This window comes from Gordonia malaquae, from assembly GCF_037148075.1.
In the GTDB taxonomy this organism is placed as follows: Bacteria; Actinomycetota; Actinomycetes; order Mycobacteriales; family Mycobacteriaceae; genus Gordonia; species Gordonia malaquae.
The window spans coordinates 1-57,671 of sequence record NZ_JBBCUB010000002.1 but is presented as its reverse complement, the minus strand read 5'-3'; the positions used below and the strand labels follow the sequence as shown (position 1 = coordinate 57,671).

Below are 57,671 nucleotides of genomic sequence, written 5' to 3'. Positions count from 1 at the left end.
ACGCCGCCCGCACCACCACGTCGGAGGTGTCTCCTCCGGTGGCGACGACGTCGACGATCGAGCCGAGCAGGCGGGGCGTGACGAGTCCGAAAGCGCCGGCCGCGGTCATGGCGACGACGACGAGAACGAGGCGGGCACGGTGCCGACCGAGGTGTGCCGCCAGATGCCGGGCGGTCCGCCGCCAGTCGGCCACGGGCAGGCGGTCGTGGTGGATCTGAGTGCTCATCGGCTGATCTCCTGGCTCGTGTCGAGTCGGACGACGGTGTCGGCTGCGGCGATCCACGCCGGTGACTGGGTGAACACGACAGTTGCGGCGTCGGTGCGGGCTGCGCGGACCCGTTCGGTGACGGTGGCTTCGGTGATGGAGTCGACAGCGGTCGTCGGGTCGGTCAACACCAGGAACGCCGACTCGGCGGCCAGTGCGCGCGCCAGTGCGACACGTTGCCGTTGACCGCCGGACAGCATGTTCCCCGCCTCGCCGACCGGTGTGGCGAGGCCGTCAGACAGCACGGCCGCGACATCGTCGCAGGCGGCGGCGAACACGGCCCGCGTCACCCTGTCCGTGTTCGGCTCCCCTGCGGCGGCGGAGATGTTCTCGACGACCGATCCTTCGAACAGGTGCGGGGTGTGCGGAACCACGCGTACCGTGGCCCTTCCCGCATCGTGATCAAGATCGTTGAGATCGACGTCGCCGATCTCGACGGTGATGCCGCAGTCGGTCTCCTCCCTCGCCAGTGCGGCGGTGAGAATTCGACCGGTGGCCTGATCTGCGGCGATCACGGTGAGCCCACGTTCGGGCACGCGCAGTTCGGGCAGGTCGGAGTGTCCGCGGATCACCAGGGGCCCGGACGCGTCGGGTCGGTCTCCCGCCTGCACGCCCGGTCCCGCCTGCAGCACGGACAGGACGCGGCCCGCGCTGGGGACGGCTCCGTTCCACACCGCACCGAAGTTCGTTCCGATCGCGTTGAGCGGACCCATGATGAACTGGGTCAGTCCGACGACAGTGATCAGTTCGCCGAGACCCATGTGGCCGCTCACCGCCAGGACGCCCGCGGCCAGGCCGACCGCGATGACAAATATCGACGAGACTGTCTGCAGCAGTGCGACGTAGGCGCCTTCGGTGCGCATGGCCGCGATCGCATGGTCGCGGGCCTTGCCGCTGGCCGCGCGGTACCGCTGGGCGGCCTCGCCTTCGGCGCCGATACCCTTGAGGACTCGGAATCCGGCGACGAGGTCGCCCGCCGTCCCAGCCGCCAAGCCAACCGATTCCTGTTGCTGCTCGGTTCGCGCTCGCAGCGGCGCACCCGCACGGTCGAGCACCCAGAACATCGCCGGCGCGCCCAGGAGCACGGCGACGCCGAGTGGCCACGAGATCCACAGGAGGATCACGCCCGCGACGACGACGGCCGCCATCTCGCCGACGGGGAACACCGCCAGCAGCACTGCTCGGGACAGCCGTCCCACGTCGGACGTGGCGATGCTCAACGCGGTGCCCGGCAGTCGTGCGGGACCGTCGGTCCCCGCCGGGTCGAGCATGCGGTCGGTCACGCGCATGCGGAACTGGTGCTCGATCACGTTGAGCGCGTACACCGCGAGCCGGTCGCCGAATCGCCAGGTGAACGACAGCAGCACGAAGTCCGCTGCCAGAACGGCGAGCCAGAAGACGAGTGCGTCCCAATCCTGGGCGAGGACGGCACGGTCGATCGCCAGTCCCATCACGACAGGCACCAGCGCCTCGCCCACGAAGTGGGCGATCACCAGGATCATCGCCGGGACGGTGTATCGGTTCGCACCCCACATGGTGCGCAGGACGAGCCGTCGCGGGGTGGTCTCGGCGTCGACCGGCACGAGTGTGCCGCGTTCGGCCGGTCGATCCCCCGCGAGGAATCCTGTAGGTGTCATCATCGGTCCCCTGTATCGGTGAGCTGTGTCTGTGTACGCGTGTCGTCGAGGCTGTGTCGCCACGCTCGGGCCAGTTCATTCACCAGTGTGACGTCGTCTCCGATGACCGACACATGGTGGTCCCCGTCGTCGGTGCTCCGGTAGCGCGCCACGATCGGGTAGCGCCGTTCGGCGCCTTCGGCTCGGCTGGGCTCGGCGGACGGCCCGTACAGCCGCGTCACCAGCACCTGAGCCGACGGGCGCCGCCGCAGAGCCTTGCGGACCGCGGGCGCGTGGACCTGGGCGAGCGCGTGCCAGTGCCGGGTGGACGCCGGTCCTGCCTGCTCTGCGGGCACCGTTGGAGTGAACGGACCGGCTGCTGCCGGGTGCACACCGGGGACGGACCGCAGGTCCGTCTCGACGTCGATGAGCACGTCGTCCCCGAGCACATGCCGGACGGCCGCGGCGAGCGCGTCCTCCACCGAACTCAATTCCGGTGCCTGCTCTGTCGCTCCGGACCCGTAGACGCGGAAGTCGTCGTGGCCGGTGGCCGTGTCGAGCGCGCCCGCCACGTCGACCACGGACGGCGCTGTGTGCGGCGTCGCCGCCACGAGTGCGGTGATCGCCGCATGCAGCGACGCGCGGTCCATCGCGAGGGCGTGCGCGGCCAACACCAACGTCGAACCGTCGTCGCCGGTCACCACGGCGGCGGCCACGGCGCGGCCCGCGGTGATGTCGATCGCGGATCGTGCGGATTCGGCGGCTTCGGCTGCGGCGTCGGCGGCACCCGGTCGGGTGAGGACGGTGAGCGGCACGGGTGCGACGTCGCCGCCCGCCTCAGACGCCCAGATCAGCTTGTTCCGGGGTGTCACCCGCATCGTGGTCGCGTCCACCGATTCCGCCAGGCGTGTGAGCCGCTCGCGGAGGTCGTCGACGTCGCCCGCGTCGATCGGGGCGGTCTCGGTGTAGACGAGATCGGCCGGGCCGAGGCCCGACGTCCGGATCTGGTGGAGAACCGGTGTCGGCGGGATCGCGGTCCGTTCGATCTCCGGCGCGCAGGCCGCAGCCAGGGCGGCGGCGGTGCGCAAGCGGAACACGTCCTGCGCGGTCACGGTGAAGCCCGCTCGAATCGCCTGTGCGACCACTCTGGTGGAGCTGATGCTGTCGCCGCCCAGTGCGAAGAAGTCGTCGTCGGGCCCCACGTCCGGGCGTCCGAGGATCTCTCCGATGATCGTGACGACGGCCTGTTCGGCGGCGTTGGCGGGTGCCCGGCCGCCGGTGGCGGGCGTGTCCGCCGGATCCGGGAGCGCCGCGCGATCGACTTTCCCGTTCGGGGTGAGAGGCAGGTGGTCGAGGACGACGATGCGGTCGGGCACCGCATGTCGAGGCAGTCGGGTCCCCGCGGCGGCCGCCAGGGACGCCACGTCGAGCGCGGCCCCCGGCTCGGCGACGACATAGCCGACGAGTCGCGGAGGTGTTCCGGTCATGTCGACGACGGCAGCGGCCACACCGGCGGCTCCGAGCAGCGCTGCCTCGACCTCACCGGCCTCCACCCGCATGCCGCGCACGGAGAACTGCAGGTCGACACGACCGTGCAGGACGATCGACCCGTCTGCGGTGCGAGCGGCGAGGTCGCCGGTCCGGTACAGGCGATCGCCGGGCGCCCCGAACGGGTCCGCGATGAATCTGGACGCGGTCAGAGCTGCGGCGCCGTGGTAGCCGCGCGCGGTCTGGGGTCCGGCGACGTGGAGTTCGCCGATCGCTCCGTCGGGAACCGGCCGGAGCCAGCGGTCGAGGATGCGGACACCCGACCCAGGGGTCGGCCGCCCGACCGTGACCGCCGCCCCGTCGGTCATGCGCCCCGCGGTGACGTCTCCGGTCACCTCGGACGATCCGTAGAAGTTCTCGACCTCGGCGCCGTCCGCCGTCATCAGGGTCACGACGTCGCCGGTCAGCGGTTCGGCGCTGAGAATCCAGCGCCGGATGGAGCGGACCTGCGCCGCGCACGTCCGCTTCAGTTCGGCGGCCGCACTGGGAATGGTTGTCAACTCGTCGACCTGCCACTGGTCCACCAAGGCTGCGAGTGCGGTCAGGTCACGCATCTCGGCCTCGTCGGCGATGACGATGCGCTCGGCGGTGAGCGCTGCGGCGAGCAGTTCGGTCAGACCGTCGACGAAGCTCAGCGAGCTCTTCACCAGACGGGTGCCGTGGCGTGCCGCACCGTCGGGATGCTGCCACTGCAGTCGTGCCGCGACTGCTCGCTGGGTGCCAAGCACGGCTTTCGGCACACCCGTGGAACCGGATGTGAACAGCAGGTAGGCCCCGTTGTCTGGTCGCGGCGGAACCGGAACCTGCGCACCGGACACCTCGATGTCGGTGTGTCCGTCGATGACGACGGTCGGCGTCGACGCGGCACTCATGTGGGCGATGCGGTCGTCGGGGTACGCCGGGTCGACGGGTACGAGGACCGCGCCCGCGGCCAGGACTGCGAGGCTCGCACACAGCAGGTCGACTCCGCGTTCGAGTTGCACGACTACTCGGTCCTCCGGTCCGACTCCACTGTCGTGGAGTCGGTCCCGGAGTTCGCATGTGCGGGCCGCGATCTCGGATCCAGGAGTGGTGACGCCGGAGAAGACGACGTCGGGAAGGTCCGACAGCGCCGCGGAGACGCGTGCGGCGATCGTCGATTCGGCGGGCGGCGCCTCCGGGGCTGGGATCTCCAGCGATCCGAGGCGCAGCAGGTTGGCACCGGTGACGGTGCTGCCGGACGCCATCGCGGCCAGGACCTCGACGAACAGGTCGGTGGCGGCGTCCGCCGGACGGTCACCCAGTTCTGAGCGCCGGTTGGTCACAGTCAGGACGATCTCGTCGTGCAAGGCTGCCATCACGGTGAGCGGGTAGTGCGGCGCCTCGATCACGTCGATCGGCCCGAAGGTGAACGGCGCCCCGTCGGTGTCGTCGGCGACGTCGGGAAGGTTCTCGATCACGATCAGGGTGTCGAACAGCGAACTGACCCCGACGGTGCGGTGCAGGTCGGACAGTGCGACGTGGGGATGATCGGCGACGGTCGCCGCGGCACGCGCGTACGTGTCGACGGCGTCGGACACCGGTGTGGACGGCGACCACCGGACACGGGCCGGGACCGTGTTGACTAGCAGTCCGACAACCCCGTCGAGGCCGGGTCCTCGTCCGGAGACGACCGATCCGAACAGGACGTCGGTCCGCCCGGTGATCAGACCGAGCGCCAGTCCCCACGCGGTGTGCAGGACAGAGCTGACGGTGACCCCCCTGGTACGGGCGTAGTCGGCGAGCCCGGTCGCGTCGAGGCGGCGCGTCCGCACTCCGACGCCCGGCATCCCGCTGTTGTGCTCCGGGTCCTCGGTGCGGGTGGACACGTCGAGGGCCGCGACGATCGACGTGGCCTCGTCGACTCCGTCGAGGTACTCGGTCCACACCCGATGCTCTGCCGCACGGTCACGTGAGTGCAGTGCTCGCATCGCCGCCCGATGCCGGTCGGCCGTCGCCCGGGGTCCCCCGGTGTAGGCACGCCGCAGTTCGGTGAGGACCAGCGGCACGGACCATCCGTCGGCGACGATGTGATGGACCGTCTGCACGAGTCGGTGACTGGTCGGACCGAGGGTGACGAGGGTGTATCTCGTCAACGGCGCCGCGGTGAGGTCGAACCCGCGGGCGCGGTCCTCGTCGGCGGCCCGGCGAACCGCGTCGACGGGATCTGCGGCCCCGGTCGCATCGACGACGCGGAACTCCGGGGCTGGCGTGTCACCGGTGACGACGACGGTCGCACCGTCTCGCACCTGGACGAACCGTGCGGACAATGCGCTGTGACGGCCGATCGCGGTGTGCGCGGCGCGCGCCAATGTGTCGGCGTCGACGTGACCGTCGACGGTGATGATCTGCTGCACCAGGTACGGATCGACGTCGGATGCTGCGGAGTGGAACGCGATGCCCTCCTGCACCGGTGTGGGTGCGCTGACGTCGAGCAGTCCGGGATGGGCGGCTTCGAGTTCGGCGACGTCGGCGGCGGTGAGGTTCACCGTCGGGAAGTCGGAGGCCGTGTGCCCGGAGACGTCCGCGGAAGCGACGCCGGTCAGCACCTCGACCCAGCGGTCGGCGATCGCGAGGACGGCGTCGTCGGTCAACACACCCGAGGCACGGCTGAAGACCGCCGACATCACCGGACCGGACGGGCCGTCGGCGACGACGGCGTTCACCTCGAGCGGTCGAGGAAGCGGCATTCGCGGGTCGCGTCCCTCGTACGGCACCGTCGCCGCGGCCATCGCCCAGTCGGCGTCGGCGGCGGCGAAACGGCCGAGGTAGTTGAACAGGACCGGCGCCCGGTGGGCAGGCGCCGGATCCGCGGCGAGATGGCGGAGCGCTCCGTACCCGATTCCATTGCGTGGCACCCGTCTGAGCTGTTCTTTGACACCCTTGACCAGTGCCGCACTGTCGGTTCGGTCGACCTCCGAGAGGTCGATTCGGACCGGGTACAGGGTGGTGAACCAGCCGACGGTGCGGGACAGGTCGATGTCTCCGACGGCGTCGGATTCGCGGCCGTGCCCCTCCATCTCGACGGTCACCGCGTCGGTCCCGAGATGCTCGGTCACCGCGACGGCGAGTGCCGCGACCAGCGCGTCGTTCGGCGATCCGTGCACCGCTGCGGGCAATGAATCGATGAGTCTGCGGGTCAGGTCGACGCCGAGTTCCACCTGGTGGTCCGCTTCGGTGGCGACGGTGTCGATCACCGGGTCGAGTGCTCGACTGCCGAGGTCTCCCGGCGCCGCGGCACAGGTCGCCGCCCAGAAGTCGCGTTCGTCGTCGAAGGCGCCCGCCGTGGTCGCCGCAGCGAGCGCCGCCGCCCATCCGCGCCACGGCACGGGTTCGGGCGATACCGCATCGGGGTCGTCCACGGCGATGGCGAGGTCGTCGGCGATCACCCGGAGGGAGATCCCGTCGATCACCGCGTGATGTGCGATGACGACAAGGCGTCCGGTGGACCCTGGCCTGTCGATCCACGTCGCCGACAGGACCCGGCCGGTGCCGTGGTCGAGGTGCTTGGCCGCCTGCGCCGCGTGGTCGTCTGCGGTGGCGGCGAGTGCGGCGTCGTCGGTGTGCGGTTCGACGGCGCCGACATGGACGTTCACCTGCGCTGTGGTGTTCGGCGCTGCGGTGTTCGGCACGGTGATGTCGACGGCGCTGGCGAGGGTCGCGGCGAGGATCGGGTGCGCCCGAACCACGGCGTTCAGCGCGGATTGGACGACGTCGCGGGTCATCCCCGCCGGCGTGGTGAGGCAGATGCCCTGGTGGAAGCCGTCGAGGCCGACGGGCGACGCCACCTCGTGGAGCCAGCGCAGGATGGGAGTGGGCTCCGCGGCGCCCGCGGGATCAACGCTCGAGGCGATCGGGTCGCCGGACGGACGGAGTTGGACGGCGAGGTCGATCGGGGTGCGCGCAGTGAACACGTCGCGGACGCGCACGGTGAACCCGTCACGCCGGAGAGCGCTGATGACCCGGATGGCGATGATGCTGTCTCCGCCGAGCGCGAAGAAGTCGTCGTCGGCCGCGACGGCGTCGAGGCCGAGCACCTCGGCGAACACACCACACACGAGGTCTTCCTCCGGCGTGGACGGTGTGAGCGAGCCGGCCGTCGACTCCCGTGCGGGCGCAGGCAGGGCACGACGATCGACTTTGCCGTTCGCGGTGGTCGGCATCGCATCGAGAGTCACGACGATCTCGGGGATCATGTAGTCGGGCAGGGTGATCGCGCAGGAGCGCTGCACTTCGACGTCGGCAGACCAGTCGTCCGGCCGGTCCGCCGAGGCGGTCACATAGGCCACCAGCCGCTGCGTGTTGCCCACGTCGGCCACGGCGACGGCGCAGTGCCGGACCCCGACGGCGGACGCGACGGCCGCCTCGATCTCCTCCAGTTCGATGCGGCGGCCGCGGAGCTTCACTTGGTTGTCGACGCGGCCGAGGAACTCGAGGCTGCCGTCCGAGGTCCACCGCGCCCGGTCACCGGTCCGGTACATGCGCGCGCCGCCCGGACCGAACGGATCGGCGACGAACCGCGACCCGGTGAGGCCCGGGGCGTTCACGTAGCCTCGGCCGAGCAGGAACCCGGCGGCGTACAACTCACCGGGTTCGCCGACACCGAGCGGCGTGAGTCGTTCGTCGAGGACGTACAGGCGGGTGCGCGGGTTCGGTTTGCCGATGGACGTCGCGATGCGCTCGGCGCTCTCCCGGTAGATGACGTGGGAGACGCCGATGGTCGCCTCGGCAGGCCCGTACCCGTGATAGAGCGTGGTGTCCGTCTGCTGGCGGAATCTGGCGAACAGCCCCGGGGTGAGCACCTCGCCTCCACACCAGACGTGACGCAGGCCTGCCATCGCGCTGCGCCCGTCCGCGGCTCGGTCGCGGTCCATCTCGAGGAGGGCGTCGAGCATCGAGGACACGAGGTACACGAACGTCACATGTTCGGTCTCGATGAGTTCGAGAAGTCGGTCCGGGTCGCGTTCCTCCCCCGTCGCCGCGACGACCACACGGCCGCCGGACACCAACGGAAGGAGGATCTCGTTGACGGAGATGTCGAACGACAGCGGCGCTTTGAACAGGGTCGCGTCGTCGTCTCCGAATCCGAGGATCTCCTCGCGCTGCCATACGAGGCGTTCGCAGATCGCCTCGTGTCGGATCATCGCACCCTTGGGTGTCCCGGTGGAGCCGGAGGTGAAGATCACGTAGGCCAGCCGGAGGCCGTCGCCGGGTCGTGGATTCGACATCGGCAGCGCCGCGAGACGGGCGATCGGATCGGCGGCGGTTTCGCGGGGCTCCGCGGTGACGTCGAGGGTCAGCACCGGGACCGGCCATTCGACGGTGGCGGGATCGGCGACGACGACGCTCGCTCCCGCGTCGGCGATCACCTGGTCGCGGCGCGCTGCGGGCCACGTGGGGTCGACGGGGACGAATGCGCCGCCCGAGGCCAGCGCTGCGAGAACGGTGACGACCATCTCCGCCGATCGGGGCATGCCGACCGCGACGACGCTCTCGGGTCCGACACCCGCGTCGATCAGCTTGGCGGCGAGGTCGGCCGTCTGTTGAGCGAGATCGCGGTAGGTCAGTCGAATCCGTTGGTCTACGACCGCGATGTGGTCGGGGGTCCTCATCGCCTGTCGGGCGACGAGCGACGGGACAGTCGACTCCGCAAGGGCTTTGCTCATAAGGTTAGGGTAACCTACGCTTTGATTCACGTCGGATTCACCCACCGAGACCATCCTCGGGCCGGGCCGAATCCCCAACGACAGGAGTGTTGTTGTCCACCAACCCTTTCGACGATGAGTCCGGCACGTTCTTCGTACTCGTCAACGACGAGGAGCAGCATTCGCTCTGGCCCTCGTTCGCCGACGTACCCGCAGGCTGGCGCATCGTGCACGGCGCGCCGACGGGTGTCGACCGCACATCGTGCGTCGATTACGTCGAACAGAACTGGACCGATCTGCGCCCCCGCAGCCTTCGCGACGCCATGGCCGCCGACGCAGCCGGACGCTGACGCACCCCTTACCACCGTTCACTCACCGAGAGGCTCGACAAAGCTATGAATCGCACGCTCGTCAACGGCAAGATCCACCGCGCCACAGTCACCCAGGCCGACCTTCACTATGTGGGTTCCATCACCATCGACGCCGACCTGATGGCCGCCGCCGACCTGGTCGAGGGCGAGCAGGTGAGTGTCGTCGACATCACCAACGGCGCCCGCCTCGAGACCTACGCGATCACCGGGGAATCCGGTTCCGGCCGCATCTGCATCAACGGCGCCGCCGCGCACCTGGTGAACCCGGGTGATCTTGTCATCATCATGTCGTACGGCCAGTTCTCGGAGGCGGAAGTCGTCCTCCACGAGCCCAAGGTGGTGCACGTCGACGCCGACAACCGCATCGTGGCACTGGGCAACGATCCAGCCGAGCCGGTGCCCGGCGCCGTCGATCAATTCGCCTCACGCTGACGCACAGGCCCCGGATCGTTCTCGATCCGGGGCCTGCGCTCGCATGCCCCGACGGCGCGAGCCGTGTGAGGCGAGGTCGATCAGCCGAGGTCTATGTAGCCGCCACGAGTGCCGAAGAAGTCTGTCGCCGACACTTCCGAACCGTCGTCCAGGCGCAGCGTCTCGAACACGATGGCAGCGTCAGGCGTGGTGCGCGACGAACCGCAGACCACAGCCACTCCCCCTTCGTAGGGCACGGTCACTCGCCCGGGGGTGCCGCCGAATCGGCCCGTAGACACATGCGCCTTCAGCACGCGGACGCGCGCGCCTCGGAACGTGAAGTGCGCGTTCGGATACGGGTCAGACTGTGCCCGCACCAGCAGTTCGATGTCGTCGGCGCTCGAGGTGAAGTCGATACGCGATTCGAGGTCGGAACGCTTGTGGAAGTACGTCATGGACGCCGGGGCCTGCACAGTCTCGCGCAGAGTTCCGGCCGCGAGGTCGGAGAGTGAACGGACCACAAGCGGCTCGATCAGGTCCATCGTCGCGAGGACCAGTTCTGTCGTGGTGCTCGTCGGACCGACGGGAACCGCCTGCTGCGCGACGATCGGACCGGTGTCCAAGCCCTCATCCATGCGGTGAACGGTCACTCCGACATGAGACTCCCGATTGAGGAGTGCCCACAGGATCGGCGAGAACCCCGCGTAGCGCGGAAGAAGTGAATCGTGGATGTTGAGCGTGCCGTGTGTCGGCGCGTCGTAGATCTCACGGGGCAGCCAGGTCCGCCAGTTGTTGGCGACGATCACGTCCGGCTCAGCCGCCGCCACCGCGTCGATCAGCTCCTGGTCCGCGCGTGTCGCCACGTGAACGGGCACGCCGTTGGCACGCGCGAGGTCCTCGACGGAGTCGGCCCACATCTGCTCGTACGGGTGATCGCTCGCCGGGTGAGTCACCGCCAGCGCCACCTCATGATCGGTGCCGAGCACCGCGGACAGCGTCCGATGGCCCCAGGTCTGGTAGCCGAGTGTCACGACTCGCATGTCACACCTGCCCGGTCAGTTCGCGAACCCACGCGCCGACCTCTGGCACTTCGGCGAGGGTGACGAGGTCGACGTCGACGGACCCGTCCGCTCGCCATCTCTCGACCAGCGACATGAGACGCACCGAGTCGAGCCCCATGTCGAGAACGTTGACGTCGTCGCCGAGTTCGTCGGGCCCCACTCCGAGCATCTCGGCGAGATCGTCGACGATCCGTTCACGTGTCAGTGTCGATTCACTCGCTGTCATGTGGGTGTTCACCTTTCATCCGCCGCGACCGTTCGCGGCTTGTTCTGTTCGGTCAGGATTTCGCGCAGTCGGCGCCTGCTCACTTTTCCGACTCCCGTCTCGGGGAACTCGTCGACCACGACGACACTGTCGGGCAGTTTCCAGTCGGCGAGTCCTCGATCACGCGCGAACGCCCGCAGCATCGGCAGGCTCGGCGGCTCGCCGGAGTCGATGGCGATCACATACGCGCAGGTCCGCTCGCCGAGGTACTCGTCGGCGACGGCGACGACGATCACGTCTCGGACTGCCGGGTGTTCGAGGAGATGCTCTTCGAGTTGCTCCGCCGACACCTTCTCGCCGCCTCGATTGATGCGGTCGCCCCCGCGCCCGAGCACCACGAGATCACCCCCGTCAGTGATCTCGACGACATCGCCGGTGCGGTACCAGCCGTCGGGCGCGAACGACGCCGGGGCCGCGCCGTTCCAGTAGCCGCGAATCGTGTACGGACCTTGGACCTCGAGGAAACCCGGGCCCTCGGCGACGGCCGCCCCATCGTCGTCGACCAGTCTCAGCTGGTCCAGCGGCGACATCGGCCTGCCCTGCGTCCGGGTCACGACGTCGATGGGGTCGTCGAGCCGGGTGTAGCAGACGAGCCCTTCCGCCATGCCGAAGACCTGCTGCAACGTGACGCCGAGCGCGGGGCCGATCCGGCGGGCGAGTTCGTCTGGGCAGCGCGCCCCTCCGACCTGGATCGTCTCCAGACTGGAGATGTCCTGGGTCGTGCCTCGCTCAGCCGTTTCGGTCCACAGCCGAGCGAGGGGCGGAACGAGTCCGACCATCGTCGCGCGCTCACGTTCCACCAGCGGCCACGCCGCCGACGGCGCCGGGGACGGCGACAGCACTACAGTTCCGCCTGCGTAGAGCGCGCCGAGGATGCCTGGCGACGACATCGGAAAGTTGTGTGCGACGGGCAGGACGACCAGGTACACGGTGTCGCCGGAGACTCCGCACACTTCGTTGCTCCGCCACACGCTGTACAGATAGTCGGCATGGGTGCGGGGAATCAGTTTGGGCACGCCGGTGCTGCCTCCCGAGAGCTGCAGGAACGCAACGGACTCCGGCTCCGACCGCGGGTGGCCACACGGGTCGGTGTGCAGCGATTCGAGGGTGTCGATCGGTATCAGGCGCCGAACTGTGTCGACCTGGTCGGCGACGGTCTGGGCCAACGCCGAGTGATCGAATCGGTCGTGCACCCGAGGATGGACGATCGCCACCACGTCTGCAGCACGTGCGATGCCGACGAGTTCAGCCTCCCGGTGCGCGGGCAGACCGAAGACCGGCAGTGCGCCGAGTCGGAACAACGCGAACACGGTCTCCACGAATTCGATCGCGTTCGGCATCTGGAGCAGGACGCGTTCGCCGGGCTCGATTCCGAGTGCGGAGAATCCTGCGGCGAGGCGTCCGACCCGTAGGTCGAGTTCACGGTAGGTGCACGACCGATCCACGTCGACGACGGCGGTGCGGTCGGCGATCGACGGATCCGATGCGCGTGCGGTCAGCACATCGTCGAAGGTCTCGGCGCGCCACAACCCCTCGGATCGATACTGTTCGGCGAGTTCAGAGGGCCAACTGGTGAAGGTCACAAGGTAAGGCTAGCCTAATGGCATGGCGATTCCATCCATCACCCCGTACCGAATCCCGCTCGGCCCCTTTCCTGCTCGCGTGGAGTGGGATCTGGCCGCCGATCGGACAGCCCTGCTCATCCACGACATGCAGGAGTACTTCATCGACGCCTACCAGCGTGATGAAGAGCCGATGTCGACGGCCTTGGCGAACATGGTCCGCATCCGTGAGGCGGCCGAGGAGTCCGGTGTCCCGGTGGTCTACACGGCCCAACCCGGCGATCAGCATCCCGCTCGGCGCGGCATTCTGCGCGACTTCTGGGGAACGGGCCTCGTGTCCGGGCGCGACGAGCAGATCGTTCCGGAACTCGCGCCTCGCGACGGCGACATCCAGGTGACCAAGTGGCGGTACTCGGGTTTCGCCCGAACTGATCTGCGTCAGCTGCTCGCCCATCACGGACGCGACCAGCTGATCGTGATCGGCGTGTACGCCCACATGGGGTGCATGATCAGCGCGACGGATGCCTTCATGAGCGACGTCGCACCGTTCTTCGCCGTTGACGCCATGGCCGACTTCAGCCGTGACGAGCACGAGATGGCTGCCAATTACATCGCCAAACGCGCGGGCCTGGTCATGACGACCGACTCGATCGTCGAGGCTCTCCTGACGTCCCGGACCCGCGCCACCGCCTGAGCGGCCCGCCACTCGTTTCAGCCGGGCAACAGTTGTCGTATCGCGCCGATGGTGTCGGCCTCGGACGGCGGCTTCGCGTCGACGCCTGTGCGATACCGCTTGACACGAGCGAATCGGAGCGCTGCCCCGCCAGGATATCGAGTCGACCGTTGCACACCGTCGATGGCGATCTCGACGACCGTCTCGGGGCGGACACGCATCACGTGGCCGTCGTCGCCGGTGGCGATCGTCGGGAAGTGAGAAGTCTGCCAACGCAGTGTCTCGTCGGTGAGGCCTTTGAACGTCTTGCCGACCATGACGAATCCGCCTGGCTCACCGAACTCGCCGTCGGGGTCGCGTGCTCCCAGGTGAAGATTCGACAGCCAGTCCGACCGGCGGCCGGAACCGTGTTCGACGGCGAGCACCACGAGGTCGTAGGTGTAGACCGGTTTCACCTTCACCCAGTTCGCACCGCGCCGTCCGGCCGCGTACACCGAGTCGAGTGACTTCACCACGATCCCCTCGTGGCCGCGTGCCAGGGCCTCGTCGAGCACGGCTTGCGCCGCAGCCGGATCTGCGTCGGGCAGGACCGACCCGCCGATGACGTGGTCACCTGCGACCCGCGCGAGAACCTCGCGTCGTACCGACAGCGGCTCGTCGATCAACGACCGTCCTTCGCCGTACAGGACGTCGAAGAACCACACGTGCAAAGCGGAGCCCGCATCGCGGCCGAGTCCGCTCATGGTGTCCTGGAAGGGACGCGCGGCACCGGACTCGTCCAGGGCGAGCGTCTCGCCGTCGAGCACCAGGTCGCCTCCGGGGAAGCTCGCCACCAGCGCAGCGATGTCCGGGACTCGGTCGGTGATGTCGGCGAGGCTCCGCGTGTAGGCGGTGACCACACCGCCGACGCGGTGCACTTGGAGCCGCGCTCCGTCGAGCTTGTACTCGACGGACGACGCGCCCATGCCCGTCGTCGCTTCTCCCGCGGTCGGAGCCGATCCGGCCAGCATCGGCTGGACGGGAACACCGGGCGTCAAACCGACCTCGGTGAGGTCGTCACCGGATAGTGCCGCGCGGACCGTGCCACCGAGGTCACCGCTGAGCATCACTGCGCGACGAACTATCTCTTTCGGCGTGTCCGTGGCCAGGGCTGCGGCGTCGACGAGCACACCTTCCAGGGCTCCCGTTCGCATCTCGCCGATCATGACTCGCATCAGATAGTCCTGTTCTGCGACGTCGGCTCGGCCGAGCAATCGGTCGAGCGTCTGTGCACGCACGGCAGCCGATCCGGTGCCGTGCGCTCCGGCGAGCGTGGAGAAGGCCTCGTCCACGTCGCTCACCGTGAGCACCGACCCGGCCCCGGGCTCCGGTCGTGCTTTGTTCACGGTGCGCCACCCGATACCGAGTCGACCTTGGCGAGGGCGCCCGAGGAGCAACCCGACTGCGGCGACGACCTCCGACGGTTCGAGTCGTCCGATGAGATCTGCCAATGTCTGCGTCTTCGTGAGCCGGGAGCGTGTGGCGGCGACGGTCGACGACGCCGCGACGAGGCCGTTGAGCAGCATCAACGACCAAACGCCGAGCCGTCGAACTTCTCTCGCGTCACGAACGCCTCGACCTCCGCACGACGCAGCCGAGTCAGTTGTCTGACCGGTCGGCCCAACGGGACCACTGCCGCGAGCGCGTGATGCTCCGGAATCCCGAGAAGTTCCCGGACCGCGGGCTCCTCGGCCACTGCCATCGTGGTGATGGTGCCGCCGAACCCCGCCGCCCTCGCGGCGGTCAGGATGTTCCAGATCAACGGATACACGGACCCTCCCGGGACCACCGCGATGCGGTCCAAGTCTGCGTCCAAGGCCGCCACCGATGCCAGGTCGACCGTGATCACGAGGACCACCGGTGCATCGGCGATCGGCGCGACGAACGCTCCGAGACCTCGAACGGCGTCCAGTTCCGACTGGGTGACGGCGGTCGGGTGCACGGGATTCCACGGATTCTCCCCTGCCGCCTTCTGCGCGAGGTACCGGCGACCGCCGGTGCGACTGAGGTCGGCCAGCGCCCGTTTGGTCACCGGATCCCGGATCACCACGACGTGGGCGCCCTGGCGGTTGCCGCCGCTCGGCGCGAACCTCGCAGTGTCGAGAATCCGGTACAGGTCGTCGTCGGACACGTCGTCGGCGGTGAAGTCACGTGCGGCGAACGTCGTGCGGACCACGTCGTCGTATTCCATGGTCCGATGGTCGCACCCAGACGAGCCTGACGCTACCGCTTGGTGAACGCGATCGTTCCGCCGCTCGACGGCGGCTTCGCGGACGTGCCCGGACCGAGGAAGTCACGGCCGATCCACACTGTCGAGGTGAGTCTCCGGTACTCGTGTGTGCTGATCATCAGGCCGCCGAAATCGCGGCTGAAGTCGGCCGTCCACGTCGGTCGCCGATCAGCGAACGACCGTGGCGCGAAGACCACCGGGCCTCCCGCGTCTCTGCCCGTGATGTAGTTCTTGTACACCCACGGCTGACCTTGAGGTCCTTTCGCAAACGTCAGTCCGTCGCCGAGCTTCGACTGCGTCGTGGTGAAGATCTTCGAGTCCTGGTAGTCGTCGACACCGTTCTTTCCCTTCTGCGCGGGAAGCAGGTAGAGACGGTAGCGACCCGGTTCGGGAAGCGTCCCCGGGGCCGCGGAATCGAAGAGGTCGAGAATCTGCTGACTTGTGCAGTGATCCATCAGGCTGTCTATCGTCGTCGCAGCGCTGGCGTCGTCGATGACGCACCTGCCGTCCGGATCGCCAGGAGCCGCCGACGCTACGCCCGCCGAGGCGAGAGCCACGACGCCGACTAGCGGGACGAGCACCATCCGCATGAGTGCTGACTTGGTCATTTCACGGTCACCTTCGTCTGGTCGAGAATGCTCTGCGCGAGCGGCCCGAGGTTGAACAGGACACGGTGTTGCTGCAGCTGACGATCGTACGGCGTACGCATGTAGGCGGCGAGGGCGTCCCAGTTGTGCGCCACCTGCCACTCGTACTTGGGCAGCAGCTCGGCGTTGATGTACTCCCAGCGCGACACGAAGACCGACCAGTTCCACGAGGGCAGCGGTGTCGTGACCCGCACGGTCCGACCCGCGACTCGTGTGGTCACGTCATACGGTCGATGGGCCCTCATCGGTCGGACCCCGGCCACGGACGGCGAACCGACGATCGTCGACGCGTACGTCAGCGCTTCACCTACCGGCGCCCGGTACGCTCTCGTCTCGTCCCATTGGCGCGCGACCACGGTCTCCTGCTCCCGACGGAGGAGTGCGCCGTTGCCCGCCGAGATGCGGGAGGCGTCCCCGGATGCGATGTCGGTGAACGCATCGAGGACGTCCGTCGGGTACAGCCCTGTTCGGACGAGCTCGCGGACGGCATCGAGACCTCCGTCGACGTAGGCGGTGTGCAGCGGCATCAGGTCGCCGAAGATGTTCTTCTGCATCACGAGGATCTGTCCGATCACGGCGGTGATGTCGGCGGGTGTGATCGTCGCACCGACCTCCGCGAGCGCGCGCACGCCGGCGGGCAACGCCGCGACCACTCGGTCACCACCGGCAGCCGACGACCTGCGGACGATCTCCGCCATGACCGGTTGAAGCCGGGAGATCTCGAACACCCGCCCGCCGAGTTCGAGGTCGATGAGTCCTCCCCCGAAATCGGCCCCGACCTGGCCTGCCATCCCGGCCCATCGAAGTTCACGATGAGCGAGCTGGAGATCCTCGTAATAGCGGTACGAGCGTTCGAGATTGGTCAGGTTCGCCGTCGCCCCGGCTCGAGGATTCCATTGCGCGAGATCGATACCGGCTTTCTCCGTGGTGCGCACCAGCCAGTACGTGTACAGGAGTGCGCCGTACCGTGCTGGAGCGAGTCCCTCCGACCGGGCCTGGGCGAGCAGAGGACGGATCTGAGAGCTTCGGTGCGGGAGATCGGGATTGGGAGCTCCGACGCCGTGCGACGCGTCACGATTGGGCAGCGGCGCGTCCAGATACCGCGCGAGGACCTCGGATGCCGGCGACGCGACCACCGATCCGGCCGGTGTCAGCGCACATGCCATGAGCGCCACGCTGATCACTGCCGTGATTCTTCGCTTCATACCGCCTCGATCCGTCGTCTGCCGTCCCCTTTTCCCAGCGACGTGCGGCGGCCAGACTACGACAGACTCGCCGAACGCCACCAACCGAGGCACGGATCAGACGTCGCCGCCCCTTCCGGGCCCGCGGAACACAGACGGCGGCGAACCCACGGCTTTTGTGAACGCCGCGGTGAACGAGGCGGGCGAGGAGTATCCCAACCGAGCCGACACTTCGGTGACGGTCTCGGTGACCAGCATCGGGAGGGCCGCCAGGAGACGAGCCCGAGTGCGCCACACTGCAGCGCTGACGCCCGTCTGCTCGCGGAACCTGCGGTCGAACGTGCGTGTGCTCAGCGACACCGTCGCTGCCCAATCGCCTGTGCTCACGCCGACGTCCGGCTTCGCGATGTAGGCGCGGCACAGCCTGCGGAGCGGTTCACATTCCGGGAGCACGACGTCGAACGGCGACGGCGCGAGAACGCTTATCTCGTGCAGCATCAAAGCGATGAGCGTCGAGTCGCGTTCGGACCGAGGACTGTCCAGGGTCAGACGACTGACCGCCCCGAGGATCTCGCGGAGCAGCGGTTCCACCTCGATCACCATGCACGACGCGGGCCACCACGGCACCGCGCCGGGGTCGATGTACACACTCCACGTCGACACGCCGTGCATGTGCACTCGATGTGGAGTGCTGGGCGGGATGAGAACGGCGCGTTCGGCCGGAACGATCCACCGGCCGTCGTCGGTCTCGACGTCCATCACCCCGGTCGATCCGTACAACAACTGCGCCCGACGGTGGCTGTGCCGCGGAAGAACGGCATCCGAGCCGTAGTCGGTCCCGACTGGGAGCACGTCGATCGGCAGGTCTTCGTAGTCGTCGATCGTCAGCCTGGACACGACTCCGATGCTAGTGGCCGACACTCGAAGATGATTGGCGCACTATCGATTGCCCGCCTTGAGTCTCGTCGACTGAAGTGGAGACATGACAACAGTCGCACTCTTGATCATCGGCGCCACGGTGGGTGTCACCACGGTTCTCTTCGGATTCGGAGGCGGATTCGTGACCGTTCCCGTGATCACCATTGTCGACGCCTCTTTCGGTGGTGACGCGATCCGGATTGCGACAGCGACATCAGCGCTGGTGATGCTCGTGAACGCAGCGGTGGCGACGGCATCCACGAATCGCCGTGTGCTCGCAGGGTTGGGAGGTAGGGCCGGGCTGTTCGGACTGCTCGCCCTCGGCGGAGCCGCGGGCGCGTGGGCCGGCCGACTCGCACCGGACTCGTTGATCACCTGGGGCTTCGTCGCATACGTCGCCGCGACGGTTCTCGATCTGGTGGTCCGACCGGGTTTCGTGCGCACCCCGCGGGCGTCCGCACTCGGAGACACCGGGACAGACGGCATGTCGACGTGGACGGGCGTCCCGATTGGAACTGTCGCCGCATTCTTGGGCGTCGGCGGGAGCGTCATGACAGTCCCACTCCTGCGACGAGCCGGGTCGACGATGTCCGACGCCGCCGCCCTGGCCAATCCGCTCACCCTCGCGATCGTCGTTCCTGCGCTCGTCGTGTCGCTCTCCGAACGATCCGTTGCAACTCCGGCGCCGGGCCTTGTTGGATCGGTTGACGTCGGGGCCGCCGCCGCGCTCCTCGCGGCGTCGATCCCGGTCGTCGTCGTCCTTCGACGCCGACCGCCTCGGATTCCCGATCGTCTCCACGCGATGGTCTACATCGCACTGTTGGTCGCTGCCGGCGGGGTCGTCGCGACCGTGCACTGACCGTGCTTCCCGCCGTCGGCCATGATGGACTCATGACGACACGTACCGGAACGGTTCCCGGCGACATCGACCTGTGCTTCGAGGAGTTCGGCGATGCGACGGACCCTGCGGTCCTGCTGATCATGGGCCTGGGTGCCCAGATGGTGCACTGGCGGACGGAGTTCTGCGAGAAGATCGCCGCCGCCGGATACCACGTGATCCGGTTCGACAATCGCGACTCGGGGCTGTCCGACAAGCTCGACGGGGTGCACTCCGGCGGCGCTCCACTGCCGATCAAACTGCTGCAGTTCTTCGTCGGAATACCGGTCTCGGGGTCCGCCTACACGCTCACGGACATGGCCGATGACGCACGCCGCGTCCTCGATCACCTTGCCATCGACCGTGCTCACATCGTCGGAGCGTCGATGGGCGGCATGATCGCGCAGGTCTTCGCCGCCGATCACCCCGACCGCACACTGTCGGCGACGGTCATCATGTCGAGCAACAATCGCCCGTTCCTTCCGCCGCCCGGTCCCCGCCAGATGCTGGCGCTGATCTCCCCTCCCCCGAAAGACGCAACACGCGAACAGCTCATCGAGCGCAGCGCCCGAATGTACGGGATCATCGGGAGCCCGGTCTTCCCCGCACCGATTGACGTCGCCATCGCCAATGTCACCGAGTACATCGAACGCTGCTACTACCCGATGGGCTTCGCCCGCCAGTTCGCCGCGATTCTGGGGTCGGGCCGCCTCGACGGGCACAACCGTCGGACGACCGCACGAACACTGGTCCTCCACGGCACCCACGACAAGCTGATGCGACCGTCCGGTGCGCGGGCGGTCGCGACGACGGTGCCCGACGGTCGACTCATCATGGTCGACGGCATGGCCCACGACCTGCCGGAACCGCTGTGGGATCAGATCGTCGGCGAGTTGACGGCGCACTTCGCGAACTGACCGCGCCTGTTCAGCCTGCGCGCAACTGCACTGCCCTCAGCGCGACGTACAGTTCGGCGGACTGCGCCGGATCGGTGGTGTCTCGACCAGTCAGGTCGCTGATCTTTCGCAGCCGGTAACGCACCGTGTTCCGATGGCAGAAGAGGGTGTCGGCGACCCTCGTGGCCGATCCGCCGCAGCGGAACCACGCGTCGAGGACGGCGAGCAGGTCGGCGCGCTCGGTGTCGGACAGACCGAGGACCGGTCCGAGGATCTGCGCGGCGGCCACGTCGCCTGCCGCGGTGTCGGATGCCAGCAGGTGGGCGATAGGGTCGTCGCCGAACCGTGTCACGCCTCTGCTCGCCGCGCCCGCAGCGCTGCGTGCCTCAGTGAGCGCGGACACGATCGACATCGGGGACGTGAACAGCGTGCCGATCCCGACCCGCCCGCCGGTCGTGGCGCCCACGTGGTCGGCGGCCCGGTACGCGTCATCGGCGGTCGGTGCGATGACGAGGCCCACCACTGAGTCGACGTGCATGTCCCATGCCGACTGCACACCGAGCGCCGCCACTCCCCGACGCAGGCTCGCCGGTGTCAACGCCGTCGGGTCGCAGTCGGCGACGACAACACCGAACACTCCGGATTCGGGGAGACCGAGTCCGCGCATCGCCTCCAGAAGTCGAGACGGATGGCCGGAGTGATCGTCGAAGAGCGACCGCACGAGCCGCGCCGCACGCATCTCGTCAGCCCTGGTCAGGTCGATCTCGGTGTCGTGGTAGGCCTGGACGGCAGCATCGGAGTATGTGTCGACGATCTCCCACAGGTCGGCGGCGACTCCGCTCAACTCGACGTCGCCGGGACCGTCGGCGAGTTCGGTGATCCGGTCCCAGAGCGCTCGTCCGCCGAGGCGAAACGCCCGCAGCAGCGAGGAGATCGGGATGCCGAGTTCGGCTTTGAGCCGACCGGCGGCGTGTGCGGGACGCAGGTCGATCCGCGAACGATCCGCCAGCGCCTCGACCATCGCGTGCAAGTTGCCGACGCACGCCTCACGCAATTGCTCGGCCGTCAGCATCGTCGCCTCGGAGTAGTACGAATCGGACGCCACGATCGCACTGATCAACGAATCGACCACCGTGTCGTCGCCGGCACGCACCTCGACGGCCACTCGTTCGGCCAGGTTCCGAGCCTCGGGTGCGATCAACACAGAAGTCATGGATGCGAGCCTAGCCCCTCGTGGTGACGCGCACCACGACCAGTTTGTGCGTACGCACAACCTGGGGCGCCGAAACAGCGGCGTCGGCACATATCCTCGCTGCTTCCGCACATGGTCGAATGGACGCACACTGCGCCGAGCCCGAAGATCACGGCGCACCTCACCGAGACGGAGCACCCGTGGCATCCACGACCGCCGACCAGTCCATCGCCGCCGTCGACCGAGCGATCGTCGACCTCACCGAGGGCGAACGCCGTTGGGCCGCACTGTCGCTCACCGAGCGGGCCGACCTGCTCGACACGGTGCGCGACCTCACCGTCGCTCATGCGGGCGAATGGGTCGACGCCGCGATCACGATCAAGAAGCTCGATCCGACGTCTCCGCTCGTCGGCGAGGAGTGGATGTCGGGGCCGTACGCGTTCGCCGGTGGCCTCGGCGTGGTCGCCCAGTCGCTGCGCGCACTCGCCGCAGGCGACAGCCCCCTGGCGGGCGCCACGTTCGGTGAGGCGTCGGGGCACACCACCGTGCAGGCGATGCCCGCGGGCCTGAACGACATGCTTCTGCTCAGCGGATTCTCCGCTCAGGTATGGCTTCAAGAAGGCGTGACCCGAGCCGATGCTCTCCGCGACGCCGGGCTCGCGCAGCATCACCCGGAGCAGACCGGCGGTGTCGGAGTGGTCCTCGGCGCGGGCAACATCATGTCGATCGCGCCCCTCGACACTCTCTACGAACTCGTCGCGTTCAATCGTGTCGTCGCACTCAAGCTGAATCCGGTCACCGACGCACTGCTGCCGACGTTCCAGACCGTCTTCGCTCCGCTGATCGAACTCGGCGCGGTCCGGATCCTCACCGGTGGCGCCGACGTCGGCAAGCTGCTCGTCGAGCACACCGGTGTCGCCCACGTGCACATGACGGGCAGCGCGATCACGCACGACGCCATCGTGTGGGGCGCCGGACCGGACGCCGCAGAACGCAAGAAGTCGGGCACTCCCCTCCTCTCGGTCCCGGTGACGAGTGAACTCGGCGGTGTGTCGCCGACCATCGTCCTTCCCGGCAAGTGGTCGCGCGCGGACATCGAGTTCCAGGCCGCCCACGTCGCCACGCAGCGCCTCCACAACGGCGGGTACAACTGCGTGGCTTCGCAGTCGGTGATCGTGTCCGCCGACTGGCCGCAGCGCGACGAGTTCCTCGCCGCCTTGAAGAAGGCATTCGACACCGCACCGGCTCGACCTGCGTACTACCCGGGCAGCGACAGCCGTGTCGACGGCGCGGTCGCGACCTACCCCGAAGCGGGGCGTTTCGGCCCAGGCGGAGGACGTGTCCTGGTCGAAGGGTTGGCAGCCTCGAAGGACGAACCGCTCTTGACCACCGAGTACTTCGCTCCCGTCCTCGGCGTCGTTGAGCTGCCCGGAGCCGGAGCCGAATTCGCACGCGCCGCAGTCGACGCCGCGAACACCCAGTTCGCCGGGACACTCGGCGTGAATCTGATCGCGCACCCCAAGACGATTCGCGAGCTCGGCGGCACGTTCGACGACCTGATCGCCGAACTGCGGTACGGCACCATCGCCGTCAACGCCTGGACCGGTCTCGGCTTCCTGACGCCCACCGCGACGTGGGGCGCCTTCCCCGGCCACACGATCGACGACGTCCAGAGCGGCATCGGAGTGGTCCACAACGCGTGGCTCATCAATCGCCCGGAGCGCACGGTGATCCGCGGGCCGTTCCGCCCCGCACCGCGATCGGTGATCCACGCCGAGTGGGCGCTGTCACCCAAGCCGCCGTGGTTCGTCGACAACCGTTCGTCGGCGACCACGGGCCGTCTCCTCGCGCAGTTCGCGGGCGCACCGAGCCTCGCCAAGCTGCCCGCCATCGTCGTCTCCGCACTGAAGGGCTGACACGTGAGCATCCCCACGCAGACCGAGTACATCGTCGTCGGAGCGGGTTCGGCAGGCGCAGTCGTCGCCGCGCGTCTCGCCGAACGAGGACGGGAGGTTGTGCTCCTCGAGGCCGGCCCGGAGAAGAAGGACAAGTTCACCGCGATCCCCGCGGCGTTCTCCAAGCTGTTCAAGTCCGACCTGGACTGGAACTACCAGACCGCGGCCCAGCCCGGACTCGGAGGCCGCAGCATCTTCTTCCCTCGCGGGAAGGTTCTCGGTGGGTCGTCGTCGATGAACGCGATGATGTGGGTCCGCGGCTTCGCCGCCGACTACGACGCGTGGGCGCAGGCCGCAGGCGACGAGTGGGGCTACGCGAGTGTGCTCGAGTACTTCAAGCGGATCGAGGCCGTCGAAGGCTCGAACGACCCCGATCACGGACGCAGCGGCCCGCTTCACGTGTCCAAGCAGCGGAGTCCGCGCGAGTACACCAAGATGTTCCTCCAAGCCGTCGAGAAGGCAGGCTATCGGCGCGAGCCGGCGAACACGGCGTCACCCGAGGGCTTCACCGAGACGATGGTCAACCAGCATCGCGGCGCTCGCTGGAGCACCTCGGAGGCGTACCTCGATCCGGCGCGCAGCCGCAAGAACCTGACGATCGTCACCGGTGCGCTCGCCCGCAAGGTGGTGTTGGACGGGACCCGCGCCGTGGGAGTCGAGGTGAGCCACGGCGGACGCACACAGACGATTCGCGCGTCACGCGAGGTGATCCTGAGCGGAGGAGCGATCAACTCCCCGCAGTTGCTGATGCTGTCCGGCATCGGCGCTGCAGACCAGTTGAGTCCCCTCGGTCTGGGCGTCGTCGTCGACGCGCCCGAAGTGGGCGCGAACCTCTCCGACCATCTCGTCTCGATGTTCGGCTATCGGGTCCCGTCCGGCACTCTCGCCGATGCGGAGAAGCCTCTTCAGCTCATCAACTACCTGGCTCGACGACGCGGGATGCTCACGTCGAACGTCGCCGAGGCGTACGGGTTCTTCCGGTCACGCGATGATCTGGAACTGCCCGATCTCGAGATGATCTACGCTCCCGCGCCGTTCTACGACGAGGGCATCGGCGAACCTGATGGGCACGGCCTGGTCGCGGGCCCGATCCTGGTCGCGCCGAAGAGCCGCGGGACGGTTACCCTGACATCCGCCGATCCGACGGCCAAGGTGCTCGTGGACCCCAAGTATCTGTCCGACCCCGACGGCGCCGACCGTGCCGCGATGCTTCAGGGCCTGCGCGTGGCCCACACGATTCTGCACACCGAACCGATGCGCAGTGTGATCGGAGACATGGCCCGCCCCAGACGTGCGGCGTCGACGCTCGACGAGACTGTTGCGATCGCGTTGGAGCAGAACTCGCACACGCTCTATCACCCCACCGGAACATGTCGGATGGGGTCGGACGAGCGCAGCGTCGTCGCACCCGATCTGACGGTCCGCGGAGTCACCGGGCTGCGTGTCGCGGACGCGTCCGTAATGCCCACGATCGTCCGCGGCCACACTCACGCGCCGTCGGTTGTGATCGGTGAGCGGGCCGCGGACCTCATCACTGAGTGACAGGCGTCGAAGCGGCTATCAGCGCCGTAGGCCGTGCTTGCGGGCGATGATCGACGACACGATCCCGACGGGCATGAGCCGCTTGAGCAGGAAGACGACCGGAGCGTTCGACCCGACCGCGTAGAACTCACGCGGCGGGTCGGCTTCGATCGCTTTGACGATCACCTCCGCGACCTTGACCGGTGAGATTCCGCCCTTCTCGTTCGCATCGAGATGGGTAATCATCGTGTCGACATCGGCCTTGTACACCGAGTCTTCCGCGGTGTACTTGGTGCGCCGTTCGCCGATCCCTGTCGCGATCGATCCCGGCTCGACGTGCGCCACCCACACGCCGAACGGCGACAGTTCTTGGCGTGCTGACGCGGCGAAACCCTTCAACGCCGCCTTCGCCGCAACATATGAGCCGCGGAACCCCAGCGGAAAACTCGCGAGCATGGACCCGACGGTGATGACGCGACCGTATCCACGCGCCCGCATTCCCGGGAGGAGCTTCTGGGTCAGCTGGACGACTCCGAACACGTTCGTCTGGAACAGGCGATCCACCGCGTCGGCGGGCAGTTCCTCCAACGCGCCCGACTGGCTCTCCCCCGCGTTGTGTACCACGATGTCCACGTCGCCGACGGCATCGGCGCACGCCGCGATCGAGTCGCGGTCTGCGAGGTCGAGGGCGACGTACTCAACGCCGGCCAACCTCTTGTCCGCTGGAATCGTCGCAGGATTGCGCGACGTTCCCAGGACTCGATACCCGCGCGCCGCAAGCAGGCGGGCCACCTCGAGTCCGATTCCCGACGACGCTCCCGTCACCAGTGCCGTTCGGGTAGTGCTGTTCGTCATGCGTCTCCTCCAGTGATTCGGGCTGCAGCCCGTCCTGCTGCGCGTCCGGAGAAGATGCAACCACCCAGAAAAGTGCCTTCGAGTGCGTTGTACCCGTGGACGCCGCCTCCGCCGAAACCGGCGACCTCACCCGCAGCGTACAGACCGGGGATCGGCGCGCCGTCGTCTCCCAGCACTCGGGAGTCGAGGTCGGTGTTCAGGCCGCCGAGCGTCTTGCGGGACAGGATGTTCAGGCGCACCGCGATGAGTGGGCCATGCGCCGGGTCGAGGAGTCGGTGCGGCGACGCGACCCGAACCACCTTGTCGCCGAGGTAGTTCCGCGCGCCCCGGATCAGGTGGAGCTGAGCGTCCTTTCCGTACTTGTTCGCCACTTCGCGATCACGGGCCTCTATCTGCTCACGAAGTCTCTCCACCTCGACGGTGCCGCCGCGGGACAGCTCGTTCATGCCCTTCACCAGTTCGTCCAGCGTGTCGGCTACGACAAAATCGACACCCTTCTGCTTGAACGCCTCGACCGGGCCTGGAGCCCCCTTGCTCTTGATGCGGCCGAAAGCGAGCTTGAGATCCTTCTCGGTGATGTCCGGGTTCTGTTCCGACCCGGACAGTGCGAACTCCTTCTCGATGATCGACTCGGTGAGCACGAACCACGAATAGTCGTGGCCCCCCTTGAGGATCGCCGCCATCGTGGCGTTCGTGTCGCATCCGGGGAAGTTGGGCGCGGGCAGTCGTTCGCCGTCGGCGTCGAACCACATCGACGAGGGTCCGGGGATGATCCGGATCGCGTGGTCGGGCCAGATCGGGTCCCAGTTGTGGATACCTTCGGTGTAGGCCCACACCCGATCCCGGTTGACGATGCGTCCACCCGCCTGTTCGGTGATCTCGAGCATTCGGCCGTCGACGTGTGCGGGAACGCCTGCGATGATGTGCTTCGGGAACGGGCCGAGTCGTTCGGTGGGCCAGTACTGCTTCATCAGATCAAAGTTGTGGCCGATGCCGCCGGATGTGACGAGCACGGTCGGCGCCCGGAACTCGAAGGCACCGACGACGTCGCGGCCGGTCGCCACGCCTCGGTCCGCGTCCGTCGCCTCCAGAACACTGCCCGAGACCCCGACGACCGCGCCGTCGTCGGTGATCAGCTCGTCGACGCGGTGACGGAACGCGAAGCGGACGAGGCCGCGGCCTTCTGCCTTCTCGACCGGTTCGCGGAACACTCGGACCACTTCGGGGCCGGTGCCCCACGTGAGGTGAAACCTCGGCACAGAGTTGCCGTGACCGTCTGCGACGGTGCCGCCCCGCTCCGCCCATCCGACCACCGGGGTGAACCGGAGGCCGAGGGCGTGGAGATAGTCGCGCTTCTCATTTTCGGCGAAGTCGAGGTAGGCACGCGCCCACCGCTCCGGCCACTCGTCTTCGTTGCCCGCGCCGAGCCGATCGAACGCCGCCGAGCCCTTCCAGTCCTGCCACGCGAGCGCCGACGAATCTTTGATTCCGAGTCGACGCTGCTCGGGCGAATCGACGAGGAAGAGTCCGCCGAGACTCCAGAACGCCTGGCCGCCGAGATTGTTGCGGTTCTCCTGGTCGAGTATCAGCACACGCCGGCCGGCGAGCGCGAGTTCATGCGCGGCGACGAGGCCGGCGAGGCCCGCCCCCACGACGATCGCGTCCGGTGTGAACCCATTGATGTCCGTCGTACTGCCTGTCACCGCGTGACCTCTCGTCGTCTCCAGTAGACCATCCATAAATAGAACGATGGTTCTTGTTATGCGTATCGTGTCATGTGACGCCGCACACGGTCAATGGTCCACGACGAGAGGACACTCATGGCAAAAGGGGAACAGACACGCGCCCGCACCGTCGCCCGCTTCCTCGAGGCGGGCGCCGAGGTTTTCGCCGAGCGTGGATTCCATGCAGCGACGATGGCCGAGATCTGTTCACGAGCCGGGTTGTCGCGCGGAGCCTTCTACTCGAACTTCGACGGCAAAGAGTCCCTGTTCCTCGCCCTGTTCGAACAGCACGCGGCCGCCCAGCTCGACGCGGTGGCCTCGGCATTCGAGAACGCACCCGACCTCGCCGGCGCGATAGCTGCGGCGGTTCACGCGGCCGTCGCCGACGCGGAGGCCGAGCGCCGATGGTTCCTCATCTCGACCGAGTTCACCATCTACGCCGCACGTAACAGCGACGCGGCACGACTCCTCAACGAACACGACGCTCGGGTCCGCCGTCGTCTCGCGACAACAATCGCCCGATTCACCTCCGGCGACGACTCCGCTGAGCCGACGGACGACGACCTCGCCACAGCGCGATTCACCATCGCCCTCTACGAAGGCGCCCACCTCGGCGCACTCGTCGACAACAACACCGACCGGGCACGCCTCACCCTGCTGGAGTTTCTACCGATGGCGATTCAGCGCTCCCGCACCGATCAGGAATGAAGAAGCGCTGGTCGAAACGTCGCCCTACGCTGAATCCATGACCGAGAACAGTTCTTCAACAATCGACTTCCGCGCTGTCGTGGAACAGGTCGGCGACCGAAAACTCCTCCGCTTGCCCGCAGACGCCAGCGCCGGACTACCGTCCCGAGGCCAGGTCGCAGTCGTCGGCACGCTCGCCGGCCGAGAGTTCACCACAGTTGTCGAGCCAGACGGCAAGCGAGGCCACTGGCTCAACCTGGACCACACGGAGCTGCCCGCGGGCGACGCGGTCGACGCCAGCCTGAGCCCGACGAAGTCGTGGCCGGAGCCCGATATCCCCTCCGACTTCCAAGACGCGCTCGACCATGCCCCCGATACCGGCGAACTGTGGTCCACGATCACGCCGATGGCTCGCTGGGAGTGGATTCGCTGGGTTCAGGCGACGAAGAGCCCCAGCACTCGAGCGCGCCGGGTCGACGTCGGGATCTCAAAACTCCGCGACGGCAAGCGCCGACCGTGCTGCTTCGACCTCGCGTCGTGCACCGACCCCGAGGTCGCCAAGAGCGGCGTCCTCATCGACTGACACCAGACCCACTCGACCGATCGCAAAATATTAATGAGACTTGGTTCAATAATTGCAAGACACCACGGCATGCCCTCCACCACGTAAGACCCGATTTCACTTGGATTCCCGCCGATCGAATCTCAATTCGCAAGCGTGTCGACCGACCATTTCTGCGACATTTTGCGATACGATTCGCGACATGAGAATCTCGGCGACGAGCGGCGGCATGCTGCTCGGATATGCGAGGGGCAGCGTTCGGGCGGCCCCGATCGAAGCGCAGATCGACGCGCTCTCCGAGGCCGGCGTCGTGCCCGCACGCATCTACAGCGATGACCGCCGCACCTCCGATGGCAGCTACGAACGTCCCGGTTGGACAGCCCTTCTGGACTACGCCCGATCGGGCGACACCGCAGTGGTCGTCGGAATCGACCGGCTCGGCCGGACCGTGCCCGAGATGCTGGCGAGCGCTCGAGATCTCTCCGACCGGGAGATCGGTCTGCTGTCGATCCGCGAAGGAATCGACACCTCGGATCCCGCAGGGTCGATGATCGTCGGCGTCCTCGCTTCCCTCGCGTCGTTGGACGAGGAGTCACGGCCCTCCGGCCGTCGGCGAGGCTCACACAGAGCAGAGGTCGCAGTCGGCCGACCACGGGCACTCGACGACAGCCAAATCGCAACCGCCGAGCGCATGCGCGCCGACGGACTCTCCGTCCCCGCCATCGCGGAGGCCCTCGGCGTGAGCCGAGCGACGCTCTACCGCGCGCTCGCCGAGCGGAGGTCCGTCCGGTGATGTCATCCACTCCGGAGTACCCCGAACTCGACATCGTCACCCCATACGGGATCGTCACCCGGCTACCGACGTCGTTTCCGATCATCGACCCAGAACTCGACGGGCACCTCGACCCGTGCCTGTTCCAGGCGGGGTTCGACGACGCCAACATGCGCCTCGCCGCATTCCCGGCGTCGTGGGCCAAACATCACGCATCGACCGTTCTCGACACCGAACCCGCAGTCGACGACGACGAACCGAGCTACACGCGTGGCTACCGAGCAGCGCTGTACGGGTATCTCAAGCACTCATAGAGGCGTTCTAGAACGCAGCCAGGCCCTTGCCGATCACGTTCGCTCCGAGGACCACGAACAACACGGTCATGATCGTGGCGTTGTTGGCCGTCAGCCAACTGCGGATCCCGGCCAACACTTGTGACGCCCGTTGCGGAGCGACGGTGGCGAGGACGACTGGCACCAACACCGTCGTCGCCGCGACTGCGCTGAACGTGGCGATCGCGACCGCGGTGGAACCGCTATCGAGTCCCGCGTCGCCGATGACGGCGCCGGCCGCAGCAGCGACTAGGAGGTTCTTCGGATTCAGCGCCGCCAGGGCTAGGCCGAGCCCCATGGCTGCGGGCGCTCGCATCCCGTCGATTCTCGACATCCAGGCCGGAAGTTCCTCCGCGACTCCCGGCGCGGGTCGACTGCGCCACTGCCGGACGCCCAGCAGGGCCAGAGTCACGCCCATCGCCAGCAGCGTTCCGCCGAGAATCGGCTGCGGCCCGGCCGTCTCGGTTGACACGACACTCGCCAGGAGCATGGTGATCGTCGTCGCGGCGACGATCCCGACGATCCAGCCGAGCAGAAACGACCAACTGAGTCGACCCGCACGTGGTGTCATCAGCATCAGGATGACTGCGATGATCGGAATCGGGCTGACTGCGATTGCGACAGCACTGGTGAGCGTCGCACCGATTGCCTCCAACACGACAACCCCGTTCAGGGGCGAGTGATGGTCGGAAACGTCCAGGATCCGTCGAGGATCTCTTGACGCGGCCGATACACCCTGACGAGGTAATTCCACCCCTGGGTGAGCGGCAGATGATTCGCGGCCGACGGGTTGCCGCCGAAGCGGACCGTGATCGAGCCGTCCGCGTCCCGGACCCCCGTCACACTGTTCACCGTGTACGCGCCGACGTCGTTGGGCTCGAAGAAGCCGTCCGCGTTGTAGAGCGAGATCGACCAGAATCCGTCAACCGGGACCTCGCCGACAGTGAGCGTGTATTCCCCGACCGGCAGGTTCGGCTCCACATTGGTGTAACGGGCCTCCGATGCGGGCAGCCCGCCCCAGCCCAGAGCCGTTCCGAGCAGATGGTGGATCGGATCGACTTCTTCGCGGCGGCCGAAGCACTTCTCGAGCCCGTGCAACCCGCGCGCAAGTACGAGGACTGCGTCCCGAGTCTGCGTGAACGACTCGTGATCGAATGAGGTCGGAGCGAACTGGCGCCCGACGACCGAATGCACCGCGAGCTCGCTCTGCAACCGGTTGACCTCGGCGACGTCGGCCGGATCCTCGGGATCGACCAGAATGCGCGCGCCAGCGCAGACGAAATCGCTGCCGAGGTCCTCAGCGGTCAGCTCGTAGGTTCCGGGCTCGTGAATCACCTTGTTGACGTAGTGATCCTGGTTCACGAACATGACGGAGACGTACCTGTCTCCAACGTCGGGGATGGTGACGGACGCACCTTCGGAGACGTCGATGATCGCGGCGCTGTACAGAGTGTCACGATTCATCCGGATCACGGTCTGCGCGTCGATCGGGGTGGGGACGCGGTAGTGGTTCCAGATATTCGATGAGCCCGCGGACGCAGCGATCCCGGCGAACATCCGGTCGCTTTCCGCTCGTACGAAGTTCTCAAAAGTCACGGTTGAGACAGACGATGTCATATTGGCTATTATGACCCGAGCCCGAGACCGCCACACCATCTATTGTGGATGATTTCTCCGACCCGTTCGCCGATTTCTCAGAGCCTCATTCGGGCAGCTTCGCGTCGACCCGACACGCCGAGCTTGCGGTAGATCGATCGCAGGTGCGTGCGGATCGTGCTCACCGACACGAACAGTTCGGCGGCTATCTCGTTCGCAGTCATCGGCGTGCGCAGGTAGTGGAGGACTTCCCGTTCCCGGTCGGACAGGGCTGCACCGAGAAGACTCGTCGACGCGGCTTGGAGTTCAGCCAAGCGAGCGGCTATGGACTCCCCATGGTGCGTCCCGCCGGCCAAATGGGCGGCGAGCAGGGCGACGAGGTCCGGATCCGACAGTCCTGCACCCGGGGTGATCCCCTCCCGTGCGCCGATGTCGAGAGCGTCCTCCAGGTGTCGTCGGGCAACGTCGACCTCCTGCGCCCGGTAAGCGACGAGGGCCGCTGTCGTCTCGGCTGCAGCGGTCACGTACGAGATGACGCGGTCAGATGCAGTGAGTCCGGCGAGGAGGCGAACGGCGAGTCCGTCAGCGGACAGCCGACGAGCGATGTCTGCGGCAAGCACCCTCACCACCGGTACGTTAGGTGCGTCGGCGAACGACTCGATCAGCTCCAGCGCCTTCGAAGCCTCGCCTCGCGCGGCAGCCAACTGAGCGTGGGCGAGTGCGCGGTAGATATGCCATGGAACTCCATGCGCCTGGGTGTCGCCGATCGCCTCGGTGTAGTTCTCGGCGTCAGCGTACGTGTGGAGTCGACCTGACGCCGCAGCGATGAACACCAGGAACACTCGGCCGAGCGCGGCATAGGACGTGCGGTGGCCACCGTGCGCGATGAGTGCGGTGAATGCTCTCTCGGCTTCGCCCAGCCTGCCGCGCCAGTACTCCCCGTATCCGAATGCGAACAGTCCGATGCCTCCGTCATACGCACCCCAGTCGTCATCAACGTGGTCTGCGGTGATGCGGTCGTCCAGGACCGTGTCAGCATCAGCGAAACGGCCGGCGAAGGTCAGAGCGAAAAGCAGATTGGAAGCCGCCCGGCGTTCGAGCACGGGACACGAGGTCAGGCGGGCTTCGGACAATGCCGTCTGCAACAGGTTCGCGGCGCCGATCGGATCGGTGCGGAGACGGAGGAGAGTCCAACCTACGACGAAGAGCCGGTAACCGTCGACAGTCGAACCGAATACACCGTCCACGAGCAATCGGCGGGCCTGGTCGACGGCGCGTGCGAGTTCGCGATGGTCATCGAGGACGAACAGCTGGACGAACGTGTATGTCACGAGGAACGACGGGTCACCACCGCCCGCAGTGGCAGCAGCTCTCGCCAGTATCCGCGCGCCTTCCTGATCCCCGATCAGATCAAGACAGCATGCCCTAATTGCGAGGATCTCTGGATGTTCGAGTTGCTGTGCCGTCAGCGCCGCACAACTCTCGAGGAGGGCACGCGCGCCCGACTCGACGAGAATCCTGACCCATGTCGCCCGCATGATCGACAACGCCAGTTCGTCGTCTGCACGGACAGCGTGCCGCAACGCCTCTTCCGGATGCCCTGCAGTCAGTTCGTGCGCGGCCTTCTGATGAAGTCGCGCCGCCTGAACCGGATCGATGCGCTCGAGGATTCGGCGACACGCGTCCGCGAAGACTTCGTTCCATCGGTAAGCGGCAGCACTGGAGGCCGCGGACACCCGGACTAGAGGCAGTCCTTCTCTGCGACATCGATCGAACATATCGGCGGCGTCTTTGCGCCCGGTCAGAGCGGCTGCGAGTCTCGTGCTCAGGGCAGTGCAGGTCGTCGTCTCGAGCACGAACGCACGCAGGTCCGGTGCCAGACCCCCAAGAACGCTGACCTCGACGAAGTCGACGAAGAGCGCGTCGGATCCGGATTGGCCGCGCGCTTCAGAAGCCAGACTCAGGTGCACCGCGATAGGCCACCCTCCCGCCGCTTCCGTGGCTCGCTCAGCGTCCGCGTGGCCCATGGGGTGTCCGAGGCGAGCGGCCGTCGCCTTCACCTCGTCGACGTTCATCGCGAGATCCCCCGCGTCGACGAGAACGGCCGAATCCAGTGCGATCTGTTCGACGAACCACGCGGAGACCTCAGGCCGTCCAGCGACTGCGAACCGGACCCGCCTCCCGGTCGCATTGCTCAGCGCCTCGACGATCTCGCCGAGAATCGGCCCTGCGTGGTGCGCGTCATCGATGATCAGCACCAGGCCGTCAGGAATACCGGCCACGGCTTGTGCGATCCGGTCGTACAGGCTGCGAACGGGCCGGCCGGGTGCAACCTGCTGATCGATGGAGGCGAGCACACCGAGCAAGATCGACTCCTCGTCGTCTCTATCGTGGCGAGTCAGTGTGAGCCAGGCGGACGGGACGGCGAACTCCGTCGCGAAGTCCCGCAGAAGCGCGGTCTTCCCGTAGCCTGCCGGGGCCGCTAGGACAACGATTCCGGACGCACTGAAATGCGAGGTGAGACGGTGCACCAGCCGCTGGGGTGCGGACAGACTCGCGTTCGACGGCGGTGGAGCGATCAGAAACCAGCGGGAACGATCCCGAGGGGGAGGCGTTGTCTCGCTGTCCATTGCGACGAGGTTATCAGCGGTACGCAGTCGGACTCCGCCGGTAGCCGAGTCACGATGAACGCACGTGGGCCGTGCGATCCCTGAACACCGATCTGCGAGTTCACCCGAACGACCTAATCCATGGTGAACGATTTTTCGTCTCAGAGTCGTCCGCGGCAGGCGATCTCCGGCAGTCTCGAGTACTGAAGAACTCACGCGGCGGACCTTCGCCGCCCGACTACAAAGGATCGGTCATGAAACAGGTTCACCGCCGACTCGCCGTTGCCGTCATCGCCGCAAGCTTCAGCATCCCACTGCTCGCCGGATGCTCTGGGGACGACGACTCACCGACCTCCGAAGAGAACGTCACCGCAGCATGCACTGCACTCAGCGAACTGAAATCCACCCTCGACAGCGCATCCTCCGACATGAAGACCGCCACCACGGTCGGCGAACTGCGGACGATTCGCGAAAGCATCGTCGCGGCTTACGACAAAGCAGACGCAGCTGTTGAGGATGTTGCCGACGACCAGGCGAATGCCCTGACTGACGCCTGGACCACCTTCACCAAGAACGCATCAGCGGTTGGCGACGACGCGTCGTTGGCGCAAGCCCGCGACACCATGGTTGCCGAGGCACAGTCGTTTGCGCGCACTCGAGACGAGGTTCAGGCCGAGCTCAGCTGCCAATAGCTCATCGCGCGAGCGGCTTCGACCAGCTCAGGCCGCTCGATGTCGCGGCTTCAGGATCACCACCGGGATGTCGCGGTCGGTTCGCTGCTGGTAGCCGTCGTAGCCTGGATTGGCTTTGACGATCGTCGGCCACAGCGCGGCCTTCTCGGCGCTGTCGGCGTGGTGTGCGGTCCACTCGGTCGTCACATCGTCGACGGTCACCTCGACGTCCGGCTGTGCCACCAGGTTCTTGAACCAGTCCGGGTGGTCGGAGTGCCCGCCTTTCGACGCGACGACGACGATGCGATCCGGCTCGTAGACGGGCGCGGTCAGCATCGTCGATCGACGTTGCCCCGACTTCCGTCCGACGGTGTGCAGTTCGAGCGTCTGCATTCCCAGCATCTTCTTCGGGAAGCGGCCGCCGGTGACGGTGAGCAGTGTGCGATGCCCGTTCTCGAGGATCCAGGCTCCGGCCGAGGCTGTCATGTCATGCAGGTTCATGGATCTATTGTGCACCGCCGGTCACAGTCAAGCATTCTGCGCGGACCGACGGGAATGCACTCGACCACGCCCGCGGCCGCGTTGTGCTTGTGGACCGCATGTTCTCACTCGTCAGGGGTTCCTCAATGACACAGACCGTATCGACGCCAGACCGCTTCGCCTCCGATTGGGAGGAGTGGCACGATTCGCGCGAGCGCACCCTCAAAGATCCGCTCGGTTGGTTGTCGATCAATCGACTCGAATGGCTGGACTCGGAGGCTCAGCGATTCGAAGGGTTGCCCGGCACCTGGTGGACGGACGGCGAGACTGCTCATGTGACCGCGTCCGATCACGAGACTTTCGCCGACCAGACCTTCACCCTGCACCCGACAGGTGCAGGCGAGGTCGTTGAACTCGCCGGGGTACATGTCGAGGTCGCCCGGCGAGGCGCGGGCTACTTGATCCGCATTCACGACCCGGAGGCGTCCACGCTCGCGGCGTTCCGCGGTGTCCCGGCGTTCGAGCCGGATGCCGCGTGGCAGATCACTGGACGATTCGAACCGTACAGCGCGCCTCGAGACATCGCCGTGGGCGCCGTCGCCGAAGGGTTGGAGCACGTCTACGTCTCCCCCGGCGACATCGTCCTCGAACGCGACGGCGCAGCACACCGCCTCATCGCGTTCAACGGGCACTCCGGCGGGTTGTCGATCCTCTTCACAGACGCGACGTCGGGTGTGTCGACTTACGCTGCCAACCGCAGTCTCGCGATCGACGCCTCCGATGACGTGATTCAGGACGGCGGCGATGTGCTGCTCGACTTCAACCGCGCGACGAACCTTCCGTGCGCGTTCATCGACTTCGCGACGTGCCCACTCCCACCCGCAGGCAACACCCTTCCGTTCGCAGTGACCGCGGGAGAGAAGACGCCGTACGAACGGAACTGACCCGCGACGATATCGTGCTGGGCGTGGCCCATCTCCTGTTCTCCTACGGAACTCTTCGCCTGCCCGCCGTCCAGTCGTCCCTGTACGGCGGGCCGGTCCCGACTGTCGACGATCGTCTCCTCGGATTCCGCCTCGAGTGGGTGCAGATCACCGATCCCGAGGTCGTGGCGACAAGCGGATCGGATCGCCATCCGATCCTGGTCAGGAGCGGCCCGGAGGACGCAGTCGACGGGTCGTGTCTGACGTTGACCGACGACGATCTGATCGCGACCGACGACTACGAGGTCGACGACTACCGTCGGATCGAGGCCGACCTGGCGTCGGGTCGTCGAGCATGGGTCTACGTGTCCGCGGACACCGACGATTGAGTTGATCCGCTGGTCCCGTCGGCAGGCGTCCAACGACGCAGTAGCGGCATGACACCCCGCCGGACGACGCCCGACAAGAACAGTACGAACAGCGAGTAGTACCCCACCGACGGCGCGGCCAGAGCGAGAGCACCTGCGCCGAGGAACAGGATCGCTGTGGCGACGCTGTCGGCAACTCCGCTGCGCACCTCGTCGCCGCGGAGGTCATGCAGGTCCGGGCACCGCCCCAGGTACACGCGGACGGCCATCCACATCACGGCTGTGGCGAGCATGCTGCCGATGTACACCACCACTGCGCCCGACGAACCGTTCGCAGCCCGCCCGGTGAGAGCTGTCGCGACCGGCAGCCACACGATCGTGAGCAGCCAGCCGATGCTCAGCCACAGGAGCGGCGCCGAGACGTGTTCGACGTGCGAGAACACCCGGTGATGCCCGAGCCAGAACGAACCGATGAGCGCGAAGCTGATCAGGAACGTGATGACCTGCCCGTCGTGCTCTCTGAACCAGTCCCAGACAGCAGAGTGGTCCCCGATCTCGGACGCCGATTCCATGAGCGGCAGGATCAGCAGCGTCATCGCGATCGCGATCACCGCATCGATGAACGCCTTCGCCCGCTCTGCAGGGAGAAGTTGAACGATCGCGGGTTCGGCGTCAGGCCTCTCATCCATTCCGCTCACGGTAGCCGCGACAACCCCGCCCGACCACCGGAGAACCGAGTTCGAGCCCAGAAAATGCAAGAAGACTCCTTCCGATTTCTCGGAAGGAGTCTTCTTTGTTCGGTCGGGCTGACAGGACTTGAACCTGCGACCCCCTGACCCCCAGTCAGGTGCGCTACCAAGCTGCGCCACAGCCCGTCCACTTCCCTGAGGAAGCGAGACTTACCTTAGCCCACTCGGCCGCTAGTCGACGAATCGCCTGGTCGGAGGGCCTGCAGGGCACCGAAACTGATCAAGCCCTGGCCAATCACGTAGGTCGCCATCGCGAGTGAGTCGAACCAGCCGGGCGAGGTCTCGGGCAGGAACAGGAGCAGTGCCAGCAACGAATCGCTCGTCAAGAACAGCGCAGCTCCGATGGCGATCGTCCGGTTGCATCGAGACGCGGTGGCCGCCGTCGCCTGGAGCACCAGCCCGTACGCACCAACGCCGAGAAAGAGCGCCCCGGCGCGCAGGCCCACGACGGCGACCATGACGACCCACCAGACCACGTACACGAGCGCCCACCGCGGCATCGGGCCGATCGCCAGGATCCGAACGAACAGCACGATGTAAGCGACGTGTGCAGCGGCGAAGAACAGCAGCATGAACGGCAACTCGTCGCCGTCGGGCACCACCGCCCCGACGCTGTCGCCGAACCAGGAGAACAGCAGGGCCGCACCGATGAGCACGATCGCTCGACGCTCGGCGTCCCGAGCCGCCGCGATCACCGGTATCGCCAACAACGGCATCAACAGCAGCTTGGTCGGCCCAGCGATCGTGCCCTGAGCAGCAAGTGACCCGACGTGCACGACTGCCACAACAACATACGGAAGCCAGAGCGCGACGTCTCGCGCCTTCGGTGTCATGCGCCCATGCTAGGGCGGACACCTCGTCTCACATTCACCGGATCGCCGGGATCGGCATGAAAATCATGCCATCGTCCGACGCGGGTCGTCACTTGCGGCGCTGTTCTCGCTTGTCGCGGACTCGCACGTTCACGCGTACCGGCGATCCGTCGAATCCGAACTCCTCGCGGAGACGGCGCTCGATGAACCGGCGGTAGCCGGCCTCGAGGAAGCCGCTCGTGAACAAGACGAAGGTCGGAGGCCGTGTCGCGGCCTGCGTCGCGAACATGACACGAGGCTGGCGTCCACCACGAACCGGCGGCGGCGTGGCCGCGATGACGTCCTTGAGCCAGCTGTTGAGGCGACCGGTCGACACGCGCCGGTCCCACGACTCCAAGGCGCCTTCGAGCGCGGGGACGAGCTTCTGGACGCTTCGGCCGGTGTGCGCCGAGATGTTGACTCGTCGCGCCCACGGGACGCGGGCGAGTTCCCGGTCGATCTCCTTGTCGAGTTCGTACCGACGGTCCTCGTCCACGAGGTCCCACTTGTTGAAGACGACCACGAGCGCACGGCCGGTCTCGACGACCAACGACAGGATGCGGAGATCCTGCTCGGTGATCGGCTGGCCGGCGTCGATCAGCAGCAGCGCGACCTCGGCCGACTCCAACGCAGCGCGAGTGCGCAGCGACGCGTAGTACTCGTGACCGGTTGCCGTGTGCACCTTGCGGCGCAGACCGGCGGTGTCGACGAAATGCCACGGCTTGCCGTCGAGTTCGATCATCTCGTCGACGGGGTCGACCGTGGTGCCTGCGACGTTGTCGACCACGGACCGCTCCTCGCCCGCGAGGCGATTGAGGAGCGAGCTCTTGCCGACGTTCGGTTTGCCGACCAGTGCCACGCGGCGCGGGCCGCCCGGCGCGAACCGCTCGCGCGGCTTCTCCGGCAGTTTCTGCAGGATCAGGTCGAGCAGTTCTGCGGTGCCGCGTCCGTGCGCTGCGGAGATCGTGTGCGGTTCGCCGAGGCCAAGCGACCACAGGACGGCTGCGTCGGCCTCGGCGCGTTCACTGTCGACCTTGTTCGCGGCCAGGATCACCGGGGCTTTGGCACGACGGAGCACACGCGCGACGGCCTCGTCGCTCGCCGTCGCGCCGACAGTCGCGTCCACGACCACAACGATCAGGTCGGCAGTGCGCATCGCCAATTCTGCCTGCGCCGCGATCGACTGGCCCATCCCCTTCGCGTCGGGCTCCCACCCGCCGGTGTCGGTGACCATGAACGGCGTCCCGGTCCACTCGGCCCGGTACGACACCCGGTCGCGAGTGACGCCGGGAACGTCCTCGACGACGGCCTCGCGGCGTCCGAGGATGCGGTTGACCAGAGTCGACTTGCCGACGTTGGGGCGGCCGACCACGGCGACCACGGGAAGTGCCGGAGCCTCGTTGAAGACGTTCTCGCTCAGGAACTCCCCGAGCTCCCAGTCCGATTCGCTCTCCCACGTGCCGTCGCCCGCGGTGTCGGGCGCCTCGAGGGCGTTCGTGTAGTCGTCAGTCATCGGTGTTCTCCGATCCGCTCGGAAACGAGCTCGGTGAGCCGGTCGAGGACCTGCTCCAAAGTCATGTCACTGGTGTCGACGAGAACCGCGTCGTCCGCGGCGCGCAGCGGTGACGCCGCGCGTGTCGAGTCCAGATGGTCACGTCGGTTGACGCTGTCGAGCACCTCGTCGAGGACGCTCTCGCGGCCTGCCGCGATGTTCTGGCGGTGCCTGCGTTCGGCACGCGCCTCAGGGGTGGCGGTGAGGAACACCTTCAACGCCGCGGTCGGGAACACGACGGTCCCGATGTCGCGTCCTTCGACGACGAGCAGCGCCGAATCCGCGTGGTCACGCTGCAGGTCGACGAGCCTTTCCCGCACGTCGGCGTTGGCCGACACCGCGGACACGTCCGCGGTCACGGTGTCGGTGCGGATCTCGGCCGAGACGTCGTCGCCGTCGAGCGTGACGACGGTCGTGCCGTCCTCCCCCGGAGCGAGCCTGATGTCCGCGGCGGCGACCACACTCGCGACGTCGTCCGAATCAGGGGCGACATCGGCACGCTGGACGGCGAGGGTCGCCGCACGGTACATGGCGCCGGTGTCCAGATAGTGGGCGCCGACGCGGTCGGCGAGACGCCGTGCGACGGTCGACTTGCCGGTTCCGGCGGGTCCGTCGATGGCCACGACCGACATCACAGGCCCACCGCCTTGTACAGCGCGCCGATCTCCTTGCTGTCGAGCGCACGGAGACTGCCCGGCCGCTGCGTGCCAAGATTCACTGCGCCGATGTCGGTGCGGACCAGGCGGATCACCGGGTGGCCGACGGCGTCCATCATGCGTCGGACGACGTGCTTGCGGCCTTCGTGCAACGTGAGGCGGATCAGGGACTCACCCTGGTAGAGCTCCATCTGCGTGTAGGAGTCGACCTTGACCGGGCCGTCCTCGAGGTCAACGCCCTCCCGCAGGCGGCGACCGAGACCACGGCCCACCTCTCCGCGTACTGTCGCCATGTACGTCTTGGGAACCTCGAACGACGGGTGCATGAGTCGGTGTGCGAGCTCACCGTCGTTGGTCAGGAGGATGAGACCTTCGGTCTCGGCGTCAAGGCGCCCGACGTGGAACAGCCGCTGCCCGGACATGACGCGTTCAGCGACGAGGTCGCCGATGCACGGCCGCCCCTGATCGTCGCTCATCGTCGACTGCCAGCCCTTGGGCTTGTTGAGTGCGAGATACTGCTTCGTCTCGTCGATGACCACACGCGCGCCGTCGACCTTGATGATCGCCGTGTTCGGATCGATGCGGAGGCCCTGCTCAAGCACGATCTCGCCGTCGACCTCGACTCGACCTGCAGCGATCATCTCCTCCGCGCCGCGCCGCGATGCGACGCCTGCTGCGGCGAGGACCTTCTGGAGGCGCATGCCGTCGGCGATGTACGTGGCGCCGTCACCGTCGACGACGGGCTTCTGCGTACGAGCCGGGCGTGAATTGTTGAACCGGATCTTGCCGATCTCGGCGTTCGGGCGTGAGCCCTTGCGGTGCTGCTTGCGGGTGCCCTGACCGCCTCGGCCCTGGGCCGCTGCGCCGCCCTTGCCCTGGCCTGACGCGGACTTGCCGCCGGTCTTCTTACCCGTCGGCTTCTGGCCGCGAGAGTCGCCGGCGCGGGAACGTCCCGCACCTTCTCCTCGTCCCGGTCTGCCGTCTCGGCTAGCGGATGCCATGAGTGAATCCTTCGATTGCTGGTGTGCAGTTGTGTATGACGCGAACGCGGCGCGAGTTATTCCTCGTCGGCCTGTCGGAGTGCTTCCTTCGACGCGTCAACCTCTGATTCTGACGGACGAGCGCTGAGTTTGGCGAATCGCGGGTCGTCGAGGAGTTCGTCGCCGAGGTCGTCGATGACGTCGACGTCCGGCAGCAGCGGAGCGAGGTCGGGCAATTCACTGAGCGATGCGAGACCGAGTCGCTCGAGGAACATCTCACTCGTCGCGTACAGGGTTCCGGTGGTCTGGGGATCGTTCCCCACCTCGTTGACCAGGCCCCGGGCGACGAGTGTCCGCATCACGCCGTCCACGTTGACGCCGCGGATCGCGCTGACTCGCGCGCGCGTGACGGGCTGGCGGTAGGCCACCACAGCGAGCGTCTCGAGTGCTGCGCGAGTGAGCTTGCTGCGCGTCCCGTCGAGAAGGAGACGTTCGACATAGGGCGCGTACTCGGACCGTGTGTAGAAGCGCCAACCGTCGCCCGCGTATCGCAGATCGATCCCGCTTCCTGCGTCGGTGAGGTCGCGGCTCATCCGGGTGAGCATGTCGCGAACACGTTTGACCTCATCCTCGACCGCGTTCGCGAGTTCCTCGGTTGTGACGGGCGTGTCGACCACCAGGAGGACTGCTTCGAGCGCCGACCTGAGCTCGTCGTCGTCGAGCCTGTCGAGATCGTCGACGCCGACGTCCGCAGAGTCCTCAGTCATCGCTAGCCCCTCACCCATAGTCTTCCGTGGTGTCGATGTCGATCTCGTCGGTGTCGCGGTCGCTGGTCCAGACCACTTTGAGTTCGCCGAGCGCCTCCGGCTGGGAGAACAGCACGGCTCGTTCGCGATACAACTCGAGCAGACCGAGGAATCGTGCGACCACTTCGAGTCCGCTCGTGCATTCCGCGACGAGCTGGGAGAAGCTGAGCCACTCCCCCTTGGCGTCTGCCAGGAGCTCCGACAGTCGCTTGGCCTGTTCCGGCACGGACACCGGCGACCCGTGGAGATGGTCGAGACCGACGGTCGGAATCGGTTTCGGCGCGATCGCCGCCGCGGCGATCTGCGCGAACTGTGCGGCGTCGACGCCGATCTTCACCTCGGGCAGCAGGTCCACGTAGCGGTCCTCAAGTGATACCGCGCGCGGATACCGTTGCAGTGCAGCGGCTTCCAGTTCGGCGAACAGTACAGCGACCTGCTTGAAGGCTCGGTACTGCAGCAGTCGCGCGAACAGCAGATCGCGGGCTTCGAGCAGCGCGAGGTCTTCGGGGTCGTCCACTTCGCCGGAGGGCAGCAATCGTGCGGCCTTCAGGTCCAGCAGGGTCGCGGCGATCACCAGGAACTCGGTGGTCTGCTCGAGGTCGGAGTCTGGACCGAGTGCCTTGGTGTAGGCGATGAAATCGTCGGTGACCACATGCAGAGCGACTTCGGTCACGTCGAGCCGGTGCTGGCTGATCAGGTTCAACAACAGGTCGAACGGCCCGGTGAAATTGGTCAGCTTGACCGTGAACTTCCCGTCATCCGCCGGGTCGGCCCCAGCAGCATCCTCAACGGCACCGCCCTGGGCCGCCTCGTCGATGACGGGGGTCTGCGTCACGTGCGCGTTTCGTTGTGGGCGATCACCTCTCGCGCAAGGCTCCGGTACGCGGCTGCGCCCGACGACTTGGGCGCCCACGACGTGATCGGCTCACCGGCGACCGACGTCTCGGGGAACCGGACGGTCCGGTTGATGACCGTGTCGAACACCGCGTCGCCGAACACTTCGACCACACGCTGCATCACGTCTCGCGAGTGAAGCGTGCGCTGGTCGTACATCGTGACCACGATCCCGCCGAGTTCCAGCCGCGGGTTGAGGCGGTCGTGCACCTTGTCGATGGTGTCGGTGAGCAAGGCGAGCCCGCGGAGACTGAAGTACTCGCACTCCATCGGGATCAACACGTTGTCGGCGCACGCCAGCGCGTTGACAGTCAGCAGCCCCAGAGAGGGCTGGCAGTCGATGAGGATGTAGTCGTACCGATCGGCCACGGGGTGCAGTGCACGGGCCAGCGCCTGCTCACGACCGACCTCGGTCACGAGCTGGATCTCGGCTGCCGAGAGGTCGATGTTCGACGGGAGCAGGTCGAGCCCGTCGACTCGAGTACGCATCAACACGTCGTCGGTCGCCGCGTACGGCGGCACGAGGAGATTGTGGACGGTCTGCTCGAGTTCGTGGTGCGGCACTCCGAGTCCGGCGGACAGCGCGCCCTGTGGATCCAGGTCGACGAGCAGCACGCGTCGTCCGGCTTCGGCCAGCGAAGCTCCCAGGTTGATGGTCGACGTCGTCTTGCCGACGCCGCCCTTCTGGTTGCACATCGCGATGATGACTGCCGGGCCGTGCTTGTCCAGCGGTGCCGGATCCGGGATGTCGCGGTAGGGACGGCCGGTCGGTCCGAGCTTGTCAGCGGGGACGTCGAGCTCGCCCTGCGTCGCCTTGGCACCGGCTTTGTAGTCCACCTGTCCGATGCTCCTTCTCAGTCTCCGACGGTCCACTGGCAATCCTAGAGGGTCGCCGCCCGAAGGGGTGCGACGCCGTCGGCGAGCCGCGCATCCTTCATGGCGACCGGCCGCAAGAACCCCGGCTCAGCTCCCCTCGATCTAGTCGAGAACACTTCCCTCACATCCCTTCAATTGCCTATTGCGGACATTCGGAATGGGCGCTACGATTAGAACATCAGTTCGAATAGCTTCCACCTCAGCTACAGGTCGAAAGGAGTCCCACCATGGCCAGCACCATCACCGGTTCGCTCGGTGTGGACACCTCAGGCAACGACTTCGACGATCTCGGTGCGGTCCGAACCCTCATCGCCGATGAGGCGCACCTGGCGTGGCGTCGCCTGCGGATGATCGGTGAGATCGCCGCTCGACGCGAGGCCGCGGCGGCCGACGGCGACGACATGCTGCTGTTGAATGGCACCACCGTGCTCGGCGCCGAGGTCGCCGCTGCCATGTCGGTCGGCAAGAGCACCGGGTCGGCCCTGGTCGAGTTGGCACTCGACGCCCGTGACCGCCTCCCGCGCGTCGCAGGCCTGCTGCGCGACGGTCTGATCTCCTTCGCCACCTTCCGAACGATCGTCATGCAGTGCACGGCAGTCGAGGACGCCGAGAGCATCGCGGCCATCGACGCAGACCTCGCGCAGGAACTGCGCGACAGCGGGGCCGTCTCGTGGAGCACCGGCAAAGACACGGCCCGGCGGATCGTCACCGAACACGACCCCGACGCCGTCCGCGACAGCCGCACCGCCCGAGGGAAGGGCGTCACCGTCGCCCACGACGGCGACGAGTCGGTCTTGACCGTCGCCGCCGACGCCGAGCAGGTCCTGCTCGCCAAGAAGGCCATCGACGCCGACGCTGCCGCCCTGACCTGCGCCGACGACCCGAGGTCGGTCGGCGCACGCCGCTCAGATCTGGCGATCGCCCGGCTGACCGGCACCACGTTCGGCTGCACCTGCGGCAACCCCGACTGCCCTGCGGCGGCAACGGCCGCCGAGATCGGCGAACGGTTCGCCACGGTGATCGTCCACGTCATCGCCGATGCGACGACCCTCAACGGAGAGTCGACCAAGGCGGGCTGGATGGACGGATACGGCGTCATCGACTCTCACCACGCACGCGAGATCGCCGCCAGGCCCGGCACTGTCATTCGGCCGCTCGATCTCACCGCCACCACAGCCCGGCCGGCCGACTACCGGCCCGGTGCGGCCGCGGACACCGCCTCCCGCGCGGTGCACGGACGATGCACCGTGCCCGGCTGCAACCGGACAGCGTGGGACTGCGACCTCGACCACGTCACCGAGTTCAACCACGACCGCCCCGCAGCGGGCGGCCCGACATGCCCGTGCAACCTCGGCCCGAAGTGCCGGTTCCATCACCTGGTGAAGACCCATGTCGACGGCTGGCTCGACGACCAGATCACCGACGCCAACGGCGTCATCTGGACCGAGACGACCACCCCGTCCGGCCATACGATCCGGGCACGAGCCCGTAACTATTGGCACCTACCGGGTCTGGGTCTTCTGCCGTGCCGTCACGGCTCCCCGACTGACCCCAGGCATCGACACCAGTGAGGCCCCGACGCGCAGCAAGACTCGCACCCAGGCCAAACACGCCTACCGCATGCAACTGCGGTCACGCCGCCGGTTCGCCCGCGCCTGCGCGGAAGCGGAACGCCAGGTGGAGTACGACTCCGCCGGACCACCACCGTTCTGAGTAGCGTTTCCGTACAGTCGGCCATATGCGTCATTGTCGCCCGGCCGCGTTGTTGATCGCTCTGATCGTGTTTGCACTCGGTGTCGTGTCGATGATCGGGGCGGGTCCGGCGTCGGCAGACTGTGTAGGCTACAAGGACGATCAAGCTCGGATCGCCTCGGCTCTCCGCGACTACGCCGTGGTCGCCAAAGTCCAGGTTATCGATCAGAAGACGATCGACGGTGCTGTCACCGGTTCCATGCCTCTGACCATGGTCGACGTCGAGGTGAAAGAGGCCTACCACGGAACCCGTGTCGGTGAGATCCTGAGCATTGCAACCAGTCCATCGATGGCAGAGCGCCGAACGTTCACTACTGGACCCGAGTACTTCCTTGCCGCGTCGAATGCTCAGGGCGGCAAGTACCTGGACACAGACATTTCGCGATGGGCGCGCCTATACGACCACGGATGCAGCCCGACTGCCGCTGCCGATGAGGTCGGACCGGAGTTCTTCGCAGAACTCCGCGCGAAGACCGGAGTCACCGCGGCGCCGAGCTCTGAGACCTCCGCGGCCGACCCCGGTCGATCATCCGACGCCACAGTCGTGTGGCTCGGCGCGGCAGGCGGCGCAGCACTGGTCATTGTCACGGCAGCGCTTGTGTGGAGAGCGCGTCGCGCCGAAGAACAGTAGACGTCAGCGTGCTCGAGGATGGGCCGTGGCGTACACCTCGCGCATCGTGGTGACGGTGACGAGCGTGTAGACCTGCGTGGTCGTGACTGAAGAGTGCCCAAGAAGCTCTTGGACCACGCGGACGTCGGCCCCACCGTCAAGAAGATGGGTCGCAAAACTGTGTCGCAGAGTGTGCGGCGAGACGTCCTTCGTGATGCCCGCCCGGTCGGCGGCGTCAACGAGGACCTGCCAGGCGCTCTGCCTCGACAGTCGTCCACCCCGAATGTTGAGGAAGAGCGCGGGTGTCCCCTTCTTGACCAGGGCAGGTCGGCCACGCACGAGATACGCATCCACCGCGGCGAGCGCCGGGCGGCCGACCGGAACGATCCGTTCTTTGCCCCCCTTGCCCCGCAGGACCACGGCGCGATGCTCCACATCGATGTCGTCGACGTCGAGCGACGTGACTTCGGAGATACGGGCGCCACAGCTGTACAGCAGTTCGAGCAATGCCCGATCACGGAGGGCACGAGGGCCGTCCGACGTTCCCGCGGCATCGAGGATCGCGAGGACGTCGTCCACCGGCAACGACTTCGGGAGTCGCCGAGGAGCCTTCGGCGGCCGGACGGCATGGGCCACGTCATCGGACACGAGGCCCTCCGCCGCCGCGAACTTGTGAAAGCCTCTGGCTGCGATCAGCGTTCGCGCCACCGAACTGTCCGCAAGCGGGGCCACCTCAGCTGCCGGGTCGCCGCGTCGGAGCGCAACGAGGAACTCGCGGACCGTGTCCTCACGGACATCGGCGAGGTCGGTCAGTCCCTGGCCCTCCAAGAACTCCTGGTAGCGGCGCAGATCACGACGGTACGACGCGATGGTGTTGGCCGCCGCGCCTCGCTCTACCGTGAGGTGATCGAGATAGGCCGCCACCACGTCGTCGACGCCGGACCGGCCCGCCATCAGGAGCTCCGACGCGTCTCGAACGCAGTCGGTCTGTCACGCCACACTTCGTCGACGCCTCTGAGGTCGGCACCCGTGGCGTCGGCGGCAGCCAACGCGAGGATCCCCGCGACCGCGGTCGCGTTGACGATCTCTCCGGACAGAGCCAGCCCGACCGCCTCCGACAGCGGATACCACTCCAGAGCCAGGTCTGCTTCTTCGTGCTCGCGCTCCGCCTCGGGAAGCGCCGTCAGATCCTCGGCGAGATAGACGCGCAACGCCTCGTCCGTGAAGCCCGGCGACACGTCGAGGTCGACAAGCACGCGCCACTGCGCCGCAGCAAGATCCGCTTCTTCGGCGAGTTCCCGTTTCGCAGCGTCAAGCGGACCTTCAGACGGGCCGCCGTCGAGGAGTCCGGCGGGGATCTCCAACAGTCGACGACCGACGGGGTGCCGATACTGGCGGATCAGAGCAACCCGCCCCTGCTCGTCACGTGCGACGACGGCCACCGCACCGTGGTGTTCCACCACTTCGCGGCGTGCCGTCCGGCCGCCCGGCATCTCGACGTCGTCGAGGCGCAGCGACAGGATCGCACCCGAATAGACGGTCTCCGAACCCACGGTCCGGAAGTCGTGCGATCCGGGCCCGCTCACTCTGCGGCCTGGACCTGATCGTCCTCACGGTCCGGCGCGTCGTATCCGTCGAGCTCAACCGGAAGCCGGGTCGCCTGCTTGTAGCGCAGCGCCGCGTCGATCAGGGACTTGAACAGCGGATGCGGACGGGTCGGACGGCTCTTGAGCTCCGGGTGCGCCTGCGTGGCGACGAGGAACGGGTGCACGTCCTTCGGGTACTCGACGAACTCGACGAGGCGACCGTCGGGTGAGGTTCCGGAGAACACGAGGCCCGCTTCGGCGATCTTGTCGCGGTAGTCGTTGTTGACCTCGAACCGGTGACGGTGACGCTCGCTGACATCGGTGGAACCGTACGACTTCGCGACCTGTGAACCCGGGATCAGAGTGGCCGGGTATGCACCGAGACGCATGGTGCCGCCCAGGTCGGCGTCGCCTGCGACGGCTGCCTCCTGATCGGCCATGGTCGCGATCACGGGCGACGGGGTCTCCGGATCGAACTCGGTCGAGCTCGCGTCCGACAGTCCAGCCGAGCGCGCGGCCTCGATGACCACACACTGCAGTCCGAGGCACAGGCCGAGAAGCGGGATCTTGTTCTCGCGGGCGTAACTGATGGCGCCGAGCTTGCCTTCGATTCCGCGGATGCCGAAGCCGCCGGGAACCAGAATCGCGTCCACGTCTCGAAGCGCGGTGTTGGCGCCTTCGGGCGTCTCGCAGTCGTCCGAAGGCACCCACTTGATCTCAGTGCGCGCACGATGGGCGAAACCGCCTGCACGGATGGCCTCGGTCACCGACAGGTAGGCGTCGGGCAAGTCGATGTACTTGCCGACCAGTGCCACCGTGACGGTCTCACGCGGATTGTGGACCCGCTCGAGAAGATCGCCCCACACGGTCCAATCGACGTCGCGGAACGGCAGCCCGAGCTGGCGGACGACGTATGCATCCAACTGCTCGGAGTGCAGCACCTTGGGGATGTCGTAGATAGACGGAGCGTCGGGCGTCGAGATGCAGCCATCGACGTCCACGTCGCACATCAACGCGATCTTCTTCTTCAAGCCGTCCGGAACAGGCCGATCGCAGCGCAGGATCAGGGCGTCCGGCTGAATGCCGATGCTGCGGAGAGCGGCGACCGAGTGCTGCGTCGGCTTGGTCTTCAGTTCACCTGACGGCGCGAGGTACGGAACCAGCGAGACGTGGAGGAAGAAGACGTTGTTGCGACCGAGGTCGTGGCGGATCTGGCGGGCCGCTTCGATGAACGGCAGCGACTCGATGTCGCCGACGGTGCCGCCGATCTCTGTGATCACCACGTCGGGGGCCTCTCCCGACGAATCCGGCTCGTGCATGGCGAGCATCCGCGCCTTGAGTTCGTCGGTGATGTGCGGGATCACCTGCACGGTGTCGCCGAGGTACTCGCCGCGTCGTTCCTTCGCGATGACCGTCGAGTACACCTGACCTGTCGTCACGTTGGCGGTACCCGACAGGTTCCGGTCGAGGAAGCGCTCGTAGTGACCGATGTCGAGGTCCGTCTCGCCGCCGTCCTCGGTGACGAACACCTCACCGTGCTGGAACGGATTCATCGTTCCCGGATCGACATTGAGGTACGGATCGACCTTCTGCATCGTGACACGCATGCCGCGTGCGGTGAGGAGCTGACCCAGGCTCGAAGCGGTGAGACCCTTGCCGAGCGAGGATGCGACACCGCCCGTCACGAAGATGTGCTTGGGACTGACACGCTCGGAACGCAGTGATCGCAAATGATTCTCCCGTCGGGGTGTATCAGGATTGCCGAATACCTGATGACCTACGGGACTTCAGCCTAACAGGGTTTCGCGCGGGTGTGCGCGACACGCCGCCGTCATCGTGCAGGTTCGGCTCCGACCGTGATGGCCGTCGCACCGGGGCCGGTGCCGAAGGCGTCCGAACGGCCCGCGAGCTCTTCGCCGAGCACCAGGATCGTCGTCAGACGCCCGGTCTCGCGGTCGACGTTGTCGACAGTCGAGACAGCGTTGCGGAGCGCCGGATCGGACCGCACGACGCCGATCGGCGAACCGCCTTCGGCTGAGCCTGTGCGCCCGACCAGTGCGCCGCCTTGTCCTCGCATCGCCATCGTGGCTGCGAGCCTGCCGACGAGTTGTCCCTGCGCGCCGGAGTTCTCGCCCATCTCTCCACCTGCAACCACCAGAACGAGGTCGGCGGGCTTCACAGTTCCGTCGGCGAACTCGATGAACTCGCCCCCGCGCAGGGTGTCGAGCACCGTTCGCCGATCGGCGTCCGATGCCGCACGCTGCCCACTCCGATGCAGTAGCGTGACGCCGAGCAAGTCGCCGGTTCGTGATCCGGAGTCCGTGAACTCGACGCGCAGCTGGGCGCCGGTCGGAATGGACTGGTCGATGACAGTCCGCAGTTTGGATGCGTTCTCGTCACGGATGAACGAGGTGGTGAGCCCGATCTGGCCAGCAAACGTCGCTCCCGCGTCGTTGAGCAGTTCCTTGAGCGCCGTCACATCCGCATCAGCAGCGTCAGGCGCCGTGACCACGAGCACCGACTTGCCTTTCAGCACGTCCTTGGTGAGCCGGCCGCCTATCGCGGATGTGAAGCTGTCAGCGGAGTTGACCTGAGCCGACAGGTCGTCTCGCTCGTCCTGCAGGGAACTGATCTTGTCGCGATCGGTGCCGGTGAGCGCGTTGACACGGTCACCGATGAAGCCCGACCCCAGGAAGAGTCCCAACGCAAGCGCGAGAAATACCGCGATCAACGAGATCGCGTGTTGACGCATAGTGATCATTTGGTGTTCCACACAGCTTTCATTTGGTGTTCCACACCCCGGAGACCCACTCGACGAACACATTCCAGCGGTCGACGATCCAGCCGGTCATGTCACTGCCGCCCTGCGTGATGATGACAGTCGCGATGAGCGCGATGAGCGCCGCCAACATCAGCATGGCGATGGCGGTTCCACTCACCCGACTGCGGTAGAGAGTCGAGACCGCTTTCGCGTCGACGAGCTTGGGGCCCACCTTCAGGCGGGTCAGGAACGTCGACGGGATCTGATCGCGCAGTTCACGATCGAAGAAGTCGTTGAGTGAACCGCCGAGGCCGGCTGTCACGATGAGGTCCGCGCCGTGGAAGTCGGCGAGGAGCAGCGCAAGATCTGCGGCGGAGCCGGCAGCGGGGAACGTCGTCGCCCCGACCCCGAGGTCTTGAATGCGTTCGAGCCCCGGAGCGTGACCGTCCGGGTCGGCGGGCAGGACGAGTTCCGCACCCGACTTGAGAGTGTCGGTGTCGATCTCGTCGGGGTCGCCGACGACAATCGCAGGACGGTATCCGGCCTTCATCAGGGTGTCGGCGCCCGCACCGACACCGATCATGATCGGCTGATACTCCTTGATGAACGGCTTGAGCGCCTTCAGGTCCGCGCCGCGACCCACACCTTCGGCGACGACGACCACGTGGCGGCCTTCAAGTTTGCAGTGCACATCCGGGATGCCCACCCCGTCGATGAGCAGCGGCGACTCGCTGCGGATGAACTCGATGGTATTGCCCGAGAACGCTTCGAGGTGGTCGACGAGCCCGGTCTTCGCGTCGAGCATTCGATCGGCGACGATGCGCTCGTCGAGTTCCTCACCCCGCGCCACGACACGATCGCCGACGTACAGGCGCGCATCGTGCACGCGAACCTTCTGTCCGTCCTTGATTCGCGAGAAGATCTCGCCGCCGACATTGTCGAGCAGGACGATGCCCGACGCCGCGAGCACCTCCGGACCGAGGTTCGGATAGCGACCTGTGATCGACTCGCTGACGTTCACAACGGCCGCGACCTTCGCTTCGATCAGCGCGTCGGCGGTCACTCGGTCGAGATCGACCTCGTCGAGGACGGCGATCTCGTCCTCGCCGATCCTCTGCAGGAGTCGTTTGGTGTTCTTGTCGATCCGCGCAATGCCGATCAGACCGGGAAGTACTTCGGTGTTCCGCGATAGCAGGGCAGGCATCCTCATGACTGCCATAGTGGGCCGGTCCGCCGACGATGACCAGGAGGCGCGCCGTAACTCAGGAAACTTTAATCACATCAGTCACATGCGTCTCGGCCTGTCGAGTGCGGTTCCGGCACCTCACTGTTCTGCGCGGGCGGCCTCCGCCGTCTGGAGAAGCTCCTCGGCGTGAGCCCGGCCCGTGTCCGAATCACCAAGTCCAGCAAGCATTCTCGCTAGTTCAGAGACTCGGGCGCCCCGGTCGAGCGCGGTCAGGGTCGATCGCTGTCGACCCGCGGACCCGCCACCTTCCTTTCCGATCAGCAGGTGATTGTCGGCAAAAGCGGCCACCTGCGGCAAGTGAGTCACCACGATCACCTGATGCCGACGGGCGAGACGTGCAAGACGTGCACCGATCTGGACGGCAGCACCGCCGCCCACTCCAGCGTCGACTTCGTCGAATACCATGACCGATCCCGAATCGGGTTCGGCCAGCACCACTTCCAGCGCAAGCATCACGCGGGACAGTTCACCGCCTGACGCGGATTTCGCAATCGGGAGCGGTGCGGCGCCCTTATGCGCGACAAGGCCGAACTCGACGACGTCGGCGCCGTGTCCCCCGGCGTGCGCCTGCGTCCCGTTGATCTCGACCGCCAGCCGGGGATCGTCCGCGGGGCGCAACGAGACGACGACAGCGAGCTCGCTGCCACCCATCGCCAGCCCTGCCAACTCGACGGACACCTTGGCCGCCAACGACTTCGCCGCCTTCGACCGTTGCGCGTGGAGCTTGGTCGCCAACGCTGCGACCTCATCGCGGATGCTGCGCGACGACGCCTCCAACTCGTCGATCCGCGACTGCGGATCATCGATCTCGGTGAGGCGGCGTTGCGCCTGCTCCTGCCACTCGAGCACACCGTCGACGTCGGCCGCGTACTTGCGCGTGAGAGATTTGAGTTCGGCCTGCCGGGTCAAGAGCGAGTCGAGGTCCGCGGCGTCGTCCGGCAGTCCAGCGAGGAAGCCGGTCAGCTCGTCGCCGATGTCGCCGACCACGGCCAGCGCCTCTTCGATCCGAGGGCGCAAGTCGCGCAATGCCTGATCGGCGGCCGACTCCAGAAGCGAGCGGACGGTGCCGAGCGCGTCGACCACCGAGCCGGTGTCACCCGCCACGATGTCCTGCGCCTGCGATGCGGCACTGCGGATGTCCTCCAGATCGGTCAGCCGTCGAACGATCTCGACGAGTTCCGCGTCCTCACCCGGAACGGGCTTCACGGCGTCGATCTCCTCGAGTCCGAACCGCAGACGGTCCGCCTCCTGCGCCATCTCCCGTGAGTCGGCTCGCAGTCGATCGAGTTCGTCGAGAACTCGTACCCACTTGTCGCGGGCCTGCCGGTACTTCGCCAACGTCTTCGCTGCAGCGTCGCCCGCGTACCGGTCGAGCGCGGCCCGCTGTTGGTCACCGCGGATCAGCCGGAGTTGATCGTTCTGACCGTGAATCGCCAGGAGTTCTCCGGTCAGCGCACCGAGGGTGCCTACCGGAACGCTGCGACCGCCCAGTCGTGCGCGTGACCGGCCGTCGGCGTTCACCGTGCGGGACGCGATGACAGTGTTGTCGTCGTCGACGTCGGCCCCGGTCTCGTCGAGGAGTTCGGCGATCGTCGTGCCGTGCTCGGCGGGCAGCCGGAAACGTCCTTCGACGACGGCGCGGTCGTCGCCGGTTCGCACGCGGCCGGCGTCGGCGCGTCCGCCGGAAAGCAGCCGCAGACTGGTCACGATCATCGTCTTGCCCGCACCGGTCTCACCGGTGAGAGCGGTGAATCCGGGATGGAACTCGGCAGACGCCGACTCCACGACGCCGAGGCTTGTGATCGACAGTTCTTCGAGCACCGCGGCTCAGCTCCTCCCCCGCCAACCCGTGACAGGCAGCGAGAACTTCGTGACGAGTCGGTCGGCGAACGGCTCGGAATCGATCCGCACCCAGCGCAGCGAACGCGGAGCGCGCACCACCTCGATGCGCGAACCCGCGGGCACATCGATGACACGCCGACCGTCGCAGAGCGCAACGCCGTCGCGGCCGCCACGGTGGATCTCCACCGCCACGCGCGAGCGCGGTGAGGTGACCATCGGGCGGGCGAACAGGGCATGTGCGTTGCTGGGCACCACGAGGATCGCCTCCAGGTCCGGCCACATCACGGGGCCGCCTGCCGAGAACGCGTACGCGGTGGATCCGGTCGGCGTCGCGACGAGAAGGCCGTCGGCGCCGAACGCCGAGACGGGTCGGCCGTCGACTTCGGTGACGAGCTCGAGGACTCCACTCTTCGCTTTGTTCTGGATCACCACTTCGTTCAGCGCCCAGGTACGGCTACGTGGCGCCGGTGCTCCGGGGTCGCTGACCGTCACGTCGAGGACCATTCGGTCCTCCACGCGGTACCTGCCGGAGATCAGCATGTCGAGCACCTCGTCGACGCGGTGCGACTCGGCCTCGGCGAGGAAACCGATATGACCGAGGTTGATGCCCATCAGCGGCACGGACGACGGATAGGCGAGTTCTGCGGCGCGCAGGAACGTGCCGTCGCCGCCGAGGACGATGACGATCTCACAGCCCGCCGCGGACGCCGACACGGGATCGGTCACGTCGATGTCGGCCCCGGTGCGGCGCAGGATCTCGGGGTCGATGGGATCGGCTGCCGCGGTCTGGTCCGGGTGACCGGAGTCGTGCAGGTCGTGGTCGACCAGGCGAACCGCGACCCCGGCGTCGGCACATCGTTTCGCGATCGTGGTCAGGGTGGTCGTGACCGCGTCTCGACCCGAGTGCGCGACCACCATGAAGGTGCGGTCTGACATGCTGGCCCCGCCTTCGGAGTTCATTCGGGACCGTCGGCGACGGCCTGGAGGATCATCTGCCACACGTCGTCGTCGACCGGCGGCACCTCAACGGTATCCGCAGGCCCGGACGACGTACTCCCCGTGTCCGTCTTCCGCAGCCACAGGAAGTACTCGACGTTGCCCGACGGTCCCGGCAGCGGACTCGCGACAACACCGAGGGTCGTGAGTCCGAGCGTCCGTGCCGTCCGAGCGACGTCCGCGACCACTTCTGCGCGTAGCGCCGGGTCTCGGACGACTCCGCCAGATCCGACGCGGTCCTTGCCGACCTCGAACTGAGGCTTCACCATCGGAAGCGCATCACCGCCGACGGCGAGACACGCCGCGAGCGCGGGCAGCACGAGGCGTAGCGAGATGAACGAGAGGTCGCCGACGATGAGGTCGACCTCTCCTCCGATCGAGTCGGCCGTGATTGTTCGGACGTTGGTGCGATCGTGGACGTGGACGCGGTCGTCAGTCTGCAGCTTCCACACCAACTGGCCGTAGCCGACGTCGACGGCTTCGACCTCTCGGGCTCCTCGACGCAGGAGCACATCGGTGAAGCCGCCGGTGGACGCGCCCGCGTCCAGGCAGCGCTTTCCGTCGACGGAGACTCCTCGAGGTTCGAACGCCTCGAGGGCGCCGAGCAGCTTGTGAGCTCCTCGAGACGCCCAGTCATCGGTGTCCGGCTCGGTGACCAGCACCGGAGTGTCTCGTGCGACGTTGGTCGCGGCCTTCGAGGCCACGGTTCCGTTGACTTTCACTTTGCCTGCGTCGATCAGCTCACGGGCCTGCTCACGCGAACGGGCGAGACCCCGGCGGACCAGCTCGGCGTCGAGGCGTGCACGAGCCGCCATCAGCGTGCGTCCTCGAGAGCCGCCGACAGTGCGTCGTGTGCCTGAGTGAGCAGTTGAGCCTGCCGAGACACTGCGCCGAGGTCGAACTCGTCTCCGACGACGGCGGAGATCATCGCTGCTTCTTCGAGGAGTTCGTCCACTGCGCCTGACACTGGATGATCTGCAGGATCACCCGGTTCTGAGGTGCGCTGAGCTGCCTGTGCGGCCATCGCCCCGGGTGACGGACGTTCCGGTGTGCGACCTGTGTGCGCAAAACCTGTCTGGGTGGGGTCTGCCTCGGAGTTCATAACGTATCCAGGCTAACGCAGGGCGGCGAGACCGACCGCCGCGAGTGCTTCTGCCGCCGTGTCGTCCTCGGCCGCGATACGCAGGTCACGCGTTCCGACATCAGCGGTCCAGACTGCGTGCGCCAGGGTCGGCAGAAGGGCGAGCGGATCGCTCGCACCGCGTGATGCGACAGTGACGTGCTCGTCGATGACCTGCACTCGCCAATCGTCGTGTGGTCCGATCCGCAGCGATTCCGCATCGGACGCGAGCCCGGCGAGGCCGTTCGCGGCGACGTATGTCGGACGGCAGTTCGGGCCTGCAGCCAGCATGTCGACGGCAGTCGACACCCCGGTCAGCACGAGGAGACTGTCGAGACCCACGGTGTGCGCGCCTGCGATGTCGGTGTCGAGTCGGTCACCGACGACAAGTGGACGACGGCCTTCGCCACGCGAGAGGGCATCGCGCATGATGGGTGCCGCAGGTTTGCCCGCGACAAGCGGTTCGGCACCGGTGGCCGATTTGACCGCGGCGACCATCGAACCGTTGCCGACGAGAAGTCCTCGTTCGTTCGGCAGTGTCGTGTCGACATTGCACGCGACCCAGACGGCCCCGTTTCGCACCGCGAGCGCCGCTTCGGACAGCTCGGCCCACCCGGTGTCCGGTGAGTGCCCCTGTACCACCGCGGCCGGGATGTCGTCAGCTGAGTCCACGACGACCAGCCCACGGGCGCTGATCTCGTCGCGGAGGCTTTGTGCACCGACGACAAGCACCGTGCTGCCCGCCGGAACTCGCTCTGCGACAAGCGTTGCGCCGGCCTGTGCGCTTGTCACGACTTGGTCGGAGTGCGCCGAGAAGCCGAGCGCGGCGAGGTGATCTGCGACCTCGTCCGGAGAACGGCTCGCATTGTTCGTCACGAACAGGACTCCGGCCGCGGCATCGTTCACGGCCGACACTGCATGCGGGAGCGCAGACGCTCCGGCGAAGAGGGTGCCGTCCAGGTCGAAGAGAAGTGTGTCGTAGTGGGCGCCGAGACTTGTCGACTCGGTCCCAGAGCTGATGCCTTTGCCGTCGACGACGCCGTCTGTGGACTCCGACTCAACGGCTGTGAGGTCCATGAGCCGGAATTCGGCGTCGGTGAGGTCTTCTACGTCGGCGGCAGCGGCATTCTGGAACCAGGTCAATGCATCCGCACGCCGGCCGGCCGCTTCGAGTGACGATGCGTAGGCGTAGAACAAGCGGGCGGCGTCGCTGCCGACACGTCCGGGACGCAGATCTCCGGTCTCGAGGAGAGCGACCGACCGCTCGGGCTGACCGAGATCGAGGCACGCTCCGGACGCCACGATGAGCATCTCGAGCGCTTCCTCGCCGGTCAGGGCGCGCCCGTCTTCGCTCTCGGCGATCTCTACTGCCCGTTCAGGCCGACCGAGGCCGCGCTCGCTGTCGGCGATCAGCGGCAACAGTTCGTCGGCGCCCGTCATGCGGCGTGCCGCACGGAGTTCGGTGATCGCTTCCTGCCACTCTCCGGCGTTGTACGCAGCGATCCCGGCGGTTTCGCGGACGACCCCGACACGCGCCCCTCGCGCTCGTGCGGCACGCGCGTGCGCGAGTGCCGCATCTGGGTCTACCCCGAGCAGGTCTGACGCCATCACCAGGTGTCGAGCCACCCGATCCGCAGTGGTCCGATCCAATGCCTGGAGATCGCGACGGATCTCCGGATCCAGATCCGACGCAGACACATCGTCCGGCAGTGTCGGCTCGTCGCTGTGGGGCTTGCTCATGTCGTCCAATCTACCCGGGTGCAGAAAGTATTCGAGCCCCTCAACCACAAGGGTTGAGGGGCTCGAATAAATGTTGAGTTCGGCGGTGTCCTACTCTCCCACACTGACTAAAGTGCAGTACCATCGGCGCTGGAGGGCTTAGCTTCCGGGTTCGGAATGGGGCCGGGCGTTTCCCCTCCGC

52 protein-coding genes, 1 tRNA gene and 1 rRNA gene (1 of these 54 running past the window's edge) are annotated in these 57,671 nt (G+C 67.0%); 16 read left to right on the top strand and 38 right to left on the bottom strand.

Going from position 1 to position 57,671, the window contains the following annotated elements; genetic code table 11:
• The 3 genes in view from WFK36_RS07370 to WFK36_RS07360 are tightly spaced (each overlapping or abutting the next) and all read right to left on the bottom strand, a layout consistent with a single transcriptional unit that may run on beyond the window.
• Window positions 1-226: the 5' portion of an ABC transporter ATP-binding protein gene (locus WFK36_RS07370; protein WP_336791112.1), read on the bottom strand. It extends 1,547 nt beyond the left edge of the window; only the first 226 of its 1,773 coding nucleotides appear in the window; its start codon is at window positions 224-226; its stop codon lies off the left edge, out of view.
• The gene (locus WFK36_RS07365; RefSeq protein ID WP_336791110.1) at window positions 223-1,905 is read right to left on the bottom strand and encodes an ABC transporter ATP-binding protein; all 1,683 of its coding nucleotides are present in this window, start codon (window positions 1,903-1,905) and stop codon (window positions 223-225) included. Before WFK36_RS07365 ends, WFK36_RS07370 begins: the two co-directional genes overlap by 4 nt.
• Entirely contained in the window at window positions 1,902-9,113 is a 7,212-nt protein-coding gene (locus WFK36_RS07360; protein WP_336791108.1) for an amino acid adenylation domain-containing protein, read from the bottom strand. Before WFK36_RS07360 ends, WFK36_RS07365 begins: the two co-directional genes overlap by 4 nt.
• 92 nt (window positions 9,114-9,205) lie before the next feature.
• Between WFK36_RS07360 and WFK36_RS07355 the strand changes: the two genes are divergently transcribed.
• Together WFK36_RS07355 and panD are read left to right on the top strand one after the other, a co-directional pair.
• The gene (locus WFK36_RS07355) at window positions 9,206-9,442 is read left to right on the top strand and encodes an MbtH family protein (RefSeq protein WP_336791106.1); all 237 of its coding nucleotides are present in this window, start codon (window positions 9,206-9,208) and stop codon (window positions 9,440-9,442) included.
• A gap of 45 nt (window positions 9,443-9,487) precedes the next feature.
• The gene (panD, locus tag WFK36_RS07350; protein WP_008381881.1) at window positions 9,488-9,895 is read left to right on the top strand and encodes an aspartate 1-decarboxylase; all 408 of its coding nucleotides are present in this window, start codon (window positions 9,488-9,490) and stop codon (window positions 9,893-9,895) included.
• Window positions 9,896-9,975: 80 nt separating this feature from the next.
• On the opposite strand, the gene WFK36_RS07345 is transcribed toward panD, so the two are convergent.
• From WFK36_RS07345 to WFK36_RS07335, 3 genes are read right to left on the bottom strand one after another with little or no spacing between them, the layout of a single operon-like run.
• On the bottom strand, window positions 9,976-10,914 hold the full coding sequence (locus WFK36_RS07345) for a methionyl-tRNA formyltransferase (RefSeq protein WP_336791103.1): 939 nt from the start codon (window positions 10,912-10,914) through the stop codon (window positions 9,976-9,978).
• 1 nt (window position 10,915) lies between these two features.
• A complete protein-coding gene (locus tag WFK36_RS07340) occupies window positions 10,916-11,161 on the bottom strand; it encodes a phosphopantetheine-binding protein (protein WP_336791101.1) in 246 nt (81 codons plus the stop codon).
• 8 nt (window positions 11,162-11,169) lie between these two features.
• On the bottom strand, window positions 11,170-12,783 hold the full coding sequence (locus WFK36_RS07335) for a (2,3-dihydroxybenzoyl)adenylate synthase (protein WP_336791099.1): 1,614 nt from the start codon (window positions 12,781-12,783) through the stop codon (window positions 11,170-11,172).
• Between the two features lie 22 nt (window positions 12,784-12,805).
• On the opposite strand from WFK36_RS07335, the gene WFK36_RS07330 reads away from it, so the two are divergent.
• Complete coding sequence (locus WFK36_RS07330) at window positions 12,806-13,456, top strand: isochorismatase family protein (RefSeq protein ID WP_336791098.1); 651 nt, start codon at window positions 12,806-12,808, stop codon at window positions 13,454-13,456.
• A gap of 17 nt (window positions 13,457-13,473) precedes the next feature.
• Here the strand turns inward: WFK36_RS07330 and WFK36_RS07325 are convergent, their stop codons facing one another.
• From WFK36_RS07325 to WFK36_RS07305, 5 genes are all read right to left on the bottom strand, one after another.
• On the bottom strand, window positions 13,474-15,000 hold the full coding sequence (locus WFK36_RS07325; protein ID WP_336791096.1) for an ATP-dependent DNA ligase: 1,527 nt from the start codon (window positions 14,998-15,000) through the stop codon (window positions 13,474-13,476).
• On the bottom strand, window positions 15,000-15,665 hold the full coding sequence (locus WFK36_RS07320; RefSeq protein WP_336791094.1) for a nitroreductase family protein: 666 nt from the start codon (window positions 15,663-15,665) through the stop codon (window positions 15,000-15,002). The genes WFK36_RS07325 and WFK36_RS07320 overlap by 1 nt, the downstream gene beginning before the upstream one ends.
• A 32-nt stretch (window positions 15,666-15,697) precedes the next feature.
• On the bottom strand, window positions 15,698-16,312 hold the full coding sequence (locus WFK36_RS07315; RefSeq protein ID WP_336791092.1) for a hypothetical protein: 615 nt from the start codon (window positions 16,310-16,312) through the stop codon (window positions 15,698-15,700).
• Window positions 16,309-17,556 (bottom strand): hypothetical protein, encoded by a 1,248-nt coding sequence (locus tag WFK36_RS07310; protein WP_336791090.1) that lies wholly within the window; start codon window positions 17,554-17,556, stop codon window positions 16,309-16,311. Before WFK36_RS07310 ends, WFK36_RS07315 begins: the two co-directional genes overlap by 4 nt.
• A gap of 96 nt (window positions 17,557-17,652) precedes the next feature.
• Complete coding sequence (locus WFK36_RS07305) at window positions 17,653-18,432, bottom strand: AraC family transcriptional regulator (protein WP_336791088.1); 780 nt, start codon at window positions 18,430-18,432, stop codon at window positions 17,653-17,655.
• Between the two features lie 85 nt (window positions 18,433-18,517).
• Between WFK36_RS07305 and WFK36_RS07300 the strand changes: the two genes are divergently transcribed.
• Both WFK36_RS07300 and WFK36_RS07295 read left to right on the top strand, forming a co-directional pair.
• Window positions 18,518-19,312 (top strand): TSUP family transporter, encoded by a 795-nt coding sequence (locus tag WFK36_RS07300; protein WP_336791086.1) that lies wholly within the window; start codon window positions 18,518-18,520, stop codon window positions 19,310-19,312.
• A 32-nt stretch (window positions 19,313-19,344) separates the two neighbouring features.
• Window positions 19,345-20,247: an alpha/beta fold hydrolase gene (locus WFK36_RS07295; RefSeq protein WP_336791084.1), complete on the top strand. Its 903-nt coding sequence runs from the start codon at window positions 19,345-19,347 to the stop codon at window positions 20,245-20,247.
• A gap of 10 nt (window positions 20,248-20,257) precedes the next feature.
• On the opposite strand, the gene WFK36_RS07290 is transcribed toward WFK36_RS07295, so the two are convergent.
• On the bottom strand, window positions 20,258-21,439 hold the full coding sequence (locus tag WFK36_RS07290; RefSeq protein ID WP_336791082.1) for a PucR family transcriptional regulator: 1,182 nt from the start codon (window positions 21,437-21,439) through the stop codon (window positions 20,258-20,260).
• Between the two features lie 179 nt (window positions 21,440-21,618).
• Here WFK36_RS07290 and WFK36_RS07285 point away from each other — a divergent pair, with 179 nt between their 5' ends.
• Window positions 21,619-23,334, top strand: a complete 1,716-nt coding sequence (locus WFK36_RS07285; RefSeq protein WP_336791080.1) for an aldehyde dehydrogenase family protein — start codon at window positions 21,619-21,621, stop codon at window positions 23,332-23,334.
• A gap of 3 nt (window positions 23,335-23,337) precedes the next feature.
• Window positions 23,338-24,915, top strand: a complete 1,578-nt coding sequence (locus tag WFK36_RS07280) for a GMC family oxidoreductase (protein ID WP_336791078.1) — start codon at window positions 23,338-23,340, stop codon at window positions 24,913-24,915.
• Between the two features lie 18 nt (window positions 24,916-24,933).
• On the opposite strand, the gene WFK36_RS07275 is transcribed toward WFK36_RS07280, so the two are convergent.
• Window positions 24,934-25,749, bottom strand: coding sequence for an SDR family oxidoreductase (locus tag WFK36_RS07275; protein WP_336791076.1), 816 nt, complete (start codon window positions 25,747-25,749; stop codon window positions 24,934-24,936).
• Complete coding sequence (locus tag WFK36_RS07270; RefSeq protein WP_419717473.1) at window positions 25,746-27,488, bottom strand: FAD-binding dehydrogenase; 1,743 nt, start codon at window positions 27,486-27,488, stop codon at window positions 25,746-25,748. Before WFK36_RS07270 ends, WFK36_RS07275 begins: the two co-directional genes overlap by 4 nt.
• A gap of 81 nt (window positions 27,489-27,569) precedes the next feature.
• Between WFK36_RS07270 and WFK36_RS07265 the strand changes: the two genes are divergently transcribed.
• From WFK36_RS07265 to WFK36_RS07250, 4 genes are all read left to right on the top strand, one after another.
• Complete coding sequence (locus tag WFK36_RS07265) at window positions 27,570-28,181, top strand: TetR/AcrR family transcriptional regulator (protein WP_336791072.1); 612 nt, start codon at window positions 27,570-27,572, stop codon at window positions 28,179-28,181.
• Window positions 28,182-28,218: 37 nt separating this feature from the next.
• Window positions 28,219-28,743, top strand: a complete 525-nt coding sequence (locus WFK36_RS07260; RefSeq protein ID WP_336791070.1) for a YdeI/OmpD-associated family protein — start codon at window positions 28,219-28,221, stop codon at window positions 28,741-28,743.
• A gap of 208 nt (window positions 28,744-28,951) precedes the next feature.
• Window positions 28,952-29,515, top strand: coding sequence for a recombinase family protein (locus WFK36_RS07255; RefSeq protein WP_336791904.1), 564 nt, complete (start codon window positions 28,952-28,954; stop codon window positions 29,513-29,515).
• Entirely contained in the window at window positions 29,515-29,808 is a 294-nt protein-coding gene (locus WFK36_RS07250; RefSeq protein ID WP_336791903.1) for a hypothetical protein, read from the top strand. Before WFK36_RS07255 ends, WFK36_RS07250 begins: the two co-directional genes overlap by 1 nt.
• A 7-nt stretch (window positions 29,809-29,815) precedes the next feature.
• Here the strand turns inward: WFK36_RS07250 and WFK36_RS07245 are convergent, their stop codons facing one another.
• From WFK36_RS07245 to WFK36_RS07235, 3 genes are all read right to left on the bottom strand, one after another.
• The gene (locus WFK36_RS07245; RefSeq protein ID WP_336791068.1) at window positions 29,816-30,484 is read right to left on the bottom strand and encodes a GAP family protein; all 669 of its coding nucleotides are present in this window, start codon (window positions 30,482-30,484) and stop codon (window positions 29,816-29,818) included.
• A gap of 11 nt (window positions 30,485-30,495) precedes the next feature.
• Window positions 30,496-31,443: a DUF1214 domain-containing protein gene (locus WFK36_RS07240; protein WP_336791066.1), complete on the bottom strand. Its 948-nt coding sequence runs from the start codon at window positions 31,441-31,443 to the stop codon at window positions 30,496-30,498.
• Between the two features lie 77 nt (window positions 31,444-31,520).
• Entirely contained in the window at window positions 31,521-34,052 is a 2,532-nt protein-coding gene (locus tag WFK36_RS07235) for a LuxR C-terminal-related transcriptional regulator (RefSeq protein WP_336791064.1), read from the bottom strand.
• A gap of 233 nt (window positions 34,053-34,285) precedes the next feature.
• Here WFK36_RS07235 and WFK36_RS07230 point away from each other — a divergent pair, with 233 nt between their 5' ends.
• Window positions 34,286-34,723: a hypothetical protein gene (locus WFK36_RS07230; RefSeq protein WP_336791062.1), complete on the top strand. Its 438-nt coding sequence runs from the start codon at window positions 34,286-34,288 to the stop codon at window positions 34,721-34,723.
• Window positions 34,724-34,750: 27 nt separating this feature from the next.
• Here the strand turns inward: WFK36_RS07230 and WFK36_RS07225 are convergent, their stop codons facing one another.
• Window positions 34,751-35,203 (bottom strand): nitroreductase/quinone reductase family protein, encoded by a 453-nt coding sequence (locus WFK36_RS07225; RefSeq protein WP_336791060.1) that lies wholly within the window; start codon window positions 35,201-35,203, stop codon window positions 34,751-34,753.
• A 125-nt stretch (window positions 35,204-35,328) separates the two neighbouring features.
• Here WFK36_RS07225 and WFK36_RS07220 point away from each other — a divergent pair, with 125 nt between their 5' ends.
• Both WFK36_RS07220 and WFK36_RS07215 read left to right on the top strand, forming a co-directional pair.
• Complete coding sequence (locus tag WFK36_RS07220) at window positions 35,329-36,126, top strand: DUF1684 domain-containing protein (RefSeq protein WP_336791058.1); 798 nt, start codon at window positions 35,329-35,331, stop codon at window positions 36,124-36,126.
• A 23-nt stretch (window positions 36,127-36,149) separates the two neighbouring features.
• Entirely contained in the window at window positions 36,150-36,494 is a 345-nt protein-coding gene (locus WFK36_RS07215; protein WP_419717472.1) for a gamma-glutamylcyclotransferase family protein, read from the top strand.
• Here the strand turns inward: WFK36_RS07215 and WFK36_RS07210 are convergent.
• From WFK36_RS07210 to WFK36_RS07170, 9 genes are all read right to left on the bottom strand, one after another.
• On the bottom strand, window positions 36,467-37,162 hold the full coding sequence (locus WFK36_RS07210) for a TMEM175 family protein (RefSeq protein WP_336791054.1): 696 nt from the start codon (window positions 37,160-37,162) through the stop codon (window positions 36,467-36,469). The two genes, WFK36_RS07215 and WFK36_RS07210, sit on opposite strands and share 28 nt — an antisense overlap.
• A gap of 112 nt (window positions 37,163-37,274) precedes the next feature.
• A tRNA-Pro gene (locus WFK36_RS07205) sits at window positions 37,275-37,348 on the bottom strand.
• Between the two features lie 29 nt (window positions 37,349-37,377).
• Window positions 37,378-38,055: a lysoplasmalogenase family protein gene (locus tag WFK36_RS07200; protein WP_336791052.1), complete on the bottom strand. Its 678-nt coding sequence runs from the start codon at window positions 38,053-38,055 to the stop codon at window positions 37,378-37,380.
• An 88-nt stretch (window positions 38,056-38,143) separates the two neighbouring features.
• A complete protein-coding gene (gene der, locus WFK36_RS07195) occupies window positions 38,144-39,586 on the bottom strand; it encodes a ribosome biogenesis GTPase Der (protein ID WP_336791050.1) in 1,443 nt (480 codons plus the stop codon).
• A complete protein-coding gene (cmk, locus tag WFK36_RS07190; protein WP_336791048.1) occupies window positions 39,583-40,257 on the bottom strand; it encodes a (d)CMP kinase in 675 nt (224 codons plus the stop codon). The genes der and cmk overlap by 4 nt, the downstream gene beginning before the upstream one ends.
• A complete protein-coding gene (locus tag WFK36_RS07185) occupies window positions 40,257-41,282 on the bottom strand; it encodes a pseudouridine synthase (protein ID WP_336791046.1) in 1,026 nt (341 codons plus the stop codon). Before WFK36_RS07185 ends, cmk begins: the two co-directional genes overlap by 1 nt.
• A 56-nt stretch (window positions 41,283-41,338) precedes the next feature.
• Window positions 41,339-42,046 carry an SMC-Scp complex subunit ScpB gene (scpB, locus tag WFK36_RS07180; protein WP_008381783.1) on the bottom strand — a complete coding sequence of 236 codons (708 nt, stop codon included), beginning with the start codon at window positions 42,044-42,046 and terminating at the stop codon, window positions 41,339-41,341.
• The gene (locus tag WFK36_RS07175) at window positions 42,039-42,902 is read right to left on the bottom strand and encodes a segregation and condensation protein A (protein WP_336791042.1); all 864 of its coding nucleotides are present in this window, start codon (window positions 42,900-42,902) and stop codon (window positions 42,039-42,041) included. The genes scpB and WFK36_RS07175 overlap by 8 nt, the downstream gene beginning before the upstream one ends.
• Window positions 42,899-43,798 carry a ParA family protein gene (locus WFK36_RS07170; protein WP_336791040.1) on the bottom strand — a complete coding sequence of 300 codons (900 nt, stop codon included), beginning with the start codon at window positions 43,796-43,798 and terminating at the stop codon, window positions 42,899-42,901. Before WFK36_RS07170 ends, WFK36_RS07175 begins: the two co-directional genes overlap by 4 nt.
• 266 nt (window positions 43,799-44,064) lie before the next feature.
• On the opposite strand from WFK36_RS07170, the gene WFK36_RS07165 reads away from it, so the two are divergent.
• Both WFK36_RS07165 and WFK36_RS07160 read left to right on the top strand, forming a co-directional pair.
• Window positions 44,065-45,408, top strand: a complete 1,344-nt coding sequence (locus WFK36_RS07165; RefSeq protein WP_336791038.1) for an HNH endonuclease signature motif containing protein — start codon at window positions 44,065-44,067, stop codon at window positions 45,406-45,408.
• A 167-nt stretch (window positions 45,409-45,575) separates the two neighbouring features.
• The gene (locus WFK36_RS07160; protein ID WP_336791036.1) at window positions 45,576-46,220 is read left to right on the top strand and encodes a hypothetical protein; all 645 of its coding nucleotides are present in this window, start codon (window positions 45,576-45,578) and stop codon (window positions 46,218-46,220) included.
• Between the two features lie 3 nt (window positions 46,221-46,223).
• Here WFK36_RS07160 and xerD read toward each other — a convergent pair whose 3' ends face one another.
• The 11 genes from xerD to rrf all read right to left on the bottom strand — a co-directional run.
• Window positions 46,224-47,153: a site-specific tyrosine recombinase XerD gene (gene xerD / locus WFK36_RS07155; RefSeq protein WP_336791034.1), complete on the bottom strand. Its 930-nt coding sequence runs from the start codon at window positions 47,151-47,153 to the stop codon at window positions 46,224-46,226.
• Window positions 47,153-47,785 (bottom strand): NUDIX hydrolase, encoded by a 633-nt coding sequence (locus WFK36_RS07150; RefSeq protein WP_336791032.1) that lies wholly within the window; start codon window positions 47,783-47,785, stop codon window positions 47,153-47,155. The genes xerD and WFK36_RS07150 overlap by 1 nt, the downstream gene beginning before the upstream one ends.
• The gene (locus tag WFK36_RS07145) at window positions 47,782-49,515 is read right to left on the bottom strand and encodes a CTP synthase (protein ID WP_336791030.1); all 1,734 of its coding nucleotides are present in this window, start codon (window positions 49,513-49,515) and stop codon (window positions 47,782-47,784) included. Before WFK36_RS07145 ends, WFK36_RS07150 begins: the two co-directional genes overlap by 4 nt.
• Window positions 49,516-49,616: 101 nt before the next feature.
• Window positions 49,617-50,546, bottom strand: coding sequence for a copper transporter (locus tag WFK36_RS07140; RefSeq protein ID WP_336791028.1), 930 nt, complete (start codon window positions 50,544-50,546; stop codon window positions 49,617-49,619).
• A gap of 19 nt (window positions 50,547-50,565) precedes the next feature.
• Entirely contained in the window at window positions 50,566-51,750 is a 1,185-nt protein-coding gene (gene steA / locus WFK36_RS07135; protein ID WP_336791901.1) for a putative cytokinetic ring protein SteA, read from the bottom strand.
• Window positions 51,751-51,870: 120 nt separating this feature from the next.
• Window positions 51,871-53,613: a DNA repair protein RecN gene (gene recN, locus WFK36_RS07130; protein ID WP_336791026.1), complete on the bottom strand. Its 1,743-nt coding sequence runs from the start codon at window positions 53,611-53,613 to the stop codon at window positions 51,871-51,873.
• A 6-nt stretch (window positions 53,614-53,619) separates the two neighbouring features.
• Window positions 53,620-54,570, bottom strand: coding sequence for an NAD kinase (locus WFK36_RS07125; protein ID WP_336791024.1), 951 nt, complete (start codon window positions 54,568-54,570; stop codon window positions 53,620-53,622).
• 20 nt (window positions 54,571-54,590) lie between these two features.
• Entirely contained in the window at window positions 54,591-55,445 is an 855-nt protein-coding gene (locus WFK36_RS07120) for a TlyA family RNA methyltransferase (RefSeq protein ID WP_336791022.1), read from the bottom strand.
• Complete coding sequence (locus tag WFK36_RS07115; protein ID WP_336791020.1) at window positions 55,445-55,732, bottom strand: hypothetical protein; 288 nt, start codon at window positions 55,730-55,732, stop codon at window positions 55,445-55,447. Before WFK36_RS07115 ends, WFK36_RS07120 begins: the two co-directional genes overlap by 1 nt.
• A 12-nt stretch (window positions 55,733-55,744) precedes the next feature.
• Window positions 55,745-57,490: an HAD-IIA family hydrolase gene (locus WFK36_RS07110; RefSeq protein WP_336791018.1), complete on the bottom strand. Its 1,746-nt coding sequence runs from the start codon at window positions 57,488-57,490 to the stop codon at window positions 55,745-55,747.
• Between the two features lie 77 nt (window positions 57,491-57,567).
• Window positions 57,568-57,671, bottom strand: a 5S ribosomal RNA gene (gene rrf / locus WFK36_RS07105); the annotation flags it as partial.

Coding starts and splice junctions, on each gene's coding strand:
- WFK36_RS07365 (WP_336791110.1), bottom strand. CDS start 1,905: ATGATGACACCTACAGGATTCCTCGCGGGGGATCGACCGGCCGAACGC.
- WFK36_RS07360 (WP_336791108.1), bottom strand. CDS start 9,113: ATGAGCAAAGCCCTTGCGGAGTCGACTGTCCCGTCGCTCGTCGCCCGA.
- panD (WP_008381881.1), top strand. CDS start 9,488: ATGAATCGCACGCTCGTCAACGGCAAGATCCACCGCGCCACAGTCACC.
- WFK36_RS07345 (WP_336791103.1), bottom strand. CDS start 10,914: ATGCGAGTCGTGACACTCGGCTACCAGACCTGGGGCCATCGGACGCTG.
- WFK36_RS07340 (WP_336791101.1), bottom strand. CDS start 11,161: ATGACAGCGAGTGAATCGACACTGACACGTGAACGGATCGTCGACGAT.
- WFK36_RS07330 (WP_336791098.1), top strand. CDS start 12,806: ATGGCGATTCCATCCATCACCCCGTACCGAATCCCGCTCGGCCCCTTT.
- WFK36_RS07325 (WP_336791096.1), bottom strand. CDS start 15,000: ATGCTGCTCAACGGCCTCGTCGCGGCGTCGTCGACCGTCGCCGCCACA.
- WFK36_RS07320 (WP_336791094.1), bottom strand. CDS start 15,665: ATGGAATACGACGACGTGGTCCGCACGACGTTCGCCGCACGTGACTTC.
- WFK36_RS07315 (WP_336791092.1), bottom strand. CDS start 16,312: ATGACCAAGTCAGCACTCATGCGGATGGTGCTCGTCCCGCTAGTCGGC.
- WFK36_RS07310 (WP_336791090.1), bottom strand. CDS start 17,556: ATGAAGCGAAGAATCACGGCAGTGATCAGCGTGGCGCTCATGGCATGT.
- WFK36_RS07300 (WP_336791086.1), top strand. CDS start 18,518: ATGACAACAGTCGCACTCTTGATCATCGGCGCCACGGTGGGTGTCACC.
- WFK36_RS07295 (WP_336791084.1), top strand. CDS start 19,345: ATGACGACACGTACCGGAACGGTTCCCGGCGACATCGACCTGTGCTTC.
- WFK36_RS07290 (WP_336791082.1), bottom strand. CDS start 21,439: ATGACTTCTGTGTTGATCGCACCCGAGGCTCGGAACCTGGCCGAACGA.
- WFK36_RS07275 (WP_336791076.1), bottom strand. CDS start 25,749: ATGACGAACAGCACTACCCGAACGGCACTGGTGACGGGAGCGTCGTCG.
- WFK36_RS07270 (WP_419717473.1), bottom strand. CDS start 27,488: ATGGATGGTCTACTGGAGACGACGAGAGGTCACGCGGTGACAGGCAGT.
- WFK36_RS07265 (WP_336791072.1), top strand. CDS start 27,570: ATGGCAAAAGGGGAACAGACACGCGCCCGCACCGTCGCCCGCTTCCTC.
- WFK36_RS07260 (WP_336791070.1), top strand. CDS start 28,219: ATGACCGAGAACAGTTCTTCAACAATCGACTTCCGCGCTGTCGTGGAA.
- WFK36_RS07255 (WP_336791904.1), top strand. CDS start 28,952: ATGCTGCTCGGATATGCGAGGGGCAGCGTTCGGGCGGCCCCGATCGAA.
- WFK36_RS07250 (WP_336791903.1), top strand. CDS start 29,515: ATGTCATCCACTCCGGAGTACCCCGAACTCGACATCGTCACCCCATAC.
- WFK36_RS07240 (WP_336791066.1), bottom strand. CDS start 31,443: ATGACATCGTCTGTCTCAACCGTGACTTTTGAGAACTTCGTACGAGCG.
- WFK36_RS07235 (WP_336791064.1), bottom strand. CDS start 34,052: ATGGACAGCGAGACAACGCCTCCCCCTCGGGATCGTTCCCGCTGGTTT.
- WFK36_RS07230 (WP_336791062.1), top strand. CDS start 34,286: ATGAAACAGGTTCACCGCCGACTCGCCGTTGCCGTCATCGCCGCAAGC.
- WFK36_RS07225 (WP_336791060.1), bottom strand. CDS start 35,203: ATGAACCTGCATGACATGACAGCCTCGGCCGGAGCCTGGATCCTCGAG.
- WFK36_RS07220 (WP_336791058.1), top strand. CDS start 35,329: ATGACACAGACCGTATCGACGCCAGACCGCTTCGCCTCCGATTGGGAG.
- WFK36_RS07210 (WP_336791054.1), bottom strand. CDS start 37,162: ATGGATGAGAGGCCTGACGCCGAACCCGCGATCGTTCAACTTCTCCCT.
- WFK36_RS07200 (WP_336791052.1), bottom strand. CDS start 38,055: ATGACACCGAAGGCGCGAGACGTCGCGCTCTGGCTTCCGTATGTTGTT.
- der (WP_336791050.1), bottom strand. CDS start 39,586: ATGACTGACGACTACACGAACGCCCTCGAGGCGCCCGACACCGCGGGC.
- cmk (WP_336791048.1), bottom strand. CDS start 40,257: ATGTCGGTCGTGGCCATCGACGGACCCGCCGGAACCGGCAAGTCGACC.
- WFK36_RS07185 (WP_336791046.1), bottom strand. CDS start 41,282: ATGGCATCCGCTAGCCGAGACGGCAGACCGGGACGAGGAGAAGGTGCG.
- scpB (WP_008381783.1), bottom strand. CDS start 42,046: ATGGGTGAGGGGCTAGCGATGACTGAGGACTCTGCGGACGTCGGCGTC.
- WFK36_RS07165 (WP_336791038.1), top strand. CDS start 44,065: ATGGCCAGCACCATCACCGGTTCGCTCGGTGTGGACACCTCAGGCAAC.
- WFK36_RS07160 (WP_336791036.1), top strand. CDS start 45,576: ATGCGTCATTGTCGCCCGGCCGCGTTGTTGATCGCTCTGATCGTGTTT.
- xerD (WP_336791034.1), bottom strand. CDS start 47,153: ATGGCGGGCCGGTCCGGCGTCGACGACGTGGTGGCGGCCTATCTCGAT.
- WFK36_RS07140 (WP_336791028.1), bottom strand. CDS start 50,546: ATGATCACTATGCGTCAACACGCGATCTCGTTGATCGCGGTATTTCTC.
- steA (WP_336791901.1), bottom strand. CDS start 51,750: ATGCCTGCCCTGCTATCGCGGAACACCGAAGTACTTCCCGGTCTGATC.
- WFK36_RS07125 (WP_336791024.1), bottom strand. CDS start 54,570: ATGTCAGACCGCACCTTCATGGTGGTCGCGCACTCGGGTCGAGACGCG.
- WFK36_RS07120 (WP_336791022.1), bottom strand. CDS start 55,445: ATGGCGGCTCGTGCACGCCTCGACGCCGAGCTGGTCCGCCGGGGTCTC.
- WFK36_RS07115 (WP_336791020.1), bottom strand. CDS start 55,732: ATGAACTCCGAGGCAGACCCCACCCAGACAGGTTTTGCGCACACAGGT.
- WFK36_RS07110 (WP_336791018.1), bottom strand. CDS start 57,490: ATGAGCAAGCCCCACAGCGACGAGCCGACACTGCCGGACGATGTGTCT.